General features: G+C 56.4%; 42 protein-coding genes and 1 tRNA gene (2 of these 43 cut by a window edge). 9 read left to right on the forward strand and 34 right to left on the reverse strand.

Annotation, left to right across the window (positions count from 1 at the left end; genetic code table 11):
• The 8 genes from FHS27_RS04240 to FHS27_RS04275 all read right to left on the reverse strand — a co-directional run.
• Window positions 1-749 carry the 5' portion of an ATP-binding protein gene (locus tag FHS27_RS04240; RefSeq protein ID WP_184302078.1) on the reverse strand. 10 nt of this gene lie to the left of the window's left edge, so only the first 749 of its 759 coding nucleotides appear in the window; the start codon lies at window positions 747-749; the stop codon falls past the left edge of the window.
• Window positions 750-791: 42 nt separating this feature from the next.
• Window positions 792-1,025 (reverse strand): hypothetical protein, encoded by a 234-nt coding sequence (locus tag FHS27_RS04245; RefSeq protein WP_184302081.1) that lies wholly within the window; start codon window positions 1,023-1,025, stop codon window positions 792-794.
• A gap of 95 nt (window positions 1,026-1,120) precedes the next feature.
• Window positions 1,121-1,735 (reverse strand): sigma-70 family RNA polymerase sigma factor, encoded by a 615-nt coding sequence (locus tag FHS27_RS04250; RefSeq protein WP_184302083.1) that lies wholly within the window; start codon window positions 1,733-1,735, stop codon window positions 1,121-1,123.
• Between the two features lie 192 nt (window positions 1,736-1,927).
• Window positions 1,928-2,623 (reverse strand): hypothetical protein, encoded by a 696-nt coding sequence (locus FHS27_RS04255; protein ID WP_184302086.1) that lies wholly within the window; start codon window positions 2,621-2,623, stop codon window positions 1,928-1,930.
• 55 nt (window positions 2,624-2,678) lie between these two features.
• Window positions 2,679-3,830, reverse strand: a complete 1,152-nt coding sequence (locus FHS27_RS04260) for a hypothetical protein (protein ID WP_184302089.1) — start codon at window positions 3,828-3,830, stop codon at window positions 2,679-2,681.
• Window positions 3,796-4,992, reverse strand: coding sequence for a hypothetical protein (locus tag FHS27_RS04265; protein ID WP_184302092.1), 1,197 nt, complete (start codon window positions 4,990-4,992; stop codon window positions 3,796-3,798). Before FHS27_RS04265 ends, FHS27_RS04260 begins: the two co-directional genes overlap by 35 nt.
• A gap of 104 nt (window positions 4,993-5,096) precedes the next feature.
• A complete protein-coding gene (locus FHS27_RS04270) occupies window positions 5,097-5,828 on the reverse strand; it encodes an ImmA/IrrE family metallo-endopeptidase (RefSeq protein WP_184302095.1) in 732 nt (243 codons plus the stop codon).
• Window positions 5,829-5,830: 2 nt separating this feature from the next.
• Window positions 5,831-6,196 (reverse strand): helix-turn-helix domain-containing protein, encoded by a 366-nt coding sequence (locus FHS27_RS04275; RefSeq protein WP_184302098.1) that lies wholly within the window; start codon window positions 6,194-6,196, stop codon window positions 5,831-5,833.
• A gap of 400 nt (window positions 6,197-6,596) precedes the next feature.
• Between FHS27_RS04275 and FHS27_RS04280 the strand changes: the two genes are divergently transcribed.
• Entirely contained in the window at window positions 6,597-9,509 is a 2,913-nt protein-coding gene (locus tag FHS27_RS04280; protein ID WP_184302100.1) for a DEAD/DEAH box helicase, read from the forward strand.
• 25 nt (window positions 9,510-9,534) lie between these two features.
• Here the strand turns inward: FHS27_RS04280 and FHS27_RS04285 are convergent, their stop codons facing one another.
• Window positions 9,535-11,094 carry a hypothetical protein gene (locus FHS27_RS04285; RefSeq protein WP_184302103.1) on the reverse strand — a complete coding sequence of 520 codons (1,560 nt, stop codon included), beginning with the start codon at window positions 11,092-11,094 and terminating at the stop codon, window positions 9,535-9,537.
• Between the two features lie 300 nt (window positions 11,095-11,394).
• On the opposite strand from FHS27_RS04285, the gene FHS27_RS04290 reads away from it, so the two are divergent.
• The 4 genes from FHS27_RS04290 (at window position 11,395) to FHS27_RS04305 (ending at window position 18,056) form a co-directional block, all read left to right on the forward strand.
• Window positions 11,395-13,020, forward strand: coding sequence for a site-specific DNA-methyltransferase (locus tag FHS27_RS04290; RefSeq protein ID WP_184302106.1), 1,626 nt, complete (start codon window positions 11,395-11,397; stop codon window positions 13,018-13,020).
• A 3-nt stretch (window positions 13,021-13,023) separates the two neighbouring features.
• A complete protein-coding gene (locus tag FHS27_RS04295; RefSeq protein ID WP_184302109.1) occupies window positions 13,024-15,702 on the forward strand; it encodes a DEAD/DEAH box helicase in 2,679 nt (892 codons plus the stop codon).
• Window positions 15,703-16,095: 393 nt separating this feature from the next.
• The gene (locus FHS27_RS04300; RefSeq protein WP_184302112.1) at window positions 16,096-16,923 is read left to right on the forward strand and encodes a hypothetical protein; all 828 of its coding nucleotides are present in this window, start codon (window positions 16,096-16,098) and stop codon (window positions 16,921-16,923) included.
• Window positions 16,924-17,306: 383 nt separating this feature from the next.
• On the forward strand, window positions 17,307-18,056 hold the full coding sequence (locus FHS27_RS04305) for a reverse transcriptase family protein (RefSeq protein ID WP_184302116.1): 750 nt from the start codon (window positions 17,307-17,309) through the stop codon (window positions 18,054-18,056).
• A gap of 144 nt (window positions 18,057-18,200) precedes the next feature.
• Here the strand turns inward: FHS27_RS04305 and FHS27_RS04310 are convergent, their stop codons facing one another.
• Window positions 18,201-19,946 carry a hypothetical protein gene (locus FHS27_RS04310; RefSeq protein ID WP_184302119.1) on the reverse strand — a complete coding sequence of 582 codons (1,746 nt, stop codon included), beginning with the start codon at window positions 19,944-19,946 and terminating at the stop codon, window positions 18,201-18,203.
• A gap of 119 nt (window positions 19,947-20,065) precedes the next feature.
• Between FHS27_RS04310 and FHS27_RS04315 the strand changes: the two genes are divergently transcribed.
• The 3 genes from FHS27_RS04315 to FHS27_RS04325 are packed head-to-tail and all read left to right on the forward strand — an operon-like array spanning window position 20,066 to window position 23,342.
• Window positions 20,066-22,234: a GmrSD restriction endonuclease domain-containing protein gene (locus FHS27_RS04315; RefSeq protein ID WP_184302121.1), complete on the forward strand. Its 2,169-nt coding sequence runs from the start codon at window positions 20,066-20,068 to the stop codon at window positions 22,232-22,234.
• A 2-nt stretch (window positions 22,235-22,236) separates the two neighbouring features.
• Window positions 22,237-22,629, forward strand: coding sequence for a DoxX family protein (locus FHS27_RS04320; RefSeq protein WP_184302124.1), 393 nt, complete (start codon window positions 22,237-22,239; stop codon window positions 22,627-22,629).
• On the forward strand, window positions 22,626-23,342 hold the full coding sequence (locus FHS27_RS04325) for a ZIP family metal transporter (RefSeq protein WP_184302127.1): 717 nt from the start codon (window positions 22,626-22,628) through the stop codon (window positions 23,340-23,342). The genes FHS27_RS04320 and FHS27_RS04325 overlap by 4 nt, the downstream gene beginning before the upstream one ends.
• Window positions 23,343-23,774: 432 nt before the next feature.
• Here the strand turns inward: FHS27_RS04325 and FHS27_RS04330 are convergent.
• Window positions 23,775-23,848 (reverse strand) — tRNA-Met (locus tag FHS27_RS04330).
• Between the two features lie 347 nt (window positions 23,849-24,195).
• Between FHS27_RS04330 and FHS27_RS30965 the strand changes: the two genes are divergently transcribed.
• Entirely contained in the window at window positions 24,196-26,268 is a 2,073-nt protein-coding gene (locus tag FHS27_RS30965) for a prenyltransferase/squalene oxidase repeat-containing protein (RefSeq protein WP_246419074.1), read from the forward strand.
• Window positions 26,269-26,350: 82 nt separating this feature from the next.
• Here FHS27_RS30965 and FHS27_RS04340 read toward each other — a convergent pair whose 3' ends face one another.
• From FHS27_RS04340 to FHS27_RS04450, 23 genes are all read right to left on the reverse strand, one after another.
• Window positions 26,351-27,187 (reverse strand): alpha/beta hydrolase, encoded by an 837-nt coding sequence (locus tag FHS27_RS04340; protein WP_184302130.1) that lies wholly within the window; start codon window positions 27,185-27,187, stop codon window positions 26,351-26,353.
• 219 nt (window positions 27,188-27,406) lie between these two features.
• On the reverse strand, window positions 27,407-28,342 hold the full coding sequence (locus FHS27_RS04345; protein ID WP_009098425.1) for a dihydroorotate dehydrogenase: 936 nt from the start codon (window positions 28,340-28,342) through the stop codon (window positions 27,407-27,409).
• On the reverse strand, window positions 28,339-28,992 hold the full coding sequence (locus FHS27_RS04350) for a phosphopantothenoylcysteine decarboxylase domain-containing protein (RefSeq protein ID WP_184302132.1): 654 nt from the start codon (window positions 28,990-28,992) through the stop codon (window positions 28,339-28,341). The genes FHS27_RS04345 and FHS27_RS04350 overlap by 4 nt, the downstream gene beginning before the upstream one ends.
• On the reverse strand, window positions 28,989-29,384 hold the full coding sequence (locus FHS27_RS04355) for a tellurite resistance TerB family protein (protein ID WP_009098422.1): 396 nt from the start codon (window positions 29,382-29,384) through the stop codon (window positions 28,989-28,991). The genes FHS27_RS04350 and FHS27_RS04355 overlap by 4 nt, the downstream gene beginning before the upstream one ends.
• Window positions 29,385-29,648: 264 nt before the next feature.
• A complete protein-coding gene (locus tag FHS27_RS04360; protein WP_246419076.1) occupies window positions 29,649-30,821 on the reverse strand; it encodes a hypothetical protein in 1,173 nt (390 codons plus the stop codon).
• A gap of 46 nt (window positions 30,822-30,867) precedes the next feature.
• Window positions 30,868-33,915, reverse strand: coding sequence for an MMPL family transporter (locus FHS27_RS04365; protein WP_390852599.1), 3,048 nt, complete (start codon window positions 33,913-33,915; stop codon window positions 30,868-30,870).
• Window positions 33,908-36,919, reverse strand: a complete 3,012-nt coding sequence (locus FHS27_RS04370) for a secretin N-terminal domain-containing protein (RefSeq protein WP_184302138.1) — start codon at window positions 36,917-36,919, stop codon at window positions 33,908-33,910. The genes FHS27_RS04365 and FHS27_RS04370 overlap by 8 nt, the downstream gene beginning before the upstream one ends.
• A gap of 158 nt (window positions 36,920-37,077) precedes the next feature.
• Complete coding sequence (locus FHS27_RS04375) at window positions 37,078-38,658, reverse strand: hypothetical protein (protein WP_246419078.1); 1,581 nt, start codon at window positions 38,656-38,658, stop codon at window positions 37,078-37,080.
• Window positions 38,659-38,920: 262 nt separating this feature from the next.
• Entirely contained in the window at window positions 38,921-39,943 is a 1,023-nt protein-coding gene (locus FHS27_RS04380) for an AAA family ATPase (RefSeq protein ID WP_009098407.1), read from the reverse strand.
• A 61-nt stretch (window positions 39,944-40,004) separates the two neighbouring features.
• Window positions 40,005-40,823, reverse strand: a complete 819-nt coding sequence (locus tag FHS27_RS04385; protein WP_184302142.1) for an SDR family NAD(P)-dependent oxidoreductase — start codon at window positions 40,821-40,823, stop codon at window positions 40,005-40,007.
• Window positions 40,824-40,858: 35 nt separating this feature from the next.
• Window positions 40,859-41,902 (reverse strand): biotin synthase BioB, encoded by a 1,044-nt coding sequence (gene bioB / locus FHS27_RS04390; protein WP_184302145.1) that lies wholly within the window; start codon window positions 41,900-41,902, stop codon window positions 40,859-40,861.
• A gap of 75 nt (window positions 41,903-41,977) precedes the next feature.
• Window positions 41,978-43,372 (reverse strand): threonine/serine exporter family protein, encoded by a 1,395-nt coding sequence (locus FHS27_RS04395; protein ID WP_315854461.1) that lies wholly within the window; start codon window positions 43,370-43,372, stop codon window positions 41,978-41,980.
• 335 nt (window positions 43,373-43,707) lie between these two features.
• Window positions 43,708-44,676, reverse strand: a complete 969-nt coding sequence (locus FHS27_RS04400) for a hypothetical protein (RefSeq protein ID WP_315854462.1) — start codon at window positions 44,674-44,676, stop codon at window positions 43,708-43,710.
• 26 nt (window positions 44,677-44,702) lie between these two features.
• The gene (locus tag FHS27_RS04405) at window positions 44,703-45,062 is read right to left on the reverse strand and encodes a cytochrome C oxidase subunit IV family protein (protein ID WP_184302150.1); all 360 of its coding nucleotides are present in this window, start codon (window positions 45,060-45,062) and stop codon (window positions 44,703-44,705) included.
• A 72-nt stretch (window positions 45,063-45,134) separates the two neighbouring features.
• Window positions 45,135-46,382 carry a cytochrome c oxidase subunit 3 gene (locus FHS27_RS04410; RefSeq protein WP_184302154.1) on the reverse strand — a complete coding sequence of 416 codons (1,248 nt, stop codon included), beginning with the start codon at window positions 46,380-46,382 and terminating at the stop codon, window positions 45,135-45,137.
• Window positions 46,383-46,558: 176 nt separating this feature from the next.
• Window positions 46,559-48,280: a cytochrome c oxidase subunit I gene (locus FHS27_RS04415; RefSeq protein WP_184302157.1), complete on the reverse strand. Its 1,722-nt coding sequence runs from the start codon at window positions 48,278-48,280 to the stop codon at window positions 46,559-46,561.
• Between the two features lie 101 nt (window positions 48,281-48,381).
• Complete coding sequence (locus tag FHS27_RS04420; RefSeq protein WP_246419080.1) at window positions 48,382-49,464, reverse strand: cytochrome c oxidase subunit II; 1,083 nt, start codon at window positions 49,462-49,464, stop codon at window positions 48,382-48,384.
• A 153-nt stretch (window positions 49,465-49,617) separates the two neighbouring features.
• Window positions 49,618-50,598, reverse strand: a complete 981-nt coding sequence (locus tag FHS27_RS04425; protein WP_184302162.1) for an SCO family protein — start codon at window positions 50,596-50,598, stop codon at window positions 49,618-49,620.
• Between the two features lie 24 nt (window positions 50,599-50,622).
• Entirely contained in the window at window positions 50,623-50,958 is a 336-nt protein-coding gene (locus FHS27_RS04430; RefSeq protein WP_184302165.1) for a hypothetical protein, read from the reverse strand.
• A gap of 74 nt (window positions 50,959-51,032) precedes the next feature.
• Entirely contained in the window at window positions 51,033-52,286 is a 1,254-nt protein-coding gene (locus FHS27_RS04435; RefSeq protein WP_184302168.1) for a hypothetical protein, read from the reverse strand.
• A gap of 54 nt (window positions 52,287-52,340) precedes the next feature.
• Window positions 52,341-54,158, reverse strand: coding sequence for a quinol:electron acceptor oxidoreductase subunit ActD (locus FHS27_RS04440; protein WP_184302172.1), 1,818 nt, complete (start codon window positions 54,156-54,158; stop codon window positions 52,341-52,343).
• Window positions 54,159-54,235: 77 nt separating this feature from the next.
• Entirely contained in the window at window positions 54,236-55,642 is a 1,407-nt protein-coding gene (gene nrfD, locus FHS27_RS04445) for an NrfD/PsrC family molybdoenzyme membrane anchor subunit (protein WP_184302175.1), read from the reverse strand.
• Window positions 55,643-55,702: 60 nt separating this feature from the next.
• On the reverse strand, window positions 55,703-57,671 hold the 3' portion of the coding sequence (locus FHS27_RS04450; RefSeq protein ID WP_184302178.1) for a TAT-variant-translocated molybdopterin oxidoreductase. Its footprint extends 1,448 nt past the window's final position; the window shows 1,969 of its 3,417 coding nt (coding positions 1,449-3,417); the start codon falls outside the window, past its right edge; the stop codon is at window positions 55,703-55,705.

Here is a 57,671-nt window from a genome sequence, read left to right on the forward strand (position 1 = left end):
GACATCGCTGTCACGAACGCCGACCACGAGAGCGGCAATTCTTCCGCGATGCCGTAACGGTTCTTGGCAACGCAACTGGGCGATCCATAAGCACGCACAATGCGTTCGCCACCGTCTTTGCCGATCGCATGAGCGATCGTGCGTTTGCGGTTGAAGCCGCCGTCTTCGCTTTGCGTCCGCATCTTTCGAGTCGCGAACAGCACCGCGTCGCACCATTCCTTGACGAGGGCCGCAGCGTGCTTATGCAGTCGCGGCGAATAGCGGTCGTAGGGCGAGGACTCGGGATCCTCGAACCGTTCGACTTTGGAATGGGCAATCAAGACCGTCACCATGCCGCGAGAACGCAGCACGTTGAGCAGGTCGAGCACTTCACGCCACAGAGAGAGGGCGTGCATGTAGCCGCGAGCGTACCCGCCATCGACCTTTTCGATCGACTCGACGGCATATTGCTGACAAAGCTTGTCCCAGACAAGACGCTCCAGCCAATCGAGCGAGTCGATCACGACGGTTTCGTAATCATGTTTCTCGTTGACGAGCGTTTTCAAAGCGGCAACGACGTCATCGAATTTCGTCGCCAGCGGAAAGCGATCACATTCGATTTCGTCGAGTCCGTCTTCGGTTTGAATGAAGATCGGCTTGGGGGCTTCGCTGCCAAAGGTCGACTTGCCGATGCCTTCGACACCGTAGAGCAAGACGCGTGGCGGCTTCGATTGCCGGCCAGATTGAATGGTTTCGAGTAAGTTGGTCATGGGCTGGATAGTTCCTTGGTTGAATGGCTGAGATGGTTGGAGTTACAGAGTGGGGATCGCTTCGACATCGAAGTTGCCGTCGCGATCACTGGTCACGAGGTAGTGCTTGAAATCAATCTGGGCGACGAAACGTTGGTTGGTACCCAGTTGCTTGCGGAGCGATTTGCATGCTCCGGTAAAATCTCGCGACGTTTGGTTGAAGCGGTCGGCCGATCGCAGGTAACGGCCGACCGCCAATGAAAGCGCCACACGGCGTTCGATGTCCAAATCACTCATTCGCTAACCTGGTGGATGGGAGGTTTGATGTTCCGACGACCCGTTGGCCGCCCCTGGTTACCTATGCCGTGATTTGGTCGCCTTGCACGCCAAACTTAGAAATTGGTCACGCCGTACTTCTTCAAGTGCTCGGCGATCTCACCACGCATCGCGTTGAACCGCCGACGCGGCAGGCCAAACTTTTCCATCGTGCTGCTCATGGAATGACAACGCAGGTGCTCGCACACCTGCCGCAATTCCGTGGGCATCTTCTGCATCGCGACCTCCAACGCGTCCGCTTCGTCGATCGCGTCGAAGGGATCGCTGTAAGACGACTGCGATCGCCGGCCCTGGTCCTCGTCACAAATCTCACCGCCCAGCGTCGCGAAGGTTTCATCCACGGTGTCGACGGGCGTTTCAAATGATTGCATTTGCACGTCATCGCCGATGGGATGCCGTTTGTGGCGTTTCTTCGATCGCAACAGCTCTCGCACGCCCGAGTTGATGACTCGATTGATGAACGTGCTCAACTTCGATCGCGCCGGGTCGTAGCTGTCCGCCTTCTGAATCAAGTACATCAGCAACTCTTGGCCAATGTCCTCCGCGTCGCAATCGCTGAATTCCGGTCGCCGATGGAGTTGTTCGGCCTTGATCCGCGCCGTCTTCATCGCGAAATCGTTGAGAATCTCTTCGCCGAGCCGGTTGCCGTCCGCTTGAGTATTCGCACTCATGGTTGTCTCCGGCTGGAGGCATCCCGTGATGCGAGCGATTCGCACGGACCGCAAAGAAGCTGCGTCGCGACAAGTTATGTCACGAAAAAAACGCAGGCGGCCGGCGAGGTTCGTTCGTCACGTCCTCACAGCGAAGACGTGCCGCGACTTCTCAAGTCGCCGAGCGACATTTGGAGTCGCCGGAGAATATTCTCAGACTTTTAGTCCACCGGTTTCTTCGTCGTCGCCGTAAACCTCGGATTGCCATGTCTGGGTTGCTGACCGGCAATCCAATTCACTTCGATACGGTCTTGGCTCTCCGTCCCAGTAGTACTCCATGACGATCTTGCCTTCGTGGGCCTCGACCGCAGCGAACCCAACCAATCGAAAGAACAGCATCAACGGAAGGCTGCGTTCATCTATCGTGGTCCGAATGTGGGTCAGCGACCTCTTGTTCAGATTGCTTTGCAACGTTGCGATCAATTGCCTTCCAAAGGAGTGCAGTTGATATTCGGTGCCGACCACAATCCGTTTGAGGTCTATCCATGTCTGATGCCGCTCGTAAACAAGGGAGCCAACGATGGTGCGGGCACGACGCCCCCGACCGGGTCGTTCGATCACCTTCGCGACAACCATCCGTTGACTCATGTGCCGGATGTAGTCGTCTTTGCCCCAAGCGTCTTCCGTGGCAGCGTCGTCAATGGCCACCACACTTTCCAAATCGGCCCTGCACATGAATCGCACCTCGCCTGCCAATGGCTCTTTGGAAGGCGAGGGTTTACGTCGCCATCTGTGAGTCACCGGAAACCCCACGTGCAGTACGGACGCGAGGCTCTGAACTTCGGCGGCAGACAACCGAAGCCCAGACTCTTGTTTCAATGCTTTTTGGATTCGTTCTTTGATGTTCATGTTCGCCTCTGCAAACGAGATTTGGGAATTGCGGCCTTCGCTGTGGGGAGAAAGTTCAAACCAACCAGTCGATGTCGGTAGACGGTGAATAGATCGGACAGACACCGCGACTGAGGTGCGCTCGCAAATGATCGGCCAGTGGTTTCAATTCCGTGTCGAGCACCTCAAGTGTTCGCTTGATGCCGACGGAAACCGATTGGCTCACCTTCTTGATGTCACCAACTTCGCGAGGCTTGCCACCCTTGCCCAATACCGATGCGAAGTGCAGTGCTAACTGGTCCTGTTCGGATTGCAGTTTTTCCAGCCAACCCAAATCATGGTTCGCTTTCGCTTCAGCTATCTCACGCATCAGTTCGTGGTACCGATCGCGACACTCGTCCACTGCCGCTTCATCCGTCAATTCGCCGGACGACCCAATCAGCTTCCGCTCGTCGATCCCGATGCGACTGGCCAACAACGTGACCGCCGGTACCGCTCGATTGGGCGTCGCCAATAGCCGAGCGATGTAGAGTGGTCCGACGTTGTTTTCGAGGTACGTCTCCTGCCCTGCGAACCGCACGACCCACATCTGACCTTTGCGATAGAACGCATTGCCCAGCGGCGCGCTCGATAATGGCAAGACCTGTGAGAAACGATCCGGTCGCGATTTAATCCCTTCTGAGGAAATAGCAAAAGCCTCAGTGATACTCAGCCTTCCCGCGAAACCCTCGCCGGGAAGCTGGTCGCCAATCAGAATCATTCGCGACGCACCGCTTCGATCTGCCAGCCCTGGTGCGGATCGAGTCGTCGTCAAAACAATGGGAAACGACTCACCACCAACTTGCACCTCGCCAATTCGCCACGCCACACCCGGCAACAACGTTTCGGCCGAACCGCCATCCGGCATCGCCGAGGCCAACAATTCCGCGATCGCCCGCCCGTCGACCGCCCATTGCAGCAATCGCTCCTTCTCAACTAAGTCAGCTCCGTCGAAGGGGCACACTTCGTAAAACTCGATGCCAGTCGATCGCGGAACACGAACCACATCGTGGACACTGCAATGTCCGCAAGTTGCGTGCAGCCTCATCGTGGGCTCAGCCGGCACCAACACGCGGGCTTGAACCAGTTCGTCTGGATCACAACCGCCCAGCAATCGAAGCGTGTCGCAATCCACCAGCGGTTCATCGCCTCGGTCAAGCAACCGAAACAGCGTCACAATCGCTCGCAAGGTCGATCCCCCACTGACGTAGATACTTTTCAGCCAACAGACGATCTTGCGTCGCCAACGATTTGATGGTGCTACGGTTGGGCCGCGTGATTGATAAACTGAACTCGTGACCGTTTTCCATCAGGAATCGCAAATCGACGCGTTCGATATGCATGATCGACCGCGGCAAATTGTCTTGCCGGATGTATCGCTCGATCATTCGCTGAAAACTGGTTGGTCCGAAGTCGACGTTCGGATTGAAGTGCAACTTCTCTTTCGATCCGAGAATCAATACACGAGCCGCTGCGATCACGACCGAGCGAACGGCGTCCTCGGGATCGGTCGGAAACCGGAACTTTGGATTCAATAACACTCCCAACGTGAATGGCTCGGCATTGGGGTCTTCCGGCGGTAATTCGATCCCCAAGAACTCGCGAGCGAAGATCTTTTGCAGCGGACCAATCGTTGGTTTTCCGCCGAGCGCGTAGACGTCAAGAACGTGGTTCGCTTCGTCGTAGGCGAACACGTTTTCAAACACATGGGTTTCGCAAACTCGCTTGAACCCGTTGCCGCCGTCGATGAGCTTCATGAACGTTTTGCGATAGTCGTCCAGACTCGCGAAGACATAATGCAGGTTCTCGCAGCGCAGCAAGTACTCGGCCACACATTGCCGGCCGCGACCCTGATGAGCCGAATAGAACGCTGACAAGGCACCGGAGAACGACTTCATGTGCTGGGTTGAAGTTCGCGGTTTTGCCGATGGAAGGTTGATCCGCCGCTGGGACGAACGACCACCGATCACACGGTCGGCTGCCGCGAAGCGTGTCGCCACTTGCCAGACATCCGGCTTCGCCAAATAGGTCAGCATCGCGACATCGTATCGGCTCTCATATCGTTCCAGTTCCGCAAGGAAATCCTCCTCGCCAACCTGGATCGCTTGTTGAAAGATCGAACGTTGTCCCGACTCGGTCACCATCGAATGCAAGTCACGCAGCAGCAATTCGATTTTCTGTCTGGTCGGCTCTTCCAGCGATTGATACGCCTGAAAAATTGGCTCCACGTCCGTTTCGATTGCCTCGGACCAATTCACGCCCATTGGAATTTTCAGTGTGCAGAACATTTCCTCCAGCAACCCGTTGGAGGTCTGCCGCAGAACATTCCGCGGATTAAACCCAGTTGACATCGTCTCTTTCCCCTTTCCGAAAACGTACCGTACACTACACACTAAACATTTGGAGCAAAATCAGTGCCTCCGGAACGGAAGCATGAACAAACCCTTGAAGCCGCCTACACCGTGAACAAACCCAATGTCTCCAATTGAATACGCATCGCCTCGTCCGAAACGGCGAATTGGTCCGCCAACGATTCGCAGAACACTTCACGCATCAAACGGATCGGATCCGGCTCGACTTCGATTCCGTCGGCGTCGATCAAGAAACGTATCGGCTCGACCGCCGGTACAAGCTCTTGAAGTTGGCGATCACAAATGGGCTCATCGCCGCCCGTCAGACTTCGCCACGCCGGCCTCAGTAACCATTCGGGCATCAGTAAACAGCCGGCGAATTCATCGGCTTGTCGTTCGATCAACGGACGAGCGTGATCCTTACGGCAAATCACATCTGGCATTTCACCATCACCATACAGCACCGCATGTCCGTCTTCGTCCAAGAACAAGAACCGGTGCAACTGCCAGTGTGCGATTTCATGGGCAAGCGTGAAGTGGTATCGACCGAGAAGATCAGGGAAGCGATCAGGATTCAGTGCGTCGTCGATAAGAATGTGTTGCCGCGAGAACCAGATCGCACCGTGAACGCGACCGCCAAGCTGGCTCTGGAGATCCGAGAACCCGAACGTCAGCGGCAGTACCGATGTCGTGACGTCTTCGATTTCGATTGGCGGTTTCGTGATTGGCCCAAGTCGCTTTGCGTACTCCGCCAGCACCACGTCGGCCTCGGTAGCGATCTGGCGAGACGACAGCGGCGGCACTTCGATTCCCTGTGCCAACAAATCAACGACCATCGTCACTTCCCCCGCTTTTTCATTTTGCGAATTTGTTCTTTGATGACTTCAAATTGTTTGGGTGAAAGCCCAGTCGCCAACCGCATCAGCTCGGGCATGTCCTTGGGGTGTTGCCGGACCATGACATCCACGTCATCTGGCACGCGATCGGCCAGACGAATCCATTCGTCGGGATCTTCGCCCAGCAACTCGGCGATCTTCGTGACACGATCCGCCGTCGGCGGCGCAAAGTGATCCTGTTCGACCTGCGACAGATAGGTTGCCGACACGCCGATCATCTCCGCAAACTTGCGCAGCGTGATCTTCTTCGCCATTCGTTTCTCGCGCAGCACCGCGCCAAACGACTTCGCACCACGAGTCTTTGTCATCGCGCAGGCCTCCCCGCCGAACGTTCGCCCGAAATCCACTGCATCCAAAGCATGGCAATCTCCATCAACCACTTTCTCCTCCGGAAACCGGCAAAAACACGAGCCCCCGATCCTCGATGTGTAGCGTGAACTAAACACTGCAATCATCTTATCCCTTGTCCACAATCCCGGACAATCCCCCAACTCACGATTTTGCTAGCAAATTCGCTAGTCCGGATCATTGAAGCCGACGCTCGTGACACGTCTGGTCACCGTCGAGCAAAATACAACCGTTTTGGAAGCACTTCCTGAGACCAAAACCATGAAGACTTAGACAACTTTTCCACCAACGCATACAATGCAAGCAAATCACCGTCCGCTGTGGTGAACTCATCAATTTAGGATATTGGACTCGAACGGAATGCCGAGTTACTTTCAGAAAAATGCACGGAAGGTTGATCTTCTGCCTGCCGATTACGACGGGTTTCGGAATTCCCAACTTGGTGCGTCCGCCGCCCTGATATCGCACGCAACCAATGCGAATGACGAAGCAGTCATAGTGCTGCCAACCGGCACAGGGAAGACTGCGGTTTTGCAGCTAACTCCCTACCTTTGGCAAGCACGACGCACGCTCGTGATCACTCCATCTAAGCTCGTGCGGGAGCAGATCGCAGACGGATTTCGCGAACTTGGATTGCTGAAATCGCTTGGAATTCTGCCCAACAGTCTCGGATGCCCAAGTGTCCATGTCGTGGACGGGCACCTGCGAACGCTGGCTGACTGGAGTATCCTGAAAAAGTCTGACGTTGTAGTCACGACTCCGATGAGTGCATCGCCGTCGATCAAAGAGATTGCTCAACCGCCTGAACAACTTTTTGACTTGGTGCTAGTTGATGAAGCCCATCACACGCCAGCCACCTCCTACGCAGCATTGATGAACGCTTTTCCTAACGCGAGGAAGGCGCTATTCACAGCGACGCCATTTCGGCGGGATCGCAAACGACTGCCCGGCCGCATTGTCTACAACTACAGCCTAAAGCAAGCCATCGACGACGGCACCTACGGCGAGGTGCAGTTCGTGCCGTGCAACCCTACGGAAGGCCAGAGCGCGGACATCGCCATCGCAAAGAGCATTGAAGACGCTTTTCTATCTGATCGAAAAGCCGGCCTCGATCATCGTGTCATGGTCCGCACCGATAGCAAGGCTCGAGGAAAAGAACTCGCCAAGCTCTATTCCGACGAGACCAAGCTGCGCTTGCAATTGGTCACAGGCGACCATTCTCTATCGCATGTTCAACGGGTGATCAAGCACCTCAACGCCGGCGATCTCGACGGCATCGTCTGCGTCGATATGTTCGCGGAAGGTGTCGATTTCCCCCGGCTTAAACTTGCTGCGCTACACTCGCCACACAAGTCACTCGCCGTCACGCTTCAGTTCATCGGCCGCTTCGCGCGCACGAACGCCGATGGCATTGGAAAGGCAAAGTTTTTCGCTGTTCCGCAAGAAATCAATGATGAAGTGCAATTGCTCTACCAGTTCGGTGCCAGTTGGGAAGAGCTGGTCGCCAACCTTTCGGATGCTCGGATCGAGCAAGAACAGGCGATTCGCGAAGGCTTGGCTTCGTTTGAAGATGATCAACGAAAGTCGCTCGAGGAAGTTGACCTGACCGTTGATGCGATTCGGCCGTACTTTCATACTAAAATCCTGAAAGTGAACGAGCCGCCTGATTTCGACGCAGCTCCGATGGTGCCACGAGATTGCGAACTCCTTCTTGACTCGACATCGCAAGTCTTGAACTCGCGCATCGTTGTCTATCAGCGGCAGACGAAGCCGAAGTGGCTGGAAGTCGAAGCGTTGGTCGACCGTAAGAATCTGTTCTACCTCGTTCACTACCATCAGAAGTCCGGGCTGCTATTCATCAATTCGGTTGAGCATTCCAACGAGGTGTATGACCGCATCATTGAGAGTATGTACGACGAAGAGGTTGTCGCAGTTCCATTGGATCACGACATGGCGAGCCGCGCATGGCGGATGATTCAACGTCCGAAGTTTTACAATGTCGGACTTCGCAACGGAGCACCGGGTTCGCAAGACGAGAGCTATCGAACCATGACCGGTTCGTCAGCGGATCGAAATGTCAATCAAACCGATATTTCGTCGCGGTTTCGCGGACACTTGTTCGGCGGTGGTGAGTCACGCGAAAACGGTTCACAGAAAGAGACGCTCGGGGTGACGGCGTCGTCGAAAGCATGGAGCAATCGGTATGCGTTGATTCCGGAGTTCATCCAGTGGTGTGAACGGTTGGCAAAGGAAATCGAAGATGCACGCCCGGTTGTTACTGGGTCGCGGATTGATCAGCTCACTACCGGGAAAACGATTACGGACCTTCCGAAGCCAGTCGTTGCTGCAACGTGGCCGATGGACGTCTTCACGAACATGCGAACGATACGGATCGGGAACGATCCTTCCGAACGCGACCTGACCGAGTTTGATCTGGAGGTCACTTCGGACTCAACCGGCGAGCATGCGTACGAATTGAATCTTGTCGAGGATGCGAGCATCATCGCGACGTTCGGGTTTGACCTTAATCACTCCGCAACTTGCACCCAGATCTTGGGACCAGTTTGTCGGATGGAAAGCTCCATGGGTGAAGGCACATTGGCTCGATATTTCCAGGTTGAGAATCCAACTGTGTTCTTGGCTGATTTCTCGCAGGTGGTGGGCAATCGCTTCTTCAAACGCCAGAGCACGATCCGACTCGATCGAAAACTGATCCAAGTCCAAAGTAGGTTTGAAACGGACGTCGACATCACGAAGGAGTTTGGGCCGAAGACGGGAAATCGGCTTTCCGTTCACGACTTCACCGAACAAGAATTCAAGGCGATGAAAGCCGACGTATTGATTTACGACCACAGGTCGGGCGAAGTTGCTGACTATGTCGCGATCAGCGAAGTCGATGATGTGGTGACTTGTCGTTTGGCTCATTGTAAGGCGTCAGGTTCGCCTAAGGCAGGTTGCCGAGTCGACGACGCATACGAGATTGCTGGCCAGATCGTGAAGTGCCTGCACTACGGACGCCAGCCCGCGGTGCTTTCTCAAAAGTTGGTTTCGCGCACGTCAGGGAACTCGAAATTCATCACCGGATCGACGCCCAAGCTCGAACGCATCATGCGCGCCGCCGAACGAAAGAGATTTGACTTCCGCATTTGCTTGGTACAACCAGGCATCAGCGCCCGCAACATGAACGACCAAGTCAGCGACGTATTCGCGGCGGCAAGCGACTACGTCCAAGCCCACACTGGCGCACCGCCCTCCTTCTGGTTTTCTCCGTAGATCAATATTGCCAGGATCGAAGGAGCTAATCAACACGGTCGCAAAATTCACTGACTCGTTTCGGGTCAGGCGGTGTGTCCGGCAGGAAGATAAGCCCATCAAAGCCCAGCAACTTAACAAGCATTAACTGCACAATGGACTGAAGCCACAAGGTATATTCCGCCTTTTGATCTATCGAACGTAACTTCTTGTCAAATTCGCCGACGTGTAAAATTCTGTGCCGGTTGCCAACGGTTCTACCGCTGGGAGAAGGGATTCCAAGCTGCTCGCACGCTCGTTGGATCTTCTTCGGAAATGACGGCGACGCATTCCAACCCTTAATCGTGTTGTCGCAATGCGTGTCCGTTCGCCATTTTTCCCATTGGGGTGAAAGAGTTCGCAATAGCAGGTGCAGCAAAAATCGAAACCAGCGGCGGTCGATTCGTTGGTTTAGGTTGGGATCAATCTCGGGATCGTCGTTGTCAACAACGATCTTGGTTGTGATGCGATCTAGGATGATATTCAGCAACGAGCATCGAACAATCATCTGCTTGCTGCCGCCCACCTGCAGCAGCAACCCAATTGTTTCCGACCACCAAAGAGGATCTTTCGTAATTGCTGGCTCCGATCCGACAATAAAACGGCTCAGATTTCCAACCTCCCAATTGCCGACTAACTCGCCAAGCTCTTGATTGAATCCCAAAATCGGTGGGTGTTGTTCCCGCAGCGTGCGTACCTTCTGCTGCAGATCGTTGTGACGACATGCAATCCATTTGATATCGCGACTCTGGGCAAGGCTGAGAATGTCCGTAATTATTTCAGCCACCTCGGAGACCGACTCGAAACTGTCTCCCTGCTGGGATTCAGTCGACAATATTCCGGAGTTCACTGCTGTCGCAATTTTGCTGGGCCGTCTTGGCCAGCATCCGAGCAGGTCGTCGTCAAGTCGCCAGGTTCGATTTGCGAATTGAAAGACAACTCGGTTGTTACGAAAACCACCTCTGATTTTCACTTCGGAAGCTTGGATCGGCTGGCTACTTTCCAACACGCCAGGACAAGCTTCGTTGTACAAAGACTTGGCTGCATTTAGCTTATCCGCCCACTCTTGATTCGATCCTTGAATGAAATCTGTCGAGAGTTGGGTTGGGCAATCTCCAAGGGGGATGCGGATATTTGCCAGTCGAAATACCCACTCGCCGCAATTACCTAAGTTCCCATTTTGATTCGTTGACGTGACATAGAAACCGTCCACATTGCAGGTCAAATTTATCTTGTTGCTTCCAAACTCGATGTGGCTCACATACGCGATCGAAGCGTTGAAACGGTCTCCATTGTTCAGAACGCCGTCAATCGTATCGCCAACTAGTCGCCGACTCGTTTCAGAAATTTGGCAAACCTGATTGATTTGGTCATCGGTCAACCCATCGACGATGAATGAAACAGAGCTTGCCCTTTCATTTTCGTCTCGCCCGATCGAGGCACTTACGCTCCTTTGAGTCATTCCAAAGAGCGGAAGATCAACAGTTGCGGATACGGCATCTATCTTGTCTTCGGGCATCATTCCGTCGCCATTCATCTCGAAAATTGTAAATTGACCTCCATTCATATCCGCTGCCGATCGGTAGGACCGCAGTGAACGTCATGATTCTAGCGTCCGAAAGCGTTGCTTGGTCGGTTGACAACACGATCCAAGGCACTCTCGCACCGCTTGACTCACGCTCGAGCAACGTGTCGCGATCTACGTGGTGCCGCACTAACTTTACAGTGAGTCGCGGTCACCGCAGCATTTCAGTCGGATTATCGGCGGGGTTGCTGGCTGGTAGAATGCCATTTTTGTTGAGGAGCGGGGCTGGATGTCGGTCGAAACGCTCGCGAATCATATCATTCTGGAGCATCGAACGAGAACATGCCAACGCTGAATTGGATCGGCAAAGATGCCGTCGTGGATCACCACCGGAAGGTGCCGACTCGGTTGTTGGAGTGCGATCCGAAACTGTCTTTCGGTGATCCCGACGCCGAAAATTTGCTCGTCGAGGGCGACAACCTTGAAGCGCTGAAAGCACTGCTGCCGCGTTATCGCGGTCAAGTGAAGTGCATCTACATCGACCCGCCGTACAACACCGGCAACGAAAACTGGGTCTACAACGATAACGTCAACGATCCCCGCATCCGCAAATGGCTCGGCAGCGTCGTAGGAAAAGAAGCCGAAGATCTTTGTCGGCATGATAAATGGCTCTGCATGATGTATCCGCGGTTGGCGATGCTGCGGGAATTCTTAACCGACGACGGTGTCATATTCGTGTCATTGGATGACAACGAGGTACAAAACCTTCGTGCAATCATGGATGAAATTTTCGGACAGGGAAATTTCATCACCACTGTCATCTGGCAAAAAGTCTATTCACCCAAGAACTCAGCGAGACATTTTTCGGAAGATCATGACTACATCGTGGTCTATGCGAAGAAGGCGGACCAATTCGTGCCGAATCTAATCGCCAGAACTGCGGAGCAAGATGCCGCCTATAAAAATCCTGACGACGATCCGAGAGGCGTATGGAAGACAAGCGATCTCTCAGCACGCAACTACTACGGTGATGGCACATACTCCCTAACTTGTCCGTCTGGTCGTGTTATCGAATCGCCGCCAAAAGGGCGATACTGGTCTATCTCCAAGGAGCGGTTTGAAGAACTTGATAAGGATAACCGGATCTGGTGGGGCAGAAGTGGCGGAAGCATTCCGCAGATGAAGCGTTTTCTCACAGATGTGAAACAAGGTCGAGTTCCACAAACGCTCTGGACCTACCAAGAAGTCGGGCACACGCAAGCGGCAAAGAAGGAGCTTGTGGCGATCTGTGACTTCGATGAGTCAGTTGACGTGTTCATAACTCCTAAGCCGACGTCTTTGATTCAGCGTGTTCTTGAGATTGGATCAGACGAGAATTCCATCATCATGGATTCGTTCGCTGGTAGTGGCACAACAGGTCAGGCCGTCCTTGCTGCCAACAAAGCCGATGGGGGCAGTCGCAAATGCGTTCTTGTCGAAGTCTTGCCGGACGTTGCTGAGAAAGTCACGCGACAGAGACTGCAGCGTGTCAGCGAGGGCTACACTGACCCCAAAGGCAACGATGTCGAAGGACTCGGCTCTGGATTCCGCTACTGCAAACTCGGTCGAACTTTGCTCGACGAATACGGCGACATCAACGGAGACGTGCCGTTCCCTGACTTGGCCCGCTATGTCTTCTTGCTCGAAACCGGCGTGCCGGTCCCGAAACGGCCTCGCAAGGATTGTCCGCTGCTGGGCGTTCATCGCGGCAGTGCGATCTACCTGCTCTACAACGGCGTGCTCGGTGATCGCCGGCCCGCTGGTGGCAACGTGCTGACACACAAGGTGCTCAGCGAACTGCCGTCGCATCCCGATGGCGACGACTCGCCTCGTGTGATCTTTGGCGAATCCACTTTGTTATCCGACAAAACACTTTCGGGACTGAACGTGACGTTTCGTCAGATTCCCTACGAACTGCGGGAGTCTTGATCCATGCGTCTTGCTCAAAAAGATTACCAGCTCGAGTCGTTGGAAATGCTCGACAACTATGCCGCGACCGTGCGTCAGCTCACGCTGGCCGGCGTGCCACATGCCGAGGCAACCGCTTACGGTGAAATCACCGAACGCAAGTATTACACGACGCCTGACTTCGATCATGTTCCCTACATCTGTTTGCGAATTCCCACCGGTGGTGGCAAGACGTTGATGGCCGCGCACGCGGTCGGCCGGATCGGGCGACGTTTGCTGGGAATCGACAACCCGGCATGCTTGTGGGTTTGCCCGAGCACCACGATTCGCGATCAAACGCTGAAGGGACTGCAGGACAGCCATCACCCTTACCGGCTTGCGCTGGAAGAAGAGCTTGGCACGGCAATCGAGGTGCTGACGCTGGAGGAAGCTCTAACTCGGCCGCAGTACCTGCGTGTTGGCGGGCCAGCGGTGGTGATCGTCACGACGATCCAGTCGTATCGCATCCGCAGCGAGAAGGACGGCGAGCAGCTCGAGACGACTCGCAAGATTTACGACGACAACGGTTACATGACCGCTCCGTTGGAAGGGCTGCCGCGTGAGGTGCTCGATTCTCTCGTCGCGGATGAGAAAGGACTGGTGCAATTGTCGCTGGCGAACGCACTGCGTGTGCGACAACCCATCGTGATCATGGACGAGGCTCACAACGCTCGCACGCCAACCTCGTTCGAGTCGTTGGCACGGTTCGGTCCTTCGTTCGTCTTGGAGATGACCGCGACACCGGAATTGAAGCATGAACCGGATCACCGCACCAAGCCGACTTTTGCCAGCAACGTTTTGCACAGCGTCAGTGCGCTGGCTCTGAAAAACGAAGGCATGATCAAATTGCCAGTCGAATTGGAAAGCCGTGGAAATGCTTTGGAAATTTTGGCGGCGACCAAGTCCCGCCGTGAAGCGCTGGAGTGGAAGTTTGAAACGGATTACCCCGAACCCGGCATTCGTCCAATCGCGTTGGTCGCAGCGCAATCAGCATCCAAGACGAAGGAGACATTCACGCCGGACTGGGTGAAAGAGCAACTAATCAAGACGCTCGGAGTGCCGGAAGAGGAAATCGCGATCTCGTATCGCAGCACCGATGAGCTTGCAAGTGTCGACATACAGTCGAGCCGAATCAACTACGTCATCACCGTGGATCGTTTGCGGGAAGGCTGGGATTGTCCGTGGGCCTATGTGCTGGGTGCGATCGGAAACACCGCGACGTCGACCGCCGTTGAGCAGTTGATCGGCAGGATCTTGCGAATGCCCAACGCGAATCCGACCGGAGTGCCCGCACTCGACCGGGCGTATGCGTTCGTATTGAGCGACGATGTGATTGCGACGGCGCTGAAGTTGCGAGACAAAATGGTCGAAACTTGCGGGTTCGATCCTCGATCGGCGGCTGATGCATTCCGGGTCTCCGAAACGCACCGCGAACCGACCTTCGGTTTCGATCGAATGCCGCTTTCCCAGGAACCGGACCCCAAGAAGATCTCGCCTTCACTGGCCACCAAGATTCACTGGGAGCCTGAGTCGAAAGAAATCGTTTTCGACGCTCCACCAACCGCTGCGGAACTGCGTCAGTTGCAAGAGACAGTCGCTACCGATGAGGACAAGGCAGCCGTCGATGCCTATTGGGAGGACAACCGACAAGTTGGCGTGACGCCACGCAGTTTAGGCGACTTTGCAAAGCCTTTCCGGATTCCCCGATTGGTGGTTCGTCGTGACGGACAACGCAGCCTGCTCGAGCCGATCGAGCTTGAGACTTTCGCATGGGACATGAACGAGTGCTCGATTGAGATCAGCGAAGCGGAGTTTCCGTCGTCGATGAAGGTGGGGACTGGGGCGAGCATTGACATCGAAGACCGCGGCAAACAGGGTGCTGGTTTGCAAGTCGAAATGACGGGGCAGATCCGGATGCGGCAATTGGAACTCGTTTCCGCCGACGACAATTGGACCGCGATCGAGGCGACGCGTTGGTTCGATCGGGAACTGCATCGCGGCGGTTCCTTCATGACTCTAGCCGCCAAGCTAAGCCAGCCGTGGTTGCTTCGGGTCGTAAACTTCTTAACCGATGATCGTGGAATAGCGCTGCCGATGCTGAACCGCCGACGCCATGAGTTGATGGCGATCATTCGCACAATGGCCCAGGATCATGCCCGCGGCCAGCTTCGCAAAGCCACCAAGTTGTTGTTTGACGTTCATCCCGAGAGTGTTCAAACGGACGATGAGTTCGCGTTGGTCATTGAAGAGGATCGGTACTATCCGGGCCAGCTCTACGATGGTCCGTTTAAGTTCAAGAAGCATGCCTTCGATGACATCGGCAGCATGAACGGGGAGGAAATGGAGTGTGCCACGCGGATCGACAGTCACGAAAACGTTCATCGCTGGCTGCGAAATCCAGAGCGAAAGAACCATGGAGGCTTTTCGTTGCCAAAATCTCCCGGCCAATTTTTCCCCGATTTCATCGTCGAGTTGAACGACGGCCGAATCGTTCTGGTCGAATACAAGAACGGCAAACTGGCCAGCCACCCTGATGAACAGCAAAAGAAGGACATCGGCGAACTCTGGGCGAAGCGAAGCGCCCAAGGCCACACGTTCGGTTGGATCATCGACCGAGACTGGCCTTCACTCGACAGGGCACTTGCAGCGAAGGAGGCATTCTGATGCTTGTAGTGGCCGAACATTTGCGAGACACATCTTCTCAGATCAAGGATACCACCGAGCGAGATCTTTTCGCGCGTTCTGCGTTTAATCGTTATTACTACGCAACATTCTTAACGATCCGAACAACGCTCTCAGAAATTGATCCGAAGTGGGACGAACCAAGGCACAAAGAGGTGCCAGTTCTGTTGCGTGAAACGGTGGTCAAAAAGTTTCAACGTCGAGCGAAGGGGCGTCTGCTTAGTCCGAGCGAAGCGGCCAAAGAAATGTACAAAGGATGCACGGCTGCCAAAGCTCTTGCAAAGATGATTGAGATTGGGAATGAAACTCGAAAAACTGCTGACTACGAGCCGAAGGTGCTTGTTCTTTTCGAAAACTCGACGTTTTCTTTGAACGGTGTCAAATCAAGCACTGCTCGAAAGTGGTGTATCGACGCAAAAACACGATGTAGGGTGCTATACGATGCCGCGAGAAAACTCGGTCTCTGCTAAACGAGATATAATTCACGACTTTCTTCAGAAGTATGCCGGCGGAAAGTACGCTGACGCTGGAGTTGAACGAGACTATGAATCAGGAGACTTCCTGTTGGCTCTCCCACCGTCAGCGAATAACGCCACCGACCGAGCAATCGCGATGCTCGAGGGTCGTTTGCTGCGTGACCTGAAGGTTTCTGTAACGGTTAACCGTTTGGTTGGAGAGAGCGATGAAGCAGTTGCGAACATTCTCTTGAAAGCGTTGGCAAAGTCATTGAGTGAAGGGCTAGCAGATGTCGTTATTGCTATCGACAACCAGCAATGCGATGTCATCATCGTCGTGCGGTCGGCCAACGACCTTCCAGACGATGCCGACCGAAAAAAGATTCATCGCAAGATTGAAAAGATCTTGGAGGTAGTCGACCTTGAAGTTGGAACTGTGCTATACGCGTTACTTCGCGGCGATTCGCCAAGCGAGTATCAACTAATCCGCCACATATCAACCTTAGCGCCTGTTTCGGTAGAGCGTTTAGCTCAAAGCCTGCAAAAAGACGAGCTGCATGTGCCTAGCACACGCTGGCTGAATCGTCAGCTGGACGAACTTTCACGGCGGAAGTTGGTGAAGTTTCAGGCCAATGGTGGTTTCGTATTGACCGAGGCAGGCTTGAGTGTTCTTCCCCGGCTTGAACACCGTAATTCCCCTGATGTGCAACGCGCACTTGCCCTAGCTCGGCGACGGTGGATACACTGAGATGCACGAGGGGTGGTGTGCGAACCTTCTCGCGAGAGGGCGCATCGCCCTCATTTGCGAAAGTCAGCCACAGAAGGTTCGGTGCGTTTGTTTGCTCCGCTGCTCCGCAGCTCCACAAACAAACGCCCCGTTCCCCAACGGAAGTCTTCAACTTCGCTTTTTGACTGATGAAAGAGCCACCACCCCTCGTCCTTTATTCCGATCTCGATCGGTATCTTGCCGCTCTCGAATCTGAAACGAGGAAGGCCGACGAGCCTTCCATTAGATTGCTTCACGAAGCCGGCTTGCCACCCGTCTCGTCGACACGGTCCCTTGGAGTCCTTTTCGGTTTCCGGCCGCAGTTCATCGGCACGATGCGACGTCGGCCACACCGATACTACAACGTGTTTGAAATCCGGAAGCGCAAGAAGAAGCGTCGCATCCAAGCTCCTCGAGTTGCAATCAAGATCATTCAGAAATGGTTCGGACATTACTTTTCCCGTGGAATAGAGCTTCCTCCGTACGTTGTCGGATTTGTGCCGGGCAGATCATCGCTTGATGCAGCCAAACTCCATTGCAAGAAAGATTGGATTTTTTCCACCGACATAGCGGACTTTTTTCAAACCACAGCTGATTCGGACGTTGTCGACAGCTTAATGCACTACGGTTACACGTTTCCCGCGGCAGAACTGATTACGGATTTAAGCTGCCTTGGTGGATCGCTTGCGCAGGGTTCGCCATCAAGCCCCGTACTAGCAAATATCGCAATGCGGAACGTCGACGAAGCGATCAGTAAGTTGGTAAACAACTATGGTGCCACGTACACAAGGTATGCCGACGATATAGTTATCTCCGGGCTTGGAAAATCGCCTTCAGATCTCGGAAAAGAAATCGGACAAATTTTCAGGCCGACTACCTGGAAGCTTGCGGAGCATAAGACTCGGTTGGTTTCTGCTCGTGATCGAATGAAAGTTCACGGCTTACTTGTACACGGTGAGCAACCAAGGCTTACGAAGGGCTACAGACGTCGTCTTCGAGCAATCAGGCATCTTCTCGAAGCAGATAAGATCCCAGAGTCAGATCTTCCGTCCGCATTGGGCCATCTTGCCTATGCGAGATCGGTTGAAGGCGAACAAGACAAAAATACTGAGTAGGGTGCTTATGGTTGGTGCAAAACGCTGAAGCATTAGACTAGCTAAATCGGACTCTTGCGATCGTGACCGCGGCTGGCGGAATCTCATTTCTTTTGATTTCGGATCCCGTTTCTGCTGTTGGTGAGAATCGCAATCACCGGATGATCACGGACCCTCGACGATGGTTGCCAAGCAATGCACGCATCCGGCTGTGTTTTCGATCAGCTTCTTGGCCGCGATCATCGGCGACTCGGTGCGAACGATACCGGCAAACTGGTACGCATCGTCCAGATCTTTCTCGCTGGGAAGGTGCGAGTCGCGTTGCCGAAGTTCGTTCAGGCCCACAAGCATCGTGGTTGCGCTAAAACCGTCGCCACCAGCCTCGTCGATGATTTTGGCGAGTCGCTTCAATGAACCGGTTTTTTTGTCCATGTTGCTGGTCCTGCTTTTTAGTAGCTCCATGTCCATTCGCTCGACAATTGTCCGAACGATGTTTTTGGCCAAGGCAAAGAACGCCGGTTCGTCCGGTGCTGCGAAGCGATGAATTTCGCCCCACAACCGTGCTTGGGCAGCGTGCTCTTTGAACAGCGGTTGGCCGAACGCGTTGCTCACAGCTTGGTCAAGCCTTTCGGCGGCGGCGGCGAGTTTTGTTTCTGCCGCGGTAGTTCGGGCCGGGCGACATTCCATCTGTGCAGCGGTGAGCTCTGGACACACGCCCCCGTCCGGCGGGACATTGTGCGAGACAAACCGTTCTTGCCACCATAGCGGTAACTCCCCAACGTCCTTGGCAAAGAAGTTGATCAGCTCCCGTTTGTTAACACCAAAGTGAACTGGCTCATGGCCGGGGATGTCGATGAATCCGGTGTCGGCGGAAGCCCAGCGAAGCCTCGTCCGTGAAAAAGACAGGACGGTCGTGACCAAACTTGGCGAGAACCAGATCCAGCGATTCGGTGGACGAATCAGATCGACCGCCGTCAAACGCGAATCATCGTTGTCAACGACAAAGCGAACTGTTGGGACGACATCGTCGCCACGCACAATCGGACTGGCATCCGCAGGCGGAACGGTTTCCATCAGCACCATCTCGCAGCCAACGCGGTAGAGTTTTCGTCCCTCCGTGTCTATATCGTGTCTCTTCCGCCAGGTCTCACGTTCATCGTCAAACTTGTAGACGGGTACATCGTCGTCGTGGTCGGTTTCAGCGAACCCGTATGCCGAGATCGCGAAAGGCTGCCCGTAGCAGCCGCCGTCTTCGTTAATTTCGCGTACACCAAATTCGTACCACGACGATTCGTCGCGAGTGTCGGCAAACTGAAAGTCGGGTTTTGAATGCAGAATTGCACAACGACTGCGAAAAGTACCAATAACGAGCTGGGATTTGCGAGCGCACAGGTAATCCTTCAGGTGTTTCGCTCGGATTTCCACGGTGTGGATCGTGCCATCCTCCGATCTCTGGTTCCGGATGACCTCGCCGTACCCTTCAAGTGCATAGACCCACGAGTCGCCGAGTCGTTCGAGCTTCAGTGCGCAAATGAGGTCCGGCGAAACCATGATCTCACGGCCGGAGCTGGTGTGGTGCTCGAAAATCAAAAACTCGCCGTCGACGAACTCGTCATTTTGTTGGACATGATGGTTCCAAAGCTCTCGTGCCGGGGAATACATCCCCTCATTTGCTTCGGGGCGATTTCCGTTCGCACAATGCAATTCGTTCCAGCTAAGTTGCTCACGAAGTTTGTCAACGAAACTTGGGAAGATCGCCGCCCGCGTGACGACCACGTCTTCCTCAAAGTCAATTTCGGGCCACTGTCGTTCAGATTTTTCAATCTCTTGATAAAGCGGAATCCACGATGCCGTTCGCATTCGACGTTTCCGCATCGACTTCATCTCAAACCATTCTCCGTCCCGTGCCATTTGGTTTCCTCGATCCGTTCCATTGTTGTCACTGGTTGTTCGCTCACCTTCGAGCAAGCGATCCGATATGATTACCACTTACGCAATTTCACCACAAAGGACGTTAGCAGGACACAGCCTTGGAAACACAAGTTCGGACACCGCAATTGGTCTTCATGCATCCACAGCGTCTGGTAGTCCCTCTCTTTCAGCGTCCGTACGTTTGGAATGAAGAAAATCAGTGGGAGCCTTTGTGGTTGGACGTGACTCGGATGGCGGGGCGGGTGCTCGAAGCGCCGGCGGCGAAGCACTATCCGCACTTTCTTGGTGCAGTGGTTTTGCAGCAAGTGCCAAATTCGGCGGGCACAATGCAGGAGCGGACGATCATCGACGGGCAGCAACGATTGACCACGTTGCAACTGATGTTCGATGCATTGCACGCAGAATTGGTAGCGGCTGGTGCAACAGCGCCGGCAATGCGATTGGAAACGCTGATCACCAACGCGGAGGCTTTCCGAACCAAGCCAGAGGATCAGTTCAAGGTTTGGCCGACCAATCGAGATCGACCAGCGTTCAATGCAGTGATGTCGGCTCCCCTGCCGATTGACTACGAAACGGTGGACTGCGGCGACCAACGTATGGTGGCGGCGCACCGATTCTTTGCCGGATCGGCGGCGACTTGGTTGCGCGAAACGGGCGATGATCAAATCGCCGCACGGGCAACTGCGATCGAGACTGCGGTCCGCGATCTATTGCAGTTGGTGGTGATCGACTTGAGTGCGGAGGAGAACGCACAGGAAATCTTTGAGACGCTCAACGCTCGAGGTGCTCAACTGACCGCCGCGGACTTGATCAAGAACTTCATTTTCCAACGGTTGCTGGAAAGCGGTGCGGATGTCGAGGACGCGTATGTGCGGCAGTGGCGTGATTTTGAATCGGCGTTCTGGGAATCTGAGTTCAGTGTTGGGCGAATGCGTTATTCGCGTTCTTCGATCTTTTTGAACCATTGGCTGATTGCAAAGACTGGCGATGAAGTCGTCGCCCGTGAAGTGTTCACACGCTTCAAACGATTCGTCAACGACACGAATGATCCGATGGATAAGTTGCTGTCTCGTCTGACAGATGCGGCCAAGATCTACCGCGAGTTCGTTGAGTCAGGTGAACGAAAGTCCGGCCCGATGGATCGGCTTGGTCTGTTCGCGTACCGAACGAGTGTCATGGAGAGCGAAGTTATCAAGCCACTGGTGTTGGTGTTGCTTGATCCGGAGGAAGAGGCTGTCCCGGACGACCAGCTGGAAAAATCGCTGAAGACCATCGAAAGCTGGATGGTTCGGCGGATGCTTTTGCGAGCGTCGACGAAGAGCTACAGCCAAATTGTTGCGGAGCTAATTAGGCAATTGCGAGGCAAAGACAGAGAGACGTTCGGCGACGCGATCGAAAAGTTCTTCCTCGGCCAGAACAGCAATAGTCGATATTGGCCAGACGATCAGGAAATCATCGAGCACCTGAAGGTGCTGCCGGCATACCGGCGGCTTGGTCGCGGACGATTGCGGATGGTTCTCGAAGCGGTCGAGGATCACCTACGCGGTTGGACGGACGGCAAGAGTGGTTTAGGCGGTGAACGTGTCGCTCGCGCCAAACTGGCTATCGAGCACATCATGCCGCAGAAGTGGGCGGCAAATTGGCCGATCCCGGATAGCCTTCGCGGTGAAGGCGAGCGTGAAGCTCTGATTCACACACTCGGCAACTTGACGCTGCTGACGTCGCGTTTGAACTCAAAGGTCTCGAACGGACCATGGCTAGCAGAAGGCGGTAAGCGAGCCGGCCTAGAAATGCACGACGTTTTATTCATGAACCGTGAATTGCTAAAGGGTTGCAAAGGGGAATGGACCGAGACAATGATCCGCAGTCGATCTGAACAAGTTGCAACGATCATCACGCAAATCTGGCCGACGCCGGACGGCTACAAGTCTGGATTTGCGACGGAAACGGTCCGTCCGCGGCACCGTGTCGACCTAAGCGATTTGATCGCGGCAGAATTGCTAACCCCCGGCGCGATATTGAAGCCGCGGCCTAAGAAGCATCGCGGTCAAGAAGCGGTGGTGCTCTCGGATGGGCGCATCGAATGGAACGGCCAATTCTTTTCTAGTCCGTCGCTCGCTGGCCGTGCGATCGCCGGACAAACCGCCGTCAACGGTTGGTATTTTTTCTCGATTGAAGCCGACAAGAAAAAGGTGTTGAATGCTCTGCGGACCGAGTACCTCGATGCGATTGCCGCGGACCCGGAAGACGATGATGCTGAGGAATGACGATGCGAACGTTCTCCATCGTCTTGCTCTCTCTGCTGTTCATAGCCGCCGGCGTCAATCACTTTGTTTCGCCGGGCGTTTACCTGAAGATCATGCCGGAGTATCTGCCTTGGCCGTTGGCTTTGGTTTATGTCTCCGGGTTCTTTGAGGTGCTTGGTGGGGTTGGCGTTGCGGTGCCACGACTGCGACGAGCGGCTGGGTGGGGATTGATCGCTCTGCTTGTTGCCGTATTCCCGGCGAATATTGACATGCTGATGAACGCGGACCAGTTCCCGGCGATCCCGGTTTGGGCGATGGTTGCTCGGCTGCCTCTGCAAGGCGTGCTGATCGCTTGGGTTTGGTGGGCGGCGGTGAGGCGGCCGGATACGGCGAACGCGGCGGAGGACGCATCGTGAACGAACTGGTGCAGGTGTTATTGCTGACGACGATGGCGGGGGCTGCCATTCCGATCGGCGGTGTGATCGCAATGTTTGAGAAGATTTCGCCCCAATGGATTGAAGAAGAGTTTCGTCACAGCGTGATCGCGTTCGGCGGCGGCGTGTTGATCTCGGCCGTTGCCTTGGTGCTGGTTCCCGAGGGTGTTCAAGTGTTGTCGCTGGGCTGGATCGTGGCCGCATTCGTTGCTGGTGCGGTTGTGTTCTGGGGTTTGGAGACGCTGCTGGCGCGGTCGAAGAGTTCGATCGCCCAGTTGGTCGCGATGCTGTCCGACTTCATCCCCGAGGCGATCGCACTGGGAGCTGCATTCGCGCACGGCGAGAAGACGGGGTTGCTGCTGGCGGTTCTGATCGCATTGCAAAACTTGCCGGAGGGTTTCAACGCGTACCGCGAGCTAAATACGAACGGGGACATCGGCGGCAAGAAACTGGTCTTGTTGCTTGCGGCCTGCATCCCGCTCGGTCCGCTGGCGGGATGGATTGGCTACGAGCATCTCTCGGTGTACCCAAGAGTCGTCGGCTTCATCATGCTGTTCGCCGCCAGCGGGATTCTTTATTTAACGTTCCAAGATTTGGCACCGCAGTCCAAGGTCGAGAACCAAAGGGCACCAGCAATCGGTGCCGTGCTCGGATTCTTACTCGGCGTCGTCGGCCAAGTCTTGCTCGACGGATAGTTCACATCGCGGCCCTCAATTGAGGCCGGAAGCAGGCAATTTGGCTTTCTCAGTGTCTCTAAATCACATGACCCGTCTGAAGACGTTTGGGCTCCGTTTCGGTGGGTCGCTACGAACTTGGCGAGCGGAAACATCGCGATTTACAGAGTCAAACGATGTTCTCAACTGGATCGAAAGGGAGGTGCCGACGGCTCCTAACCCAAACCGGCTAAGAAACGGAGAACGTAAGAATTCTGGCCCAGAGACCGAAATCCGGGCGCCGTCGCCGGCCAGAGTGTTCTCGGATGTCTGAGACGACAGAGAAACCGCCGCGACGATCGTTGACGCAAGTGGTTGCGGGATAACGGGATAAAACGAAAAAAGCCGACGTGGGAGCCACGTCGGCTTTTCGTTTACCGTTGGGTCGGAAAGTGTTCCAACCTTTCAGAGAAGTTGCGGGAGCCGGATTCGAACCGACGACCTCGAGGTTATGAGCCTCGCGAGCTACCGGGCTGCTCCATCCCGCGGTATGATGAGACGTTCCTGGTGCTTCGGAGGTTCGCTGAAAAACAACTTGGAAGCAAGGTGATTTTGGAACAACTTTCGCTGGCTCGTCTTTTGATAAGGTTGTCTTAGGGACGGTGTTTTGTCAACCGAGGTTGCTAAGAACCTGCGAAGAATTTTTAAAACTGACTGCCGTCCATCCGTTATGCTGGCCTAAACTTGACGTAATGCGGACGCTTCGGGTCTGTGTTTTGCAAAACATTGCCGTCGACATTGCCCTCGGTTTGATCACCCGACCGGGTGGCATACTTTTCTTCTATTCCCACACGATTTGTGACTCCGCCCAGGCGGTGCCATTAGGCGTCTTTTCATGAACCACTCGGATCCCACATCCGCAGATAGCTCGGGCGATTTTCCGCCCGTGGTGCCGGATCCAGGTGCAGTGACGCCGACGAACGTGCCCCCGCCGTCACCTCCGCCACCGTTGCCTCCCCCGCCGCCTCCGCGTGCGAGCTTGCCTCCGATCGCGAGACCGGTCCCACCGGCGCCCCAACCGCCGCAGCTGCCCCCAGCCCCGACGACGCCCTCGGCCCCAGCAACCGACGCAACGGGGACACACACGCCTGTTCCGCGGACGCCGCAGCCCGCCACGGGACAGCCGGCCGGTGCCCCTCAACCTGCACAGGCACCTCAGCCGCGACAGCAACCGCGGCAACCTGCGCAACCCCAACAACCGAGGCAACCGGCACCGAATCAACGGCCGGCGCAACCGCAACAAGGCGGACAACAGCAAACTCGCGTCAACCGCCCGGCGACGCAACAACGGACACCGAATCAGCAATCGGGACGCGGGGCAGCGAATCCAAACAACCAAGCGAATGGCTCGGCACGGGCCACCTCGACACGGGCAACCGCGTCTTCGTCCGCCGCTGCTCGCCAAGCCGCGACCGCAGACGCGAACGTCCCACCGGCAAACGGTCGAACCAAAGTCGGCGCGAGTTTGATTCCGCGTTGGCGTGGAACGGTCGCACCTGCGGACGAGAAGAACGAACACGACGAAGAGTTGCTCGAACCGGTCCGTCGGTCGATTCCCGCGTGGTTGGTCAGCATGGTTTTCCACATGATCCTGCTGCTCGTGCTCGCCCTTTGGACGACGCCGATTGGCAGAGGAATCTCTCGCGTCGTGCTGGAGTTCGGTGAAGCAACCGAATCCGAATCGGTCGAACTCCAGGAGTACGCCCTCGAGAGCGCGGAATCTCAGCTCAACGAAGATAGCGCGGAAGCGGAAACTGAGATCCCGGTCGACATGGAAATGGAAGCGGTGATCGAATCACTGGACTTTGCCGAGCCAACAGACATCGTCCCTACAGACATCGGGGCGTCGGCGTCCGAAGCGGTAATCAAACCGATGTTCGGTGGTCGCAGCGGCGCGATGAAGTCGGCTTTGTTGGACATGTACGGCGGGAACTCGGAGACCGTCGAAGCCGTCGACCTCGGCCTGAAATGGCTGGCCCGCCAACAACAAAAGAACGGCTCGTGGAGCATGCGTGGCCCGTATGACGACGGATCGTTTCAAGAGAACCGTACGGCAGCGACAGCGATGGCGTTGCTCGCGTTTCAAGGCGACGGCAACACTCACTTCGACGGCCAGTATTCGTCGGTTGTGGAAAAGGGACTCAAATATCTTTTAAACAAACAACGACGCCGAGACGGTTTCTTCGCGGCCGACGAACCGCACCACCAACGATCCTACGCTCACGCTCAGGCGACGATCGCGTTGTGTGAACTCTACGGCATGACGCGAGACTCGAAATTGCGAGTGCCCGCCGAGGCCGCGATCGAATACTCGACCAGTGCTCAAGGACGTGAGGGCGGATGGCGATACGATCCACGATCGGACTCGGACCTGTCGGTGACGGGTTGGTACGTGATGGCGTTGTCGAGTGCTCGGGCGGCGGGGATCGCAGTGGACCACTCGACTCTCGCGATTATCGATGGATACCTGGACACCGTTTCGGTTCAAGACGGTGCCGGTTATTGCTACCAAAGAGGTCGACCGGCGAGTCCCGCGATGACGGCCGAAGGACTGCTGTGTCGTCAATACTTGGGTTGGCCGCGTGAACGCGAAGCAATGGCCATCGGACTGGGAACCCTGGTTCAAGATTGGCCGATCAGCCCCGATTCGATGAACGTCTACTATTGGTACTACGCTACGCAGGCGCTGCATCACTACGGCGGTTCGGCATGGCGGATATGGAACAGCAACATGAAAGTGGCGTTGCCCCGCATGCAAGTCAAACGCGGTGCGGAGGCGGGCAGTTGGTCGCCTCAGGCGGATGAGCACGGCAACGCGTCCGGCCGGTTATACACAACCTGTTTTGCGATCTACTGCCTCGAAGTCTATTACCGTCACTTGCCACTGTATAAGTTGGCCGAAAAGTAAACGCGGGCCATCTCGTCGCGGATGAACTGAATCAAATGGCTGGGTTCACGCGTTCGCCGCGAGAACTTTTTCAAGGCATACGTTAGACGTGCAGTGACGCGAGCCATTTCGCGGCCCGTTCGACGTCGTCTCGGTGCTGTTCATCGATCAAACCTCCGTGGCCGAGATCGGCGAGCGTGACGATGCGATGCGTTCCCGCGTAGGCGGCATGAATCTTTTGCTGGATCGCCGGCAGAACAAGTTCATCGCGTTCGGACATCAGGAACACCGCGGGGATCTGAGACCGCGAGGCGGCTTCGATCGCGTGAAGCGAGTCCGGGATTTTGGATACGACGGGCTTCATCAAACGGCGTGCGGCATAGCGATCAGCGACCCCTAGAACAACATCGGAAAGCTGCGGCGGGTTGCGAAGCCAAAGCACGAACCGATCCCGATCGGAATTACCGGGACGCCACTGATCGAGTCGAGCGGCGAGAGACAGCGCGGGCAAGCATCCGAGGCTGTTGCCACAAATCCAAACTTGGGTGTTTGCCGCCAAACGCGCCGCGAGGACCTGGGACGCGAACGTTTCGGCTGCGGGAGCGAACGATTTCAACGTCGCACGACCGCTGCTGCGACCGTACCCCGGAGGGTTCCACGTCCAGGCTTCGTAGTGCTGCCCCGGATGATGGTAGCGGTTGTCGTCGTAGGGCGGGACCAGGTTGGCGGGGAACGCGGAGGAACGTTCGGCGCGTCCGGCAGTGCCGGGGAACTTGAGCAGCAGTGTTTGCGGTGGCGGGATCGGTGCCCAATCTCGAGCCAGATCGGTCGGTTCGGGCGAAGTCGGCCGTGAATCGGGCAACAGGTTGGTTGCAACGAAGGTATCGAGTATCGACGATTCGGTTCGCTGGGATTTCCCGATGTCCGCAATCGGAATCACACATCGGATCAATCCCTCCGGTTGGATCGGATGACGCGATGGACGAAGAACGAAACGATTGAGGAGATAGTTAAAAATGGCAGGACGTCGATACGAGGTGACGGGCCGCGGAGGTTTTGGACAATCGCGTTTGGCGATTTGCTGCTCGTTTTTGGCCCCGGCTCATTGCGGCACCCTGAGTGACCGCAAGTCGCGAAAACAACAAGCCGTTGGTGGGTGCTAATTGAGTTTCAGGGTACCGACGACGTCGCTGACTTGGGTGGCACCGAGTTCAGCGAGGGCGGCGGGGAGTTCGTCGATCAATCGCATCGAAAGCGTGGGATCGTAGTAGTTGGCGGTTCCGATTTGAACGGCCGACGCCCCCGTCACGAGGAACTGCATCACGTCGTCGAGGTTCGAGATACCTCCGATCCCGATGATGGGAATGTCGACGGATTGTCGGACTTGATGCACACAACGCAGCGCGATGGGTTTGATCGCCGGACCACTGAGGCCGCCCATTCCGTTGCCGAGGATCGGACGCTGTTTCCGCCAATCGACAGCGATGCCCAAGACCGTGTTGGTGAGGCAAACGGCATCGGCACCACCCTCGGCGGCGCCTCGTGCGATGTCCGCGATGCTGGTCACGTTCGGTGTCAGTTTGGCAAGGATTGGCACGTCCGTCGCTTCCCGAGCCGACGCGACAACACGTTGGCACGATTCCGCGTTCGTCCCGAAATCGATCCCGCCGCTGACGTTAGGACACGACAGATTCAGCTCGATGGCGGCGACGCCTTCGCACTCGCCGACGCGACGGGCGAGGTTCGTGAAGTCTTCCACCGTTCGACCGGCAACACTCACAACGATCGGTGTCGACAGCCCAGCAAGATAGGGCAAGTGATGTTCAAGAAACGCATCGACGCCGTCGTTATCAAGCCCGATCGCGTTGAGAAGCCCAGCCGACGTTTCGACCGTTCGCCACGGGGCGTTTCCGATTCGGGGTTCGGCGGTGATCGTTTTGGGCAAGATGCCACCGAGCCGATGAAGGTCAACAATCTCCTGCATCTCGCGCGCGTACCCGAACGTGCCTGAGGCGACCATGATCGGATTAGGCAAAGTCAGTCGGCCCAAGGTGGTCGACAGCGTGGGAGCGTTCACGTCGGTCAATGAGGTCATCGCAGAATCAATCGGTTGTGAATTTGATGAATGAGTCGGTCGGCAACGTGTTTCTTGTTACCCGAGATGGTTTCGAGCACGGTGCCCACGGGGTCGAGGAGTTCGACGTGGTTGTCCGACGCGTCGATGGCCTCGGGGCCGTTGCTGACCATGAGGTCGCAGTGTTTCTTTTGCAATTTAACGGTGGCTCGGAAGCGACGATCATCGGTTTCGAGTGCAAAACCGACAACCCATTGGTCGGCACGTTTTGATTCGCCGAGCACCGCGATCACGTCGGGCGTTTCAACCAAATCCAACTGCAACGGGCGGCCGGTCTTGGATAGTTTTTGATCGGACACGTGCAACGGCTTGTAATCGCAAGGTGCCGCGGCACCGATCGCTCCGTCGCAATTGGGAAAGACCTCGCGAGCGACACGCAGCATGTCATCCGTTGTGATGACCTCGATGACTTCGGCCGCTTTGGGATAGTCAACCGAGACGGGGCCCGACACGATCACGACCTCGTGGCCGAGACCGAGGACCGCTTCGGCGAGAGCCGCCCCCATTCGTCCGCTCGACGCGTTGGTCAAATAGCGAACGGGATCGAGATATTGCCGCGTCGGTCCGGACGTGATCAGAACCTTTACGGGTGCCTGTTTGGGATCGCTCACGTAGACGCGTCTTTGCGTCCGTGACCGGATTGTTTTTCAACGACCGAGGTGATGATTTCCTGCAGCCGTTCTCCGACGATATTCATGTGAGCGGCGGCGAGTGCGAAGAGTCGTTTTTCGGTTTCGGCGAGCACTCCGTCCGCGGCCATCATTTCGATCAGGTCCGCGAGCATTTCTTCCCGGGTGGATTCGTCGGGCGGCAATTCTAGGGCCGCGTCGTCACCGAGCCCGAATTCTAACGCGGCCTGCAATTCGGCCTGACCAAGCCCCAGTTCGACACAACGGTCGGCCAACAACGCGACTTCACGTCCGCCGATCGACCCATCGGCCAACGCCATCACGACGATGTTACGCAGCTGTCGCTGACGCTGGGTGTAGTTCGGTTCGCTCATAAGAAGAAGATTACAGAATGAGGACGTGCGGCAGAGTGGGAAAACGCTCGATCGAACTAATCCGGGAGGGGGCAGGTCGCCCTCAGCCGAGGATTTGTCAAAGGATATTTCTGACGAGGCCCTATCGTATCAAAAAGGAGACCTTGGTGAATCGGGCAAGCGAGCGAAGACACGTATTGTCGCAGCGGCCGACGTGAGGCCGCGGCCGTTCGGTGAATAACGATCCAGTCACGCATGAACGCATTGGCTCGATGCAGGTCTCGCTCAGCGTGATCGAATCAGATGGCTGTCCTCGATACCGAGGCTCACCATGACGGGCCGAATCATCTCGATGAAGCGGTCCGCATCAACCGGGTATCCCGCAGTAGGACGAAACGCGGCAATGGTTGATGTCCCACTCGTTTTTGCCTTCCTACTCTGTCTAGCGGCGTTGCCACGACTCTTGCCCTGGTTGTATGACAACATGGCGTCACGGAAATAACCGTTGAGTGAAGCCATCGCGAGCTCTCGCAGGTATTTTGCGTGAAGCGAACTCAGAGCGACGGGAACGAATCGGTCGCCCTTGACGGTGAAGTGCAATCGCACGGGAAGCGTTCCACGCTTAGTTTCGTAGACACTCTGCGTTTTGCTTTCGCTGACAATCTTGACCGGTTCACCGCCGAAGATCTCTTGGATCATCCCAGCGTAATACCGACGTCCTCCGTGCCGATCAAAGAAGATTTGCACCGGTTCATCGTCGCAGGCCTGCGAAGCTACCGGATCGTCTCCGGTGCGACGTTTGGTTGACGTGTTTCTCGACTTAATGGGTTTGCGTTTTTTGGCAGCACGTGTGACTTGGTCGAGCAGATCGACGGCCAAACGGATACTGGTTTCGCCGAGCAGGTCGCTCTTGTTGCCACGCGGCGGCAGATCGCCTTCACCACCACAAAACCGGTTGAAGGATTTGGCATCCACCATCCGAGCCGCCACGTCCACGATTTCCCACTCGCAACGTGCCCACTGATCGACGGCGGCCTGGGTTTGGGAGGCGGGTACAAACTCAATCAATCCCGAGCGCGGTCCCGCGAGAGCCTGCAACCAGGCAACGTTCGCAATGTTCTCGTGATCGACCGGCAAGATCGAAGGCAATCGTTCGGCGAGCAACGATTCCGTGCGACCACATGCGTGATGCGACACCGAGACCACCGCGTGCAGCGTCGTTAGTGCACCGCCGCGAAAGATTTGTTTGGAGTCATCGACGCGAATCGCGATCTTTCCGACGTTGACGGATTTCGCAATGTCACGAAAAGGGTCAGGCGCAAGTTGATCGACAGAAATGCCAATGCCATCCTGCGTGACGCTCGACGATGGTTCCTCGCGACGCCACGCAGTGGCCGCGACAACGAGCGGACCGAGCTTGGGTCCGTAACCGGCTTCGTCGATGGCGATCAACCACATCGTCGGTGACATCCTATGGGCGAGTGACCCGAGCCCGCTCGGGGGCTCACGTAGGCGCCCGGTTCGCTTTGACTCGTTTTCGAAACTGATCCCAGAGGACAACAAAGCTCGGGACGAGAACCGTGCGAACATAGAGCGTGTCGATCAACACGCCAAGGGCGAGAGCGAACCCGAGTTCCGTGATCCCACGAAGCGTAGTTTGCTGGGTCGCGGCCACCGGATCGCTCGACGGCCATAACAATTCGACCAACGGCGGCCACCACGCCGAGGACGTCATGGAGAAGAAGGTCGCTGCCATCACGATACCGCATGCGGTCACGATGCCACCGGTTCTCGCGACGGCGCGGCGGACGGCGGCGAGCGACCCGAGCCGCTTGCGTTCTTCCATGATTCGCGTCACGAGGTAGACGTTATAGTCCTGCCCCACGGCGACCAAAATCACAAAGAGGAACAGCGGCAGTTTCCAGTCCAGCCCGAGGAACTCGGGACCGTCGATCGCGCGGAAAAACCAATACGTCAAACCGAGCGTCGCGTAATAACTCAGCAGCACCGTCGCGATCAAATACAGCGAGAGAGCGAGCCGGCGGATCACGACAATCAGAACCGCGAGCACCGCGAGAATCACCGCAATTTTGATTCGCCGCGTGTCACGCAACGTCACCTCACGGAGGTCAACGATCGAAGCCGTCGTGCCGGTCGTGAACAACTGCCAGTGCGTTCCCGTTTGAGCCTGCACTTGATCGAGCACCTTTTCGATTTCGCTGGAGACCAATTTCAATTTCGCGGCGGCATTTTGCGAAAACGGATCTTCTTGAACGATCGCGTCGAGCCGAATCAATCGCTGCGTGTAGGTCGGTTCGTTCGCGACAAAGTGCAATCGCGCGAGTCGGTGGTTTTGCAACGTGCGTCGACGCCACGCTTCTTTGCTGAGCAGGCCCATTTCGCGTTCGGGCGGGAAATCGCCGAGCGGATCACTCAACGAACGGACACGGCGGACGCCATCGAGTTTGTAAAGCCTGCGGATCAGTTTGTCGCTGGTCGTCGCGATCGCTTCATCGGATTGTTCCGTTTCAGCGAGTGCGAGGATCGAGATCGGCGCGAGTTCCCCGACACCGAAATTACGGTCGAGCAAATGCATGCCCTGGCGGCTGCCCGCCGAGTGGTGCAATTGGCCACTGAGATCGTAGGTGACGTCTTGCTCGTGATAAAAACCACCTGCGGCCGGAAGGATCAACAACAACCATCCGGCAGTCAATGTCCAGGCGGGATAACGCGTTAGCACGATCGCGGTCGCGTTCCACATCCGACTGCCCGACATCAAACTGCCTTTAGCCGACAGACCGCCCTTGGTCGACAGACTGCCGGTCGCGGATTCACCGCTGTTGATGTCACGGTTTGACAACAGAGCGACAACGGGACGTTCGGACTCTTCGACAATTGGTATCGGCCAGAACACCTTTGGACCGATCAAACGCAAACACGCCGGCGTCATCGTCATGCAAACGAGCAAACCGACACACAAACAGATCGCGATAATCGGACCGGTGTGGTGAAATTTCCCAAAATCAGCAAACCACAACATCCCCAGACCGACGATCGTGGTCAACGCGCTGCCGAGCAATGCACCGGAGACGTTCGCGAGAGCCCGTTCACAGGCGACCGGCCACGGATGGTTGGCGGCTTCCTCACGCAGACGGGAGATCAAGAACAAACAGTAATCCGTGCCGGCACCGAACAAGATCACCACAACAAAGATGCGACTCGTTGTGTAAACCTTCAGATCCAATCCCAACCAATCGACCGACCCGGCTAACCAAGTCAGCATCGTGACGACGGCGGTCGCGACCATCACCGCCACGGCGATCGAAGCCAGGGGAACAGCGACCAACAGGGGCGCCCGATAGACGACCGCGAGGATGATCAAAATCATCCCCACCGTGAACCATTCCGTGTACGTGATCGCGGAGCGGGCGGCGAGCAGGGTTTCGCCACCGATCGCAGCCGAACCGGTAATCTTGACTTTCAAATCTCGGGCTTGGCCGCGTTCCTCGGGAGCAAGGTACTCGAACTGATACTCGACGCATTGGTCGACGATTTCTCGCAACTGTTCCAGAAGCTCGATGTTTCCCGTCGCGGCCAATTCACTGGCCAATGTCAGGACGGCGATCCGAGATCGTGGCTTTCTCAATTGCCCACCGATCACGGATTCTTTCCAACTGTACACGTCGAGCAGAACGGTCCAGTCGTCGAGATCGCGTTCCAGAATCGGCAGGGCGGTCTTCATCACGTTCGGATCGAGGACGCGTGCCGATTCGAGATCTTGCTCGATCAGATCGGGGTCGGCGCACCGAGCGAGTGCCAACTGACCACGATCCCAATACGCGATGGCCAACCGAGGTTCGTACGCCGTTGGTTCTCGCTGAGGCACGCGATCATCGAGCAGTTGATAGAATTCCGCGTCGATTTCGATCGCTTGGTCAAACGCCTCGACCGCGACGCCGAGCCATCGCTGTGACGACTGTCGTTTGAACCGCTCGTTCTCATCGGGCAACACCGCCGACTCGATCGAGTTCGTCGAAACGGTAAACTCAGTCGCAACGTCGCCGGCCGATGTAGCCGCGATGACATCAGGGTCCGCATTCGAATCAGCGTCCTGATTCGGATTTCCGTCTGGACCGGCGTCCGCGTCGGGGCGAGTGTCAGGGTGTGGCAGGATGATTTTGGAGTCGTCGACTTCGCCACACGCGATTTCCTCCGAACGCATCCAGCAAACTTCGCCGAGTCGGTGATAGAGTCGACGGAGGATATCCAGGCCGAGCAACCGATCCTGTCGTGTCCATTGGTCGCTATCGCGGGCCAACGCGACCACCATTTGGCTGCGTGAACGAGTTCCCTTGAAGGCTTTGTCGAGCAAGCGGCCACCGGCGACACTGATGCGCGTGCTCGGCAGGTAGTCGAAGTCGCCGTCCAGGGCGACGGATTTCCAAGACGGCGCCATCGTCTTAGCGACCACGGCGAGCAACACCCACCCGATCAAAATGATTTTGGCGTGGGAGGTCACGCCGCGTGCGAATCGCATTGCGGGCTTAGTCACGGGATGACCGATCACGTGAACGTCCACGATCGTCGTTACGCGACCGAGATCGTTCTGAACGTGGCGGTTCTTCCGTTTTGGCACCGAACGCGGCCATCGCCTGTCGTAACATCTCGGGCGAAACGTCTCCTGAGAAACGCACGATCTCAATCTCGCCGCCGGGTTGTGCAGCCATGTCCAATTTTTCAATCATGGAAACAATGAGTTCTAAGAGGGATTCACCTTCCGCACTCACCAACAACGTGTTTCCGATTTCGTCGACACCGAGTGACAGTTTCCCATTAAAGGAGAAATCATTTCCCCCGCCGTCGCGACCACTTTCGGAATCCTCCAGACCGGATCCCTCACTGCGGTTGCTCGATCGCTGTTTGCCCCCTTGTCCTCCACCGCCCTTGGAGAACGTTTTGTCGTTGCTGCTGAGCAGATCGCGATAGGCGTCTTTCACCGTTTCGGCGATCTTTTCGGAACGACCATAACGGATGGTGACGAGTTTTGTGAACCGGCTACGCGTCGGATTGATCGGTTCGTCGACGTCCCAAAGTTCGATCAGCTCCTCGATCGTTTTCAACTGACCGTTGGTCGCCCCGGTGACGATGATGGTGCCGGTATCGGAATTCGGTAGAAATTTGAGTTTTCCGCCCTTGGCGAGCCCCGTCGGCCCGGTGTCGGAGGAGTCGTCATCCCCACCCCAGTACCACCGATAAAAGTTATCAGAGTCGTCATCTTTTTTATCATCTTCCTCTTCGAAGTACTCTTCGAGGTCGAGCGTCAGCAGGGTGACAGACGCATTCTTAACATGAAACACATGATACGGCCGCGTCGGGGGCTTCATATCGAGCATCAGGTTCTCAAGGGCATCGAGAGCCTTAGTGTCGTTGCTCGAAAGGATCAAATTGCCGTTCGCATCGAGCCGAATTTCCACCGGAGGCGACTGCCGCGAATCGCCGCGTCTCGTCATCGCCTGCGGAGGGTTCTCGGTCGCCGGTTGAGTGGAGGCGTTCTGCTGCATCGTCAAGGTAAACGGGTTGTCACTGCGTCCGGCCGATGCCTGTGCGTCGTGAGTTACCGAGTTTCGCTCCCGTGCAACGATTGGTTCTTCGGATCGCGGCCCCTCCTCCTCGTTTGATTCGCTCGGACCATCCTCTTCACCGTCACCTTCACCTGATGCCGAGGCGTCTACGTCCTCCGACTCTTCCGAATCGGGATCGTCACCCATGCCAGGTGCAGTGAATTCGCTCTCGTCAGGCAGTACCAATTCGGTGGACGACATTGAATTCCAACGTGCCTTCAGAGCTCGCAGATACTCGAGTGTTTCCGGAGTTGCCGAAGCTTCGATCACCCGCATCGTTTGGCCACTGCCACCGGGAGGCGGTAACTCACCGAGTTTGATTAGCAGTGATCGCACCTCTTCCATTTCCGATTCGTTGGCCCACAGCAAGACTTGACGATAGCTCGTGTTTGCAGCAACACGAAACTCGTCTTCGTCCTTTTTGTCGTCATTGTTGTTGCCGCCGAAGCCGTAATAGGAATACCGGCTTCGACTGCTACTGTCGTCGTCTTCCTTTTCTTGTCCCATCAAAAACGAAATCGATTCGGCAACCGCAGACGCCTCAAGCCGACGAAGCTGAAGAACCTCGAAACGTCGTTTGCCTCCGTCGAGTCGTTCGATCAACGATTTGATAATGAACCTGTCCGCGGCGGCACCGGAAACGATAACCGCGGAGTTATCTTTGTCGACACGAATGCGTGTCGTGGGCTCGAGAACGTTCATCTCCATCGCGATCTCGATCAGCTTTTCCGGATCGAGTGAAACGAGACGGAACACGTCCACCCGCGTGCTGGCATCGGCGAGGGATCGCAACGAACCACCGGGAACGTCAATGCGTTTGATGAACTCCGCCGCGATAGCAACACGATCGATTGGCGCGCGCACGAGGACCGAGTTCTGACGCACGTTCGCGACGATTGAAATTTCGACTTCGGGTTTCTGCTGCGGCGGCTTGCCACCGTTTTGTTGCTGCATCCGCTGCATCATTTGCATTTGCTCGCGCGTCATCGGTGTATTGTCTTTCTTTTCGACACCGAGGAACTCTTCGAGCAAACGTTTCGCCTCTTCGGCGGGGATGTGCCGCAAGCGGAACTCCGGCGCGAGCGCATCGCGACTGGCGACGTCACGTTCCTCGGTGAGCAACCGAGCGACCTGGCGAAGGTTCACGGCCGCGTCCATGGCTTCGATACGATTTGTTGTCGCCAAGGCTGTCAATTTGCCCGAACTACTGAGCATCGGTTTCAACTCTTCAGCCAACTTCTCGGCCGACAACCATCCCGCATCGAGCATCGTGCGAACGTAGGTGTGGTCGGGCAGTTTTTGGAGTTCCTCGACGCTGACCCGTCGGACCATGCCCGGGTTCACGTTGGACGTCTTCGTGATCGTGATCCCGCCTTCGAGCCGCAACATCGTGAAGCCACGGGCGAGCAAGTGGCGATTGATCAGGTCGGCGGTTTCGGAAACCGACAATCGTTCCGGGCTGACCAAGTTCACCGCGTCGCCGGGCAGTTCTTGCCAATCGATCGGTTGAGCCGATATGTCAGACAGCCATCCGATCAGGTCGATCCAACCTTGATTGCGAAACCGAAACGACACTTTGCCGTCTTCGCCAACGGTGGCTTTCAGTTCGGCTGGGTCGCCCTCGGGCAGATCGATCCCGTCACGACGAACGATTTTCGGGGTCGCGGAATCACCGTCCGGATTTCCCTTCTCGTCCCCTTTCTTTTCGTCGGGTTTCTCGCCGTCTTTTCCGGGCGGTCCCGAGGGACCGGGTGGCCTTTCCGCGGGCCGAGGGGCCATCGCGATTCGCACGGGCGCGGACCTCTGGCCGCCGTCGACAACGCCTTGGCCGACAGAGTCGTCACCGGCGATAGCGGGGGATTTGAAATCGAGGGTCAACGCGATCAACAGAAAAGAGCCTGCGATCGAGGTGATACGTGGGTGGGGAAATCGCACGGTTGAATCAGCCTGTGGCGAATGCAGCGGAGCCCAGCGAAGACTCCAAAGTAGGGGTGCGACCAGTATGACTGCTATCGCACCACAAAACAAACGCCAAATCGCCTGTACCGACGCCTGAGGGAAGATGCCCGGCTATTAAACGGGATCTGGCCGGGTTATCGGCGAGGTAGCCAACCTGCCACTGAGGGCTGTTTTTTCAGCCCGATTTCCGATTCACATCGAAGATCACGCTCACCCGTTTGCAAACGGGCGAAAAAGACCACGGCTTCGCCCTGCGGAATTCGGTCTTGCCACCGAATCGGGACGGTTGTCGCGAATCCGTTGCTGGCCGTCGCCAGGCTCGAGGTTTCCAACTGTCGCAATTGCTCGGTGCCGAAATCCCAGCGTCCGAGGTGGGCGTCCTCTCCCTTTTTGGTCGGATCGAGGGCGATCACGCTCAACTGAATTGGGCCCTTCGGCAACGGCCGAGTGGTGGCCGAGTCTGCCGGACGTAGTTTCTCGGTCGGGTCGTGGCTGCGTCCGAGCAGCGCGATCGGATGACCGTATTGATCGTCGGCACGAATAACGAGGTCAACGCCTTCGGTCTTCACCGCCGGGGTTGTTTTCCCAACCGTGATCGCTTGCTCAGCAGGGGCACCCGATGGGACGTCCGTCGAAAGCGTGGCTTCGGGCACGACTCGCACGTAGCTGGTCGTTGCGTCGATACGCACCTTCGACGGTTGCAGCACGATCTTGGGCGTCGATCCGGCAACCTGTCCGAGACCGCCGAGCATGCTCACGCCGGGAAGGTTAATTTTACCTGGTGGTCCATCCGGACGACCATTGGGAGTGTTCGGTGGCAACGGGATACCGGGTTCGATCGGGTCGACTTGCAAATCTGGCGTGCCGGGCGGTACCCGGCCTCCGGGTGCGGGCAGCAGTCCGGGGTCAGGCAATTCGAAACCGCCACCGGAATTCGGCGACGCGTCGGGACTAGGTGTGGGGATCGGCATCTGCAGACGCCCTTGGCTGGACGAGCCCGTTCCGCCGGAATTGCTCCCGCCTTGAAATTGCCCCGGATCCATCAATGTTCCGGGATCAACAAGCGTGCCCGGATCGACCAACTCACCGGGATCGACCAATTCGCCGGGATCGATCAGCGAATCCAGATCGGGCAACCCGTCATCTTCATCATCCGAATCGGTGTCATTTTTGTCTGGATCGGACGATTGCGAACGGTTTGAATCCGACTGATCGCGTGATTGCGAACCGGACGGGATATCTTCGGTTTGTGGATCTTTGAGTGGGCGTTGATCGTTCGATCCCGACGATTGCCCTCGATTGCGAAACGCATCGTCGGCTTCCAAATCGTCGAGCCCGTCGCTGAGATCGAATCGGTCCGAATCGACCGGGACATACCCCGGGTCGTAGTTCATCGAATTCGAATCCGTCGGATCAGGACAATCCTTCACCGCGGCCTTGGCGGATCGTTCTCGGCGGAGTTTGTCGATCAGAATTCGGTTTTCGTAATCGGCTTCGTAAAGCTGGTCCTCGAGCGTCCGCACTTCTCGTTGGAGCGTTTGACGGTAGAGGTCCTCTTGAGCCCTTCCCCGGCATCCGGTGAGGGCGACCGTCCCACAACTCACCAACGCCAACACACCCGTAACGGCATGCCGCGCACCGACCCACGAGAGCGGCTTATTACAAAAGCCGAACGTGCTGGTGGAGTCGGTCGAGTTGGATCGGACGGTTTTCAATGAATTGTTCGCGGAGGAGCCTGGAAAGATTCCACTTTGTCTCCGTGCGAACTATCAAATTTGAGCATCGCCTGTCAACGTGTTTCCCGCAATAGTCAAACACGCGTCAGACAGCGATCGGCGGCAATGAAACACTGTACAAAAACCAACGAACAGATACAGACTTCGCTGCGAGATGCCGGGCAACGTTCGCTTAACGCTGCCTCAGTCATGAACACGGTGCGATGCGAGTGGGATTCGCGCGTCACCTTGCGAGCGGGCTCTACGACCGCGGAACTTCAATGCCTCGCATCATCGCCCGAAGTTCTTCGTCGACCTGTTTGCCTTCGATTTCGGCTTCCGCAGTTAACGAAACCCGATGCCGTAGCACGGGCAGGGCGATTTGGATGACGTCGTCAGGTACCGCGAAATCACGTGACGAGAACGCGGCGAGCGTCCGGGCGGATTGCATCAACGAGATTCCCGCACGTGGCGACGCGCCGATATGAAAGCCCGGCCAATCGCGTGTCGCACGCACCAAAGAACTGATGTACGTCACGAGGCTGTCTTCGACCCGGACCTCGGCACATTTCGCGATCACCTTGGAAACCACCTCCGGTGTCGTCACGGGAACGATCTCGCTCTCGAGCCGTTTGCCGAAATCCAATTGCTGCGAATGCAGTTTCAAGATTTCGGTCTCTTCGATCGCCGACGGATAATCGACGTGCAGTTTGAACATGAACCGGTCCAACTGCGCTTCGGGCAAGTTGTACGTGCCCTCGCTTTCGAGTGGGTTCTGGGTCGCGAGGACTAAGAACGGACGTGGCACGGGGTGCGTCGTACCGTCAATCGTGACGCTGTACTCCTGCATGATTTCGAGCAGTGCCGCGTGCGTCTTCGCCGGCGAGCGGTTGATCTCGTCGGCGAGCAACAATTGCGTGAAGACGGGACCGGCGCGAAACCGGAACTCACTTTTCTGCATGTCGAACACGGGGGCGCCGGTAATGTCCGATGGCATCAAGTCGGCGGTGAACTGAATCCGCCCAAACTCACATCCGAGAATTCGCCCCAGCGTCCGAACAAACAAAGTCTTGCCGAGCCCAGGAACGGATTCGATCAAGACATGTCCGCCAGAGAATAACGCCGTCAACGTTCCGAGCACGAGTTCATCCTGCCCCACGTAAAGCTTGGCGACTTCCGCTTGAATCCTCTCAAAGAGACTTCCGATCGCTTGGAATTCCGGATTCACCGTCGGTGGGCTGGCGGCCTCGGTCGGCAAGACAGGCGGCAGAGACGATTCACTCAAGATTGAAAACTCGGGCTGGAGTAAAAACGGCGTGCGTCAATTCACGAGAAAGAATAACCGATCAACCGGTGTTGCGTCCCACCTGCAATCCATCGGGCGCAAATATTCTGCGTCCTCCATCGACCGGCAAACAGACGCCGGTGACAAAGGTGTTTTCACATAAGAACGCGACCGCATCGGCAACGTCTTGGCCGCAACCGATGCGACCGACCAACGTGCTGTCGGCGAGCGATTGAACCGTTTTCTCGTCAACGTCCGGCGTCAGCATAACGGGTCCAGGCTGAACGCAATTAACGCGAACGCGATGATGACGGGCGCCCAATTCGACCGCGAGTGAACGCGTCATCACCTCCACGGCCGCCTTACTGGGAAAGTACGCGGCATGATCGGCATACGGACGCTCGGTCGCCCAATCGCCAATGTTGATGATCGCGCCACCATGAGCCTGGTTCGCCATCACGCGGCCCGCCGCTCGCCCGCACAGCAATGATGCGACGGAGTTGATTTGAAAGTATCGCCGGATTTCGTCACCGGTGATTTCATCGAGCTTGGTCGGCATCCAAATCGCGGCGCTGTTGACCAAAATGTCCAGCCGACCGAAGTGAGCATTCGTTTGATCAACGATTCGGTCGCAGGTTTCGTCTTCTTCGAGCGAACCGGTGACAACAAACGCATCTCGGCCGAACTGTTGTCTCCACTGAGTGGCCGCTTCGTTGGCCGGTTCGGCGCTCGTGTTCGCGTGGAGCGCGACATGACAACCTCGCCGAGACAATTCCTCGGCGATACACCGCCCCACTCTCGCCGCACCGCTTCCGGTAACTAACGCGACCGGGGCGTCGGTGTCGAAGGTCGTCTGCAGACTCGTGCGTGCAACCGCCAAACTTTTCGGGATGGGTAAATTCGGCGGTAACGGGCTCAACGATCCAAGCTCACTTCTTCACACGATCCGGTAACCTCAAAACCGAGATCCGCGATCATGTCGTAGTCGGCTTGAGGTGCTTGGCCCTCGGTCGTGAGGTAGTCACCGACGAACAAACTGTTCGCCACGTACAACCCTTGAGGCTGCAACGAACGGAGGTGCAGTTCACGACCACCGGCAATTCGCAACTCACGATTCGGTGCGACGAAGCGGAACATCGCGAGTGCCTTCAAGGCGTCTTGGGCCGACATCGCGTCGGTGCCTTCGAGCGGCGTGCCGTCGATGGCGTTAAGAATGTTGACAGGAATCGATTGCACACCGAGATCCGCGAGGTCGAACGCCATCGCAACGATGTCTTCTTTCGATTCGCCCATCCCGATGATGCCACCGCTGCACATTTCCATGCCAGCGTCGCGAACATTGCGGAGCGTTTGAACGCGGTCGGCGTACGTGTGCGTCGTGCAAATTTTCTCGTAGTGCGTTTCGCTCGAGTTCAGATTGTGGTTCACACGGTCGACGCCGCATGCCTTCAAACGTGCGGCCTGTTCGGTGGACAGCAGCCCCAAACACGCGCAGATGTCCAAACCGTATTTCTGCTTGATTTCGGGAACGATCTCTTCGACGGCGGACATCTCGCGTTCGTTCGGTCCGCGGGCACTGATGACGAGGCAGTACGTTTTCGCACCTCGTTCGGCAGCGACGCGGGCCGCCTCCATCAGTTTGTCACGTTTGAGAATGTTGTATTTCGGTACGGGTGCGTCACTCACTTTCGATTGGCTGCAGTAGTGACAATCTTCGGCACACAAACCGCTCTTCGCGTTCATCAGAAAGTACAACTGAACGGAATTGCCGAAGTAATGATGCCGGATCCGGTAGCCGGCGGCCAAAATCGCAGGAACGTCCAAATCGGGTGCTTCGAGCATCGCTAACGCCTCCTCGCGAGTGATCGATCCGCCTGCGAGCACTCGATCAGCGAGCGCGTCGTAGGTTCCTGCGGGCGAAAACGTGGCGGTCGATGCGGTCGGAGATGCGACACTCATGAGAGGGGTCTGTCGTGCGAGCGAAGAGAAACAGATGTGCTGACCGTTTTCGTTGAAAACCCGCCAGCACCACGTTCATTTATCGTTGTCGAACGCCCGCTCGTCGGCAAGAGGGGCGGGCGAAGTCGCCGTGCGCCAAGTCGACGCAGCCTCCTCGGCCGGAGACACCACTCCCGCGAGCAACAGCCCGGCGACAATGGAAACCGCGGTCAACATCATGTTCGCTATCAATCGGACGCCGCCGGGAAAGTCGTCCCCGATCATCATCGCCGACATTCCGAAAAACCCCAAACTGCCCGGCACCAACAGCAATAAACCGGGCATCAACATGATCGCCGACGGAAGCCCTTTCCACCGGGCAAACAGATTGCTCGAAACGCCCACAATCAACGCCGCGACCGCAACCGCCCCGAACGGCCCCAATATTTCGCTCGCTCCGCGGAGTGAGACAAACGCGATCACCGTTGATAACAAAATCCAAAACCCGTCGAGGATGCGTCCTCGAAACAGAATCCCGAACGCCACCGTGATCGGCAGCAGGACGAGCGAAGAACGAATCATGTCAGGCGGAACCGGCAACGACGACGCGGGCACGTTGATCAACGTCGTGATGAAACCATTGCCCATCACCACCCCGAAGATCATCGTTAACAACGTCGTCATTGCTCCGGCGAACCGAGCCGAACCGGAGGCGAGGTTCTGCGTCGCGAGTTCGTTGACACTGACGGTCAATTGCAAACCAGGCAACAGAACCACCAACGCCGACGTGACCGTCAAAACGACACTGCCCCCAGGGAAGAACGCGTGGATGGCCCCTGCGAAAATCATCGCAATGAACCCCGCGACCACATTCACCAAGTGAGCGGGGAAGTTACATCGCAACAGAATCGACACCACGATTCCGACGATCGATCCGACAAACGCAGCGGAAACCTGCACGATCTCGTTGCCACCGATCAAAACCGCAATCGTCGATCCCGCCAAACCGAACGCAACAATGTTCAGCCACATCGGGTACTCGTCATTGCAATGCTCGATGTCTTGAAGGCGTCGCCATGCTTCAGTAATCGAAAGCGACTCCTCATCAATCTCGCGCTGTAACTCGTACAACCGCGCGTACTTCGCCAGGTTGACGTCGACCGGGTAAACACGAATCAGCCGCGTCGATTCGGGGCGGGATTCAAACGTGACGAAGATCGCCGTCGGCGTCGAAAAGAACGCAGCGGGATTGCCGAGCGACCGGGCGACCGTCTCCATACGTTGATCGAGTTCATAGGCGGGCGAACCACTCGCATGCAGATTGCGAGCCAGTTCGATAATGAACGTGCTAGTGGATTGATCGTCGATCGGTTGGCGCCTCGAGAAATGTCGCGTTAAAGAAATACGATTGGCGAAGCGGACGACGCCATGAGTGGTGATAACGTGTTGACGGAAAAAGTCTCGCACCTCGCCCGCTTCCAAAATCGACAACGCGAACGAATTACCGGTAATTCGCCACCGACTAAATTCAGCGACGTGCCGTTCAACTGCGTCGTGTAGATCACCGAGCGTACAGCAGAACTCGTCGTTTGCCGAGTGTCATGGCGGGCCGTTGATGCCTTCGAACTTGGCCGATCCACCGAATCAATGCGAGAGCGTTTCCATTTTTTGTCGTAGCCGCCATCACTCAACGGTGGAGCACGTTCAGGTGAACGTAGCGACCGTTGAACACCTACGACAATTGCCGAAACGCTCTCGTGGCAGCTACCTACGCCAGCGTGAGGTCCACCGCCGGGTGACGGTGGCTACGGCCGCGTAGAAACGCGTTAGTTTCGATAATCGCGATGACACGTCGTGCACGAAGTCTCGAGCTTTTCCATCAAGACATCCGCATCCTGCACTCGGTTCGCTTTCAACGACTCATGCAACTCGACCGAGACCTTACTCGACGCTTCCATCCGTTGCCGCAGTTGCCACTCCGCCGTTTTCGGCAGATGACGGTTTGACTCATGCAGCCCTTCCCGAACCAACAACGCGATTTGAACCGGATCCAAATCGGGATGCGTTTGCGGTGCGGTCCAACCTGCGTTTTTGCACAAGAGGAGACGTTCCATCGCGAGTCCCGAGTTCGCCATCGCGGTCACAAAACTATCCACTGGAGCCACCGAAACGAGCTCGGGAAGTTCGACGTCTTCGGCGGGCGGCGAGTAAGCGGCGACATCTCGCCAAAGCCCCGCGTAATTTTTGCTGGTACCGGCACGGCGTAGGATTTCGGTTCCTGCATCGTTATCCGCATGACCGCCCGCGATGCAGGCGATCGCAGCGGCAGCGGGCCCGCGATGATGACCGTGGTGACAGTGCACGTAGATCGGCCCCTGAATCTCTCGCATTAATCGAGCGAGCGAGAGCCCCGCGTTCGGATCCACACCGTCGTATCCGATCGGGATATGAATGTAGCGAAGCCCGTGTGCCTCCGCGGCCGCGACGTCTGGGATCGCACCGTCGACACTGACCACGGTTCGAATCCCCATCGCGGCGAGCGACTCGAAATGGGTTTCACCTTCGGGTTCGGCTCCGCAGTAGATGCCGCCCGGTAATGAAAGCAGGTTTTGGGGGACGTTCCCCTTGGCGGTTGGATCCTGAGGCGACTCGGCGGCAACGAAACCTCCGCCGACGAGAACGATGAGAGCGGCGATCGGGAACAGTCCACTGCGAATCATCATCACCTGCCACTTCGCCTCACATACCTCACCATCGGTCGGCGGTATGCCGGGATCACTTGAGAAGAGTCGCACACGCTTTCGCGTGAGATCCACCATTCTTACATTTCGGCGGAGGCAGCCGGTTCGTCAATTTTTGGTTCAAACGACGGCGACGTCATTTTGCTGTCGCTCAGCGTGAAAATCACGAACAGTCCCACAAACACGAACGACGACAGGAAAACGATGATGTTAAAGGGCTTGTCGTAGATCAAGTGCATGAAGATGCCCGCCACCAAACAGGCCTTCACCGTTGCGATTCCCATCACGACCGCGATATCAAAACTGCCCAGATCGAGGCTCGCCTGAGCAACCGTGATAATGGTCAAGATAACCAGCGCGAAAAACACACCGAACAATACCGGCAGTGGCATCGGGTGGGCGAAATCGGTTCCGTCGTCTGAATGTCCGTGAGCAGCCATGAGCGCGTTCTGAAATGGAAAAGAAAGGTGGTGGGTAGTGTCAAAAAAACTCGACCGCGTCGAGCCCGTCCGCTATCGGATCAAGTACAGGAGCGGGAACAGGTAGATCCAAATCAAGTCGACCAAGTGCCAGTAAAGACCGACATAATCGACGGGGCCGAAGTACTGACGGTTGAAGTCATGGCGAATCGCACGAATCAGCAACCACACCAACACGCCGATACCCGCGAGAATGTGAATCGCGTGCACGCCCGTCATGCAGTAGTAGATGCCGAAGAACACGCCGGCCTGGCGTTTTGTCTGGACGTCTTTCTCGACCGTGGCGATGCCCATATCGGCTTCGACACCCGGAGGCACGACCTGACCGCTCGCCATGGCGGTTTGAGCCTGTTTGGCTTCGAGCATGGCCTTCGCACCCGTGTTCAAATCGCTTTCAGCGAGCAATTCCATCGCGACGTCGTCGCTCTCGACATCGAGTGCCGGGGCGGCCGCGTGAGTTTCCGCAGCATGAGCGTCCTCCGCGTGTTCATGATCCGCGTGCCCGTGTCCAGCATCAGCAGCACCATGGTCGCCATCGACGTGAGCGACGGTGTGTTCACCGCCCCCGCTTTCGAGAACCATGCCCAACCCGACGCCACCGAAGAAGCTGAGGCAAACAACGAGCAACGGCTTGGCACATGCGTATTGGAATTTGTTATCAGTTACCTTCGCCCAAACCAACCACGCGAACACACCGATCAGCAGCAACGCGAACGGGGCACACAGATAGTAAAGGCTGTGCGTGAGGAAGTAGGCCGTGCTCTCACTAAAGCCGTGTTGATCGACAATCTGCTGAGCCGTCGGGTGCGGGTTGGCTTCGTCATAGAAGTACGATCCTGGTGGCAAGAGCCCCATGCCCCATTTGTGCGAATACTCGATCGATTTCACGCCGAGGAAGACCATCGCACAGGAAAGCGTACTGGCGATCATCACGACGAGCTTCTTGTACTCTTCGGTTTGGGCACATCGAACGGCCCACGCCATCGTCAATGAACTGAACAGCAGCACCCCAGTGTTGATCGCACCGAGTTTGGTGTTTAGGAATTGGCTGCACCCCTCGAACACTTCGGGTCGCAACATGCGGAACATTGCGTAGGCACAGAACATGCCGCTGAAGAACAGAATTTCTGTCGTCAGGAACAACCAAATCCCCAGCTTGCCGCTGTCAAATTGTTGTTCGGGCGTGTCGAAATGGTGAGCCAGCCACGCGGGATGGTCATGGTCGTGACCATGTTCGTCGTGCGTTTCCGATTCGGAGGAGTGGGAGTCGATCGTTGCCATGTGCCGAAAACCGTTCGCTGATGAACCGCCCGCGATGAGGGCGACCACGCATGAATGTGTCGAAGTGAAAAGTAAACTAACTAGCGGGGCGACCCATGTCGCCCGGTTCCGGAACGTGGAGTGGGCAACCGCCCGCCACCACGTTCATAATCAATAACTCGTTCGCCGAGGCTTCCCTAGTGATGAGCCGGGACTTCCGCCGGCTGCTCTTCGGGAACCAACTTACGTTCAGGTTCAGTAGAGATGTATTTCTCTTCCTGCGAATCCCACTCGATGTTGTGGAAATCATATGGATCGCCCACAACCGGTGGACGTTCAAAGTTGTAATACGGTGGAGGACTGGTGCAGGCCCATTCGAGCGTTGCTCCACCCCATGGGTTTGCTGGTGCCCGTCGTCCCTTTGCCAGCGACGCCATCAAAACGATAAACGCGTACAGCAATCCACATCCGAGCAACAAGGCACCATAGGTGCTCATTTGATGCAGGAATGCGAACTCGGGATCGTAGGTCGCGTAACGACGTGGCATCCCGCGGCTGCCCAATACGAACTGTGGCAGGAACGTGCCGTTGAATCCAAGGAAGACCAACAGGGACGCGATGCGGCCGTGGAATTCGTTGTACATCTTGCCGACCATCTTCGGCCACCAGTGGAACACGCCACCCAAGAACGCGATCAACGTTCCGCCGACCATCACGTAGTGGAAGTGGGCAACAACAAAGTACGTGTCGTGCAGGTGCAAGTCCGTCGCGAGGGTTCCGAGGAACAACCCTGTCAAACCACCGATCGTGAACAAGAAAATGAACGAGATCGCGTAGCACATCGGGGTCGTCAAACTGATCGAACCCTTGTACATCGTCGCGAGCCAGTTAAACACCTTGATCGCCGACGGTACCGAAACGGTAAACGTCAATGCCGAGAAGATGATTGTGGTCAACGAGCTCATGCCCGATGTGAACATGTGGTGTCCCCAGACCAGGAAGCCCAGCAGGGCGATCGCGATCGAGGAGTAAGCGATGAAGCGATATCCGAAGATGTGCTTGTGACTGTGAACACTGATCAATTCACTGATGATACCGAACGCCGGCAAAATCATGATGTAAACAGCGGGGTGGCTGTAGAACCAGAAGAAGTGCTGGTACGTGACCGGGTCACCGTTGAATTCAGGATCAAAAATCCCGACGTGCATCGTGCGTTCTGCGATCAGCAACAACAACGTGATACCAAGAACGGGTGTTGCCAAAACTTGGATGATGCTCGTCGCATAGGTCGCCCACAGGAACAATGGCATCTTGAACCAGGTCATCCCTGGCGGACGCATCGTGTTGATCGTGACGATGAAGTTCAAACCGGTAAAAATCGAACTGAACCCGAGGATAAACGCACCCAGGGTGGCGAGGATCACCGACGTGTCCGTCGTTGTGCTGTAAGGCGTGTAGAACGTCCATCCCGTATCCAGACCGCTGCTGAACAGAGCCGAAACGAAGAAGATCGCTCCAAAACACCACAGATAGAAACTGCTCAAGTTCAATCGCGGGAACGCGACGTCCTTCGCCCCCAGCATCACCGGAACAAGAAAGTTGCCCAATGCCGCCGGGATACTCGGGATGATGAACAGGAACACCATGATCGCACCGTGAAGGGTGAAGACCTGGTTGTAGATATTGTTCGCTTCCGCACCCGTGAACATCCAACCTTCAGGATCGAGCAGGTGAAGGCGAATCGCCAACGCGAGCAGACCACCGACGGCGAACGCGGTCATCACACCGACCAAGTACATCAATCCGATGCGTTTGTGATCGAGCGTGAAGATCCAACTCAGGATGCCTGAGGAATTGGTGAGGTAGTTTTCGCGATCAGTCGGATAGCCGGGGTCGCGGCTGGTGATGGCGGTGGACATGATTGGAGTGTCCTCTTGGAAGACGATCGAAATTGATTTGGGATGGAATGGTCGGTGGTCTGCGTCTGCTCTTCGATGGCAAACGCGGCCAAACCGAATGTCTATTCAGCCGCAGGTGCGGCAGTGTTGGAACTGATTGATTTCAGGTAAGCGATGATCGACTCGATGTCGTCGTCACTGAGTTGACCTTTGTAGCTCGGCATCACGGGTTGGTAGCCGGCGACCACTTTGGCTTTCGGAGCAATGATTGACTCGCGAATGTAGTTGTCATCGACAACGACGTTGTCACCCGATGCCAACGCGTGCTGCGAAGCATAGACGTCTTTGAATGACGGGCCGACCAGTTTGCTGCCGTCGTTGGAGTGACACCCTGAGCAACCGCGACGGTTGTACAACAACTGTCCCCATTCGGCGGGCGTTTGGTCTTCCGGACGTGAACTGTTGGCTTTGATCCACGCGTCGAGTTCTTCTTGCGTTTCGTGCACGACGACCGCAGTCTGCATTTCCGAGTGGTTGGTTCCGCAGTACTCGGCACAGTAAAGGTCAAAGAACGTGTATCCGTCGGGCGTGAACTGATACTTGTCATAGTCCCATCCGTCGCTGCCTTCGCTCTGTTTTTTGGCCTTCGCGAGTTCCTCGTCGGAAACCTTTTCACTGGCAACGGTCGGTTTGAACCACATGTAGTTGTAACGACCGGGCACGATGTCTTTCTTGGCCCGGAACGCGGGGATGTACAGACTGTGAATGACGTCCGTGCTCCGCATCGAGAGTTTGGTCGGCTCGTCTTTGACGATGTGCAGTTCAGGGTGGAAAGTGCCGCTGCCGTAGTCCATCGTCCAACCCCATTTGAAGGCCTGAACGCCGACGTCGTAGGAGCCTTCCGGAGGCGTCCGCATGTCGAGGTACGAGATCGAACCTTGGACGAACATCCACACGAGCAAGACCGAAGGTCCGATCGACCATGCGAGTTCGAGCGGTGTGTTGTGCGTGACTTGGCTTTCCGCCTTGGTGCCCTTCTTCTTGGTGTACTTGAACATCGTCCACACCATGAACGCCATCATCGGAACGAAGAAAGCGATGCAGATGTAGAGGATGAAGTCGTATACCCAGTCGACTTCGCTCGCGAAGGAGGAAGCCTGTTTGGGGAACCAGAAACTATCTTCGACGTCTGCGAGAAACGGCATCGGTCGCGTCAAGTTGGTAAGTGCCGGGATCATAGTCGTGCAGGCCGAAGTGGCGTGAAAAAGGGATATGTTGAGGACTGAAGTATTTCGGTTGATTTGACAACCGGTGGCGATTCGATCGCCACACGGTGGTGTCTGTTTTGATCGTCGGGTTTAACCACCGAACCATTGGGTCGGTTTCAACGGAGCGGTGCCGTCGGCGGTCGGAGCGACGTGTTCGGTAGGTCGGTTCTTTTCGCGGCGAAGCGGGTTGCCTTTGCGGCCGAGCCAGTAGGGCAACAGGGCGAGGCCGAGTAACCCGATGGTGATCGCACCGCCCAAACGCATGATCTTCCACGCCTCGGGGACGTAACTACCCGCAGTGGGATCGAACGTGTAACACAGCATCACGAATTGATCGATATAACTGCCGACTTCCCCCTGACCGGCCTCGACCAGGGCGAGTTTCATTTGGTCCGGTGGGAATGCAACGCCGAGTGAATATCGCGTGATCACCCCGTCAGGAGTCAAAAACGCGAGCATCGCCGGGTGAGCGTACTCCCCCGTCGCTTCGTTGTAATTGTACGAAAATCCGACTTCGGTGGCTAACTGATCGATGACGTTTTGACTCGTGCGACAAAATGCCCACCCCTTCTGAGCGTTAGGGTGCGACGGGACTTGCTCGACGTAACGGGCCTGCGTTTCCTGCAGTCGCTCGTTCGTTTCGGTCGGGTCGATGCTGATACTGATGCAGCGGAAATCGTCACCGATCTTCAAATCGCCCTTCTCAAGGGACTGCGCCAATTGGTTCAGCTGCACATTGCACAACATCGGACAATTGCTGTAATTCAGCGTCAAAATCAGCGGATGCTCACCATCGAGGTAATCACCGAGGGTCACGTGGTCGCCGACTGAATTGATCAGCGGCAAATCCTTGGTGACTTGATCGCCAAGATTTTGCTTCACCGTCACGTCCCGAACTTCGCGCGGCACGCGGTCGTTGAGCAACACCTCCGCTGAGCCGTCCTGCATCACGCCCGTGTTCGGCTGGGCCGAAACCGTCGCCGTTGCCCCCATCGCAGCAACCAGCACGAAGCTCACGAAAAGGCGGATGCCTACGTGGATCGTTGATCGATACGGTGTGGAAGGGAACATGATCGGATGCTGAGACAGCGAGTGTTAGGAAATCGGTTGCGAAGGAACGGTTAGGTTCGCGTGATCTTCATTTTGATGTTCTTCAGCTTCGGCGGCCATCCTTTTCATCGCATCGCCAACCGGGATCCGGATATTTCCGGTATCGGGATCGACTCCGTAGGTGGCGATTTCTTCAGCCTGCTGCGAAAGAACGTGGTTCGAACGCGTGTAACGGGCGTCTTGGATCTTTTGCGTGTCGACCAAATCGGCCAACGCAAAATAAACGACTTGCACCGCTAACACGGTAACCGCAGTAACCACGATCGAGATCACGCTGATCGTCGCGATTCGTTTGCCATTGAGATCGTCGTAGGCAGCCATGGGAGATTCTAAGAAGGGGGAAAATGAACAGGTGACGAAATAACGCGAACGTTAGGAAAGCGAGGCAAGGCAGCTCAGATGTTCTCGAACGCGAGCGACTCGCCCAAACGAGGGTCTCGAACGGGGATCAATCGAGTTCCCGATCCCACGACGATCACCAAACCGAGCATCAAGGCGACCATCCCGATCACGCACAGCAGTGACGAGATCACGCCAACGACTCCGCCCGCACCGAGATTTGCCTCCGGCATGATCGCCCAGTACAAATCGACGAAGTGCATGACGAGGATGTACAGCGACCAGGCGGCGACAGCCCAAGGACGTCGACGGACGTGGCGGCTCATGATGCCGAGGAACGGCAACCCCCAGTGCAGCACCATCAGGGCGATCGCGATCGGCCCAAAAGTATCAGAGAAACCAGGATATCGACCGGCGAACCAGTGCGTTTCTTCCGGAATGTTGGCGTACCAAATCAGCATGTACTGGCTGAACGCGATGTAACCCCAGAAACAAATGAACCCGAAGATCAGTTTGCCCAGGTCGTGGTAGTGTTCGATGGTGACTTCGTCGCGAATCGCACCTTGTTTCTGCAAAACGAAGCTCAACAACGCAATTGCGCAGTGCGCCGACAAAATGCTGCCGGTGAAGATGTAGACGCCGAACATGGTGGAGAACCACATCGGTGCCAAACTCATCACCCAGTCAAACGCGGCGAAGGCGGTGCAGAACGAAAACAGAATCACGGCAGGTCCACTGCGAGCCTGCATCGATTCGGTCAACGTGACCTCACCGGTCTCGTCCTGACGTTGGCTCTTGGAATAGTACCACCACGCGGTTGCACACCAGATGCCGAAGTACAGCAGCGCGCGGAACGTGAACCACTGTGGGTTGAGCCAGCGAATTTTCTCGGCCCAAACTGCGGCGGGAACGCCATGCTCGGCTTGGTAGCCCGGGTCCGTCCACGAGTACAACGAACCGTTCCACACCGAAAAGGCGATCGGGAGAAACATTAACGCCAGAGGCAACAACATCACCATCATCAACTCGGCAACCCGGCGAACCACCACACTCCAACCCGCACGAGCGAGGTGCTGGATCAGAACGAAGAACAGCGAGCCGAGAGCAATCGTGAAGGCATACATGTACGCAGTCAGGTAAGCCGACATGCCGAATTTGCCGCCCAGCGACGTGGTTCCCAAGAACGCACCGCCGACCAACGCGATCAGACCGCCGATACACAACGGGAGAGACATACCCGACAGCAACGCTGGCATGGTGAACGCCGGATCGTCAGCGGGCTTTGGAGCGACTGCTTGATGGTGAGACATGAGAGGAATAAGGGCTGAGTACTGAGGGCTGAGTGAATAAATCGGATGGCGGAATTAGGTCGCGGTCTTTTGAGCTTTCGCTGCCTCTTCCGCGGCTGCCTTTTCGAGTTCGGCTTTGACCTCGGATTGTTTCTTTTCGATCGCTTCGCGTTGTGACGCAGGCACCTCTTCGAGCGACGCGTTTTGGCTAGCCTGCAACGCTCGCACGTAAGACACGATTGCCCAACGATCTTTGGCTCGGATCTGCGCGGCGTAACCAGGCATCTTGCGAACGCCATTGCTGATCGTGCCGAACAGCTTTCCGTCTGGGTAAACGTCTTGGTACAGCGTCGCGTCATGCAGGTTCGATGGCGGTGTCCAAGTCGTTGCCAGAATCCGCTGAGCACGCTGGTTCACCAACCCGTTCCCACGGCCGTTCATGCCGTGACACACCGAGCAATAGATATTGAATTGCTGCTGGCCTCGCTGGAGAACAGCGGCATCGATCGCGAGCGGGTTATCGGTCAACCAAGGCGTCGTGTCGACGGTCGGTCCAGATGCGGGTGCCAACGCGGTCGGGGCTTCAGGCTTTGACGCTTCGGCTTCGGGCTCTTCGGTTTTTGCCTCGGCAACGGGCTCTTCTTCGCTAGGCCCCTCTGCGGCGGGCTCTTCCGCGGGAGTTTCCTCGGCCGTCATTTCTTCCTCGGCAGGCTCTTCCGCAGCAGGCTCTTCTTCCGCGGGAGTCTCCTCGGTCGATTCGGTTTCTTCGGCAGCCGGTTCTTCTTCTGCCGGAGCCTCGGCTTCTTCGGTCATTTCCGCTTCGGGCTCTTCGGCTGCTGGTTCTTCAGAGGCCGGTTCGTCTGCGGAAGGCTCGTCCGTGGAAGGTTCGTCTGCTTGCACTTCTTCGGTCGTTTCTTCGACAACTTCCTTCACCGCTTCTTCTTCGCCGGCTACTTCGCCATCGGCTTCAACGACTTCCGTATCCGACTGCATCATCGCGACGAGTTGACGGGCCCGTGGGGCGTCGACTTGAGCAAGTTTTTCCATATCGATTCCGGTTTGGAAATCGACGTCCCAATCCAATCCGCCACGGCTAACCGTGCCAGGCACGTCGGGACGCATCGCACGACCGTCGGCGAACAGCGTCGAGATCTGCTGCGCGTCTTTGGCGGGCGAGAAGTCCATGTCGGGGAAGATATGGAATCGCGGCGAACTGCTCTTGGTCACTCGCATGCGAGCCACAACGAGAGCCGGGATCATCGAGAAAGCGATCACGACGGCGATCGCGATCAACAGGAAACTCGGGATCTTTTTCGGTGAATCGTCTTCGACAACGGGCTCGATGTAAGCACCACCGAGGTCACCGAGCAGAGCTTTCGCGCCCTCTTCGTTGAACCGTTTGTCTTTCGCATCGAGATACAAGAAGAACGTGTCGTCGGTCGCCCGGTCGAACCGTGGGCTGGTGAACATCGGGTTGCTGAAACGTGGCAATCCGTTGAGGGCCCACATTCCGAAGAACGTTCCGAACGAAGCAAACAGAATCGTCAGTTCGAACGAGACCGGAATGAACGCTGGCAACGAAATGTAAGGTTTGCCCGAGATGATGTATTGGTAATCAATCCCGTTCATCCAGATCTGCATCGTCAACGCGGTGCAGGTTCCGATGGCTCCTGCGGTCAACGCGATCCAAGGCAAAACGGTCGGTTTGATGCCGAGCGCCTTGTCGATCCCGTGGACGGGAAACGGCGTGAACGCGTCCGCCTTCGTGTATCCGGCATCGCGAACCCGTTCGCACGCGGCGAGCAACGAATCGACGTCGGAGAACTCCGCAACCACGCCATGCACGGTGTTCCCGTCGGCGACTGTCTTGGGAGCTGGTTTGGTTTCACTCATCAGAGAGACCGTTATGAAAAAATACGAATGTCAGAAATCAAATGTGAATCGAGAAGCACGAGCGAATCGCTCGAACCTTAGTGGCCGTCTTTGTGGGCCATGTGGAGTTCTTTCGCGAGCGTCGCTTTCGTTTCGGCCATGTTGACGATCGGCATCAATCGGCAGAACAACAGGAACAGGGTGAAGAACAACCCGAACGATCCGATCAACATCGCCCAGTCGACCCAGGTCGGCTCGAAGTAGGCCCAAGCACTCGGCAAGTAATCTCGCGACAAACTCGTCACCGTGATCACGAATCGTTCGAACCACATTCCGATGTTCACGAAGATCGAGACGACGAACATGATCCAAGGCGTCGTTCGAGCCTTCTTCCACCAGAAGATATTTGGCGAGATCACGTTACACGTGATCATCGTCCAGTACGCCCACCAATATGGCCCCATGGCTCGGTTGATGAACGCGAACTTCTCTTCGGTGACCTGACCGTACCACGCGATGAAGAATTCAGTCCCGTACGCCAAACCGACAATCATGCCGGTCGTCAGGATGATCTTGCACATGTTTTCGAGGTGCCGGATCGTGATCAGTTTTTCAATACTGAAGATCGCTCGGGCGGGAACCATCAGCGTGATCACCATCGCGAAACCGGAGAAAATAGCACCGGCAACGAAGTAAGGCGGGAAGATCGTCGTGTGCCAGCCGGGAACTTGCGAGACCGCGAAGTCAAACGAAACGATCGTGTGCACCGACAAAACCAGCGGAGCGGCGAATGCGGCGAGCAACGCGTACGCTTTCTCGTATCGCATCCAGTGGCGTGACGAACCGCTCCAACCGAGCGACAAGACACCGTAGACGGCGCGACGGAACGGGTTTTTACTGCGGTCACGGAACGTCGCCAAATCGGGCACCATCCCCATGTACCAGAACAACAACGATACCGTCGCGTAGGTACTGACCGCAAAAACGTCCCACAACAATGGACTGCGGAACTGTGGCCACATCCACAAATTCAAACTCGGATACGGAGCCAACCAGAACGCGAGCCACGCACGACCGACGTGGATGCCGGGGAACGTACCCGCACAAACAACCGCAAAAATCGTCATCGCCTCGGCCGTCCGGTTGATACTCGTTCGCCATTCTTGGCGGAACAAATACAAAATCGCACTAATCAACGTTCCCGCGTGACCGATACCGACCCAGAACACGAAGTTCACAATCGGCCAGCCCCAGAACACAGGGTTCCGGTTACCCCAAACACCGACACCGGTGTAGAAGAGATACGCGATACACAGCCCCAACATCGTGGCCAAGTGAACGGCCACAAGGAAACTGATCACCCACAGCTTCGACGGCGGGTTCTCGGCAATCTTGCAAACCGCTTCGGTGATCGAATGATAACTCGATTCGCCGAGCACGAGCGGGGCGCGTGTGCCGGGGCGTTCGACCGAATTGTCCAGACCGTTGGGAACTGCGAGCGACATGGAACGAAGTGGGAAATTAGAAGTGAGAAAAATGAAAAAACTGAGGGCGAGACCGCCGGATCAAACGATCGGCAATTGGAATTTGCCGCGGATGCGACGCGAATGCTTTTCGCCTTCGTCATGACCGTGGTCATCACTACCGTGAGCGTCATGGCCGTCTTCATGACCGTGGTCGTCGTGACCATGATCGCCATGACCTTCGTCGCCATGCCCACCATGACCGTGATGCGGTGCTTCCAACGTGGTCAAGTCGACCAACTGGGCCCGCGTCATCAGCGAGATTGGGGTGTTACGAATGCGTGACAAGTAAGTCGTTCGCGGCTTGACGTTGAGTTGGCCGAGCATGCCGTAGGTTCGAACGTCGGCTTTGGCCTTGGATACACGCGAGTTCGGATCGGCAACGTTTCCGAATTCGATCGCACCGGTTGGGCAGGCGGCCTGACATGCGGTGATGATCTCGCCGTCGGCAACCGGTCGACCGCCGTCTTTGCGAGCGTTGATCTTTGCCCTCTCGACACGTTGCACGCAGTAGGTGCATTTCTCCATCACACCACGACCGCGAACGGTGACTTCCGGGTTGAGAACGAGAGCCTGCAGTTTGCGGCTCGCCGATTCGATCGTCCCTGGATACGCGTCGATACCGTAGCCGACACCCACATCTTCGTTGTAGTTGAAGTAGTTGAACCGGCGAACTTTGTACGGACAGTTGTTCGCACAGTACCGAGTACCGATACAGCGGTTGTAGGCCATCGCGTTGATGCCTTCATCGGTGTGCACGGTCGCGGCAACCGGGCATACCTGTTCACACGGTGCCGTTTCGCAGTGCATGCATGCGACGGGCTCTTGCACGATGTCGGCGTTGTCTTCGTCGCCTTGGAAATAGCGGTCAATCCGCAACCAGTGCATTTCGCGACTGTTGCCGACTTGTTCTTTCCCAACGATCGGCACGTTGTTTTCGCTCTGGCAAGCGATCACGCATCCGTTGCAACCGAGGCACTTGGTCAAGTCGATCGACATGCCCCACTGAGGCAACTCTTCACGTGACTCTTCGATCGCCGCGATCGGCTCTTGCCACAACGACCCGTCGATCCCGACTTCAGGAACGTGAGGCCCCTTGGATTCAGTGAACTGAGGCAATTTCTTGAGCAGTTCGGTCGTGCCCTCGCGGATCAGCATGAAGCTACGTGCTTCGGCTTCATCCCGGCCGAGTTCGTCGATCGCCCAGTGATCTTGGGTCGTGCACAACTCGTACTCGCTGAGCCGTGGACGGGCTTCGACGGGAGCGAGCATCATCATCGAATCGGTCGTGCGGATCGGTGAAACGTCAACACCGACGGTCGGCACGTCCTCTTCCGGCATTCCGCCGACCATGCCGACACGTTTGCGACCGTAACCGATCGCGACGCTGACAACGCCAGGGGCAACTCCGGGAATTTCAAAAACGGGCAACTCGACCGTTGTGTCGCCGCGACGCAGGGCGACCATCAGTCCGTGTTTGGTGCCAAGAGCCTTTGCCGAACGCGGGCTCATGATGGCCGCGTTGTCCCAAGTCAGTTTGGTTACCGCTTGTGGCATTTCCTGCAACCAACCGATGTTGGCGAAACGACCGTCGTAGAGTGATTCCGAAGGCGTGAAGATCACTTCAAAGCGATCGCGGAACGACTCATCGTCGTAATCGAGGGCCACGGTCGGCGATTCGGCGGGCAGATCGACCGAGGTGCTTTTGGGCTCGAGCGATTGAACATCGACGACCAAGTCATCTGCGTATCCGTCGTGCAGCAACTTGCGCCACTGGCGGTCGCTGATTGCTGACCCGGTCACGCTGTTTGCGGTTTGGCGAACGAGTTGCTCGCCGTCGGTGACGGTTTCGCCCATCATCAGAGCCAACACTTCGGCGGGCGTTTTGCCACCGAGCAAAGGCAAGATTTGCGGCTGGCAGACACCGTAGTGACCATCTCGTCCGATGCAATCGCCCCAGCTTTCGAAGGGGTGGCACATCGGCAACGACCATTCGCACTGGGCGCCGGTC

The sequence above is a fragment of the Aporhodopirellula rubra genome (genome assembly GCF_014192335.1).
Lineage (GTDB): Bacteria > Planctomycetota > Planctomycetia > Pirellulales > Pirellulaceae > Rhodopirellula > Rhodopirellula rubra.

Bases quoted from the DNA above. Each gene is read 5' to 3' on its own strand.
- FHS27_RS04245 (WP_184302081.1), bottom strand. From the start codon at position 1,025: ATGAGTGATTTGGACATCGAACGCCGTGTGGCGCTTTCATTGGCGGTC.
- FHS27_RS04250 (WP_184302083.1), bottom strand. From the start codon at position 1,735: ATGAGTGCGAATACTCAAGCGGACGGCAACCGGCTCGGCGAAGAGATT.
- FHS27_RS04255 (WP_184302086.1), bottom strand. From the start codon at position 2,623: ATGAACATCAAAGAACGAATCCAAAAAGCATTGAAACAAGAGTCTGGG.
- FHS27_RS04265 (WP_184302092.1), bottom strand. From the start codon at position 4,992: ATGTCAACTGGGTTTAATCCGCGGAATGTTCTGCGGCAGACCTCCAAC.
- FHS27_RS04270 (WP_184302095.1), bottom strand. From the start codon at position 5,828: ATGGTCGTTGATTTGTTGGCACAGGGAATCGAAGTGCCGCCGCTGTCG.
- FHS27_RS04275 (WP_184302098.1), bottom strand. From the start codon at position 6,196: ATGACAAAGACTCGTGGTGCGAAGTCGTTTGGCGCGGTGCTGCGCGAG.
- FHS27_RS04280 (WP_184302100.1), top strand. From the start codon at position 6,597: ATGCCGAGTTACTTTCAGAAAAATGCACGGAAGGTTGATCTTCTGCCT.
- FHS27_RS04285 (WP_184302103.1), bottom strand. From the start codon at position 11,094: ATGAATGGAGGTCAATTTACAATTTTCGAGATGAATGGCGACGGAATG.
- FHS27_RS04290 (WP_184302106.1), top strand. From the start codon at position 11,395: ATGCCAACGCTGAATTGGATCGGCAAAGATGCCGTCGTGGATCACCAC.
- FHS27_RS04295 (WP_184302109.1), top strand. From the start codon at position 13,024: ATGCGTCTTGCTCAAAAAGATTACCAGCTCGAGTCGTTGGAAATGCTC.
- FHS27_RS04310 (WP_184302119.1), bottom strand. From the start codon at position 19,946: ATGGCACGGGACGGAGAATGGTTTGAGATGAAGTCGATGCGGAAACGT.
- FHS27_RS04320 (WP_184302124.1), top strand. From the start codon at position 22,237: ATGCGAACGTTCTCCATCGTCTTGCTCTCTCTGCTGTTCATAGCCGCC.
- FHS27_RS30965 (WP_246419074.1), top strand. From the start codon at position 24,196: ATGAACCACTCGGATCCCACATCCGCAGATAGCTCGGGCGATTTTCCG.
- FHS27_RS04345 (WP_009098425.1), bottom strand. From the start codon at position 28,342: ATGACCTCATTGACCGACGTGAACGCTCCCACGCTGTCGACCACCTTG.
- FHS27_RS04355 (WP_009098422.1), bottom strand. From the start codon at position 29,384: ATGAGCGAACCGAACTACACCCAGCGTCAGCGACAGCTGCGTAACATC.
- FHS27_RS04360 (WP_246419076.1), bottom strand. From the start codon at position 30,821: ATGTGGTTGATCGCCATCGACGAAGCCGGTTACGGACCCAAGCTCGGT.
- bioB (WP_184302145.1), bottom strand. From the start codon at position 41,902: ATGAGTGTCGCATCTCCGACCGCATCGACCGCCACGTTTTCGCCCGCA.
- FHS27_RS04405 (WP_184302150.1), bottom strand. From the start codon at position 45,062: ATGGCTGCTCACGGACATTCAGACGACGGAACCGATTTCGCCCACCCG.
- FHS27_RS04410 (WP_184302154.1), bottom strand. From the start codon at position 46,382: ATGGCAACGATCGACTCCCACTCCTCCGAATCGGAAACGCACGACGAA.
- FHS27_RS04415 (WP_184302157.1), bottom strand. From the start codon at position 48,280: ATGTCCACCGCCATCACCAGCCGCGACCCCGGCTATCCGACTGATCGC.
- FHS27_RS04420 (WP_246419080.1), bottom strand. From the start codon at position 49,464: ATGCCGTTTCTCGCAGACGTCGAAGATAGTTTCTGGTTCCCCAAACAG.
- FHS27_RS04425 (WP_184302162.1), bottom strand. From the start codon at position 50,598: ATGTTCCCTTCCACACCGTATCGATCAACGATCCACGTAGGCATCCGC.
- FHS27_RS04430 (WP_184302165.1), bottom strand. From the start codon at position 50,958: ATGGCTGCCTACGACGATCTCAATGGCAAACGAATCGCGACGATCAGC.
- FHS27_RS04435 (WP_184302168.1), bottom strand. From the start codon at position 52,286: ATGTCTCACCATCAAGCAGTCGCTCCAAAGCCCGCTGACGATCCGGCG.
- FHS27_RS04440 (WP_184302172.1), bottom strand. From the start codon at position 54,158: ATGAGTGAAACCAAACCAGCTCCCAAGACAGTCGCCGACGGGAACACC.
- nrfD (WP_184302175.1), bottom strand. From the start codon at position 55,642: ATGTCGCTCGCAGTTCCCAACGGTCTGGACAATTCGGTCGAACGCCCC.